This window comes from Arthrobacter sp. Y81, assembly GCF_002929335.1.
Classification (GTDB): Bacteria; Actinomycetota; Actinomycetes; order Actinomycetales; family Micrococcaceae; genus Arthrobacter.
Genome location: NZ_PJIL01000007.1, coordinates 171,072 through 228,132 on the forward strand (window position 1 = coordinate 171,072; position 57,061 = coordinate 228,132).

A 57,061-nucleotide genomic window follows, 5' to 3' on the forward strand; every position below is an offset into this window, starting at 1 on the left:
TGAGCCGTTCCTTCACCAGAATGGCGCGGACGGTCAGCGACAGCATCGACTCCCAGCGCCAGCTGATTGCCGACACGTCTCATCAGCTGCGCAATCCCGTGGGCGCCCTGCGGTTGAGGGTCGACTTACTGCAGCTTGAGCTGCAAACAGCCCGGGAACACAAGGCCGCAGCTGGAGTACTGGCGGAACTGGAACGTGTGGAAGAGATCCTGGACGGGGTATTGAAGCTGGCCACGGCCGAGCACAGGGTCTTCGAAGACTCTGCCGGAGGGCCACTGGGCACCCCTTCCCGCGGGCTCCCGGCGGTGGTTGATCCTTACCCTGTCCTGCAGGAAGAAACCGAAAGGGCAGGACCTGCGGCACGGCGCAGCGGCTCATCCATCCTGCTGGACGATCCGCCGGACCCGGCGGTGCACATCGCCTGCAACGCCGCCGAACTGGCCCAGATGGTGGGGGAACTGATCAACAACGCCATCAAATACGCAGCCCCTGCCCGCATCACGGTGGCAGTCAGGGTCCGCCCGGAGGCGGTCGCCGTCGAAATCTCCGACGACGGCTCCGGGCTTTCCGCTGCGGAACGGGCCGCTGCCACAAGCCGGTTCTGGCGTTCCCCGCAGCACCGGGAGATCCGCGGCAACGGCCTGGGCATGACGATTGTGGACAAACTGGCCGGAGCCAACGGGGGCCGCCTGCTGCTGGCGGAAGCCTCGCCGCACGGCCTGATCGCGCGCATCGAGTTTCCGCATGCCGCGGCCGGGCCTGGTAAGGAGGGTCCGGCATGACTGGAACGCCTTGCATGACCGGCATGATGTCCGGAGGCCTTCCGCCGAGGCGGACCGCCCTCAAGGCCGGGCTGGCTGCCGGGCTGGCGGGACTGCTTTTGCCGGCCCTCAGCGCCTGCACTCCCGAGGACCGTCCGGGCACGGTGACCGTGGCCGGGGGTGAGCCGGGAGGGTTCTATCTGGAGTTCGCCACGCTGCTGGCGGAGTCCCTCCAGCGTCATGGAGTGGCAGACCATGCGGTGGCCCTGACCACCGGAGGCAGCCTGGATAACCTGGGTCAACTGCTGACGGGGCAGGCCACGTTCGCCGTCGCGCTGGCCGATGCCGCCGCCCAGCAGCTGGCAACACACAGCACGTCGGCCGCCGGAGTCACGGCGCTCGGACGGGTGTACGAAAATTACGTGCATTGCGTCGTGCGGAAAGGCAGCGGCATCCGCGACCTCGCCGGACTGGCCGGGAGGAAAGTGGCTGTCGGCGAGCCCGGTTCCGGGACCTCGTTGACCACTCCTCGCCTGATCGAGGCTGCCGGGCTGGGGTCCGCTGCTGTTGGCACTGCCCCCCCTGCCGCCACCGAGGAGACAGTGACCGTGCTGAACCTCGGGCTCAACGATGGCCTGGCAGCCCTGCAGGACGGATCAGTGGACGCCCTGTTCTGGTCCGGAGGCGTGCCAACGGCTGCAATCGCTGATAGCAACAGGGGGGCCGCCCTGGCATTCCTGGACCTCTCGGCGTTGATTCCCTCCATACGGACCCGCTATGGCCCCTACTACGACCGCGTGCTGATCCCTGAGGGCAGCTACGAGAGCATTCCCGCTGTCTGGACGGTGGGTGTGGCGAATCTCCTCCTGTGCCGGAGCGACCTGGACGGGAGAACCGTGAAGAGGACCGTCGAACTGCTGGTGGGGCACGCCGAGGAACTGATCCCCCGCTCCAGCCTGGGGGTCCAGTTCCTGAGCCCGGAGTCGCTGATCAACACTGCCGGCCTGCCGTTGCACCCCGCAGCCGCTGCTGCCTACCGGGAACTCCACGGGTAAGGCTTTCACCGGCGGGCCGCCCGGCAGAAGTCCGAACAGAACGCTTTTGGGCTGCCGCGGCAGGGCCATCCGCGGCTTCCGGGCCGCAGGCGAAACTGCGGAGCCAAAACGGTTCCGTGCGTGATGCCGGTCTCCGGTCCTTTGCCACTGTCGTTCTGTCGCCGGATGGCCGCTGGTTAGCTTAATGTCGTAGGTGCTTTCTAGCCTTGAGCCATGAACATATCCGGGACTTTGGCCTCAATAAATGGCCTGCATGACGCTGGTCGGAACGAACGCAGAAACATTGCATTCGAAATTGGAATAATATTCATCGGCGGTCTCGCACTGTTCGTGATGGCCATCTTGTTGCCGGTCGGCCCCACGTTGCTGGTTACAGCGAAGGGTGGCGTCGCACTCACATCCACAATTTTCGATGCATTCTCCTTCCGGGCTTTGGACTCTTCCGGCATGGCACAGTTTGTGGCCGTTGCCGGCGTGGTTCTTGCCTTAAATCGCTTTGATCGGCACTCACCCGACGAACTAGGAATGGAAGTTGCCGTCAAGCTTTCGACGCGTCTAGATTTCAGGAGTTTGGTTCAATTTGTCCTGATGCTGGTGGCGGCAACAGCGCCGTATCGTGCCATTACCTGGATCGTATTACACTCCGGAGATCCGGGTTGGAACCAACAGGCTGCTGCAAGCGCTGGAACATGCGTAATCCTCTGGTTATTACTCCTTCTCGCGGCACCCGCAGGTTCGGTCTGCGGACTTCAAAACATTCAAAGGCAGTGGCATCTCGCTGAGGTCATTCATCGGGCGGGGCGTCTTGAGCAGGCATGGGGAAAACGCTGGGGCCACGCCCTCCATGATCCGGTCGCGAACCGCTTTCTTCCGCTGCGCATCGCAGTGAACTGGTCATTAGTGATGGCCGGCATCACAATTGCTTTTCTTTTTCTAACTTGGGTCGCGAGTCCTGGTTACGAGTTTTGGTTAGATCCCGAATACGCGCGCTTCGCAATCGTGCTGGCCGTCTACCTTTCTCTCATTGGATTCGTCGGATTGGCCGTTTCCGTCGGATTTGCATTACTTTCAATGAAAGAAGAGAACCAGGGCTCGCCAGCAGCGGCGATAGCTAAATGGCTAGCTGCGGCCGTTCCTTTTTTGTTTGGGGTCGGCACTGCAACCGCACTCGGGAAACCTTACATTCCCGCTTTATGTGCGGTCCTGCTGGTAACCGGGGTTCAATATGCTTGCATGTGTGGCATTCTGCGGAAGCGGCGTCTGCTTCCCCGAGCATGGAGTCCGGTACGCCAACTCACTCTGTGCATTAGGCAAATGACTCACTACCAAGCGCACACGCATTGGGCGCTACTCCAATCGCGATGGTCGTCCGGTGTCGAAAAATTACCACGGCGAGAAGCCAAAAAGGCAATTAAGGAAGCCAGACGATGGCGAACGAAGCACGGGCTTGAGCTGCCATTCTTCGACTGATCGCGCCGACTTCCGTCTGACATTGCCACCACTAGCATTCTTTCCGGTACCCCTAGCTCCCGGAGTGCGCCTGCAGGAACGAATACACCTCGGTCTCGTCCACGCCGGGGAAAGCCCCCGGCGGCATGGCGGCCAGCAGGTGGGAGTGCGCCCGGGCGGACGGCCAGGCGTTGCCCGCCCATTCCGACGTCAGCGAGGCCGGCGGCCGGCGGCAGCAGTTCTCGTCAGGGCACGTTGACTTGGACCGTTCGGTGGTTTCCCGCCCCCGGAACCATTTCACCTGCGCGTAGGGCACCCCGACGGAGAGGGAGAACTCGCCGTTCGCCGAGCGTTCGGTCCGGGCCGTGCACCAGTACGTCCCCGCAGGGGTGTCCGTGTACTGGTTGTACGCACTGAACTTGTCCGCCACGTCGAACACCATGCGGCTGGTCCAGTACTTGCACGACGGCTGGCCCTCGATGGCGCCGGTGTGGTCCTGCGGGAACGTCACGCCGTCGTTCTCGTAGGCCTTGTAGATGATGCCGCTCTTATGGGTCTTCTGGAAGTGGGTGCGGATGTCCAGGTGCTGGGTGGCCAGGTTGGTGAACCGGTGGGCGGCCGTTTCATAGGACACGGCGAAGGCATCCCGGACGTCCTCCACGGCGATTTCCTTGGCTTGCTTGGCTTTCTGCAGGAAATCCACGGTGGCCTGCTCCGGGAGCATCAGCGCTGCCGCGAAATAGTTGGTAGCGACGCGCTGCATCAGGAAATCCCCGTAGTTGTTGGGGGTCTGGTGGCCCAGGACGTAGTGGCCCAGCGCCTGCAGGAGTACCGACCGCGGGTCGTGGTCCGAGCGCTGGTTCTGCGTCAGGTAAATTCGGTGGTTCTTGAGATCCGTCACGGAACGGGTGGAATGCGGCAGGTCTCCCACGTGGTGGAGGGTGAACCCGAGGTGACCGGCAATGTCCGCGATGACGTGATGCGAAAGCGGACCGCTGGTGTGTCCCACCGAGGCCAGGACCTTCTGCGCCTCGGCCTCGTACTCCGGGAAGTAGTTGTTCCGCTCGCGCATCATGGCCCGCAGTTCAGCGTTGGCGCGGCGGGCCTCTTCGGGCGTCGCCACCTGCTCATTGAGTTTGCGCTCCAGCTCGTGCTGCAGGCCCACCATGGACTCCAAAACATCCATCGGGAGCCGCGAACTGATGCGGATTTTCGGCAGGTTGAGGGACTCGTAGATGGGGCTGCGCTGGTACCGCTCCAGCTCGATCTCCAGCGCGGCGCGCCGGTTTGCCGGCTCCGCCCCGAGCAGCTGGTCAATGGTCACGCCGAGTGCCGTCGCAAGCAGCTGCAGCAGCCCCAGTTTCGGTTCACGCTTACCGTTCTCGATCAGGCTCAGCTGGCTCGGTGCGGTCCCGACGGCGGCACTCAGGTCATCGAGTGTCATGCCCGCCGCTTTGCGCAGGTGCCGCACGCGGCGGCCCAGGCTGATGACGTCCACCTCGGGGGCGCCAGGGGACAACGGCGGGGTGGCGGCTTTGCGGTTCCAGCTTGTAGGGGACATTTCTTGAGCATACGGGAAGAAGTGCACTTCTTTCCATAGTTTTCATCTAGTAACCCTCTTGAAAGTGCTGAAAAGTAGATCTCACGGAAAGAAACACCGCACCGGTCCGGGCCGGCCCCCACTGCAAAGGCGCAGGACGGGGTCGGCCCGGACAACCCGGAGCACAAACAAGGAGACAAAGATGACTGCAGCATTTGAGCCCACCCAGCAGACGCCCGAAGAGCAGGCCGCCGCACTGGAGCTCGAGTGGGCCGCCAACCCCCGCTGGGAAGGTGTGACCCGTGACTACAAGGCAACGGACGTCGTCCGACTCCGCGGCCGAGTCTCCGAAGAACACACGCTCGCCCGCCGCGGCTCCGAGAAGCTGTGGAAGCAGCTGACCTCCGAGCACAAGGAAGGCAAGTACACCAACGCCCTCGGCGCCCTCACCGGCAACCAGGCCGTGCAGCAGGTCAAGGCCGGCCTCCGCGCCATCTACCTGTCCGGCTGGCAGGTTGCCGCCGACGCCAACAACTCGGGCCACACGTACCCGGACCAGTCGCTGTACCCGGCCAACTCGGTTCCCACCGTGGTCCGCCGCATCAACAACGCCCTTCTCCGCGCCGACCAGATCGAATTCTCCGAGGGCATCCAGACCGTCGAGGACTGGATGGTGCCGATCATTGCCGACGCCGAGGCAGGCTTCGGCGGACCGCTGAACGCCTATGAACTCATGAAATCCATGATCCAGGCCGGCGCCGCGGGCGTTCACTGGGAGGACCAGCTCGCTTCGGAAAAGAAGTGCGGCCACCTCGGCGGCAAGGTGCTGATCCCCACCCAGCAGCACGTCCGCACCCTGAACGCGGCCCGCCTGGCCGCCGACGTCGCCGGCACCCCGTCGGTGGTCATCGCCCGCACCGACGCCGAGGCAGCAACCCTGATCACCTCGGACGTCGATCCCCGCGACCAGGAATTCGTCCTCCGCGAAGGGGGCCAGCCGGTTCGTACGGCGGAGGGCTTCTACAAGGTCCGCAACGGCATCGAACCCTGCATCGCCCGCGCCAAGGCCTACGCCCCGTATTCCGACCTAATCTGGATGGAAACGGGCACCCCGGACCTCGAGCTGGCCCGCAAGTTCGCCGAGGCCGTCAAGGCCGATTTCCCGGACCAGATGCTCTCCTACAACTGCTCGCCGTCGTTCAACTGGCGCAAGCACCTGGACGACGCCACGATCGCCAAGTTCCAGCGCGAACTCGGCGCCATGGGCTTCACGTTCCAGTTCATCACCCTGGCTGGCTTCCACGCCCTGAACTACTCGATGTTCGATCTCGCCCACGGTTACGCCCGTGAAGGCATGAGCGCCTACGTCGAGCTCCAGGAAAAGGAATTCGCCTCCGAGTCCCGCGGCTACACCGCGACCAAGCACCAGCGCGAAGTCGGCACGGGCTACTTCGACGACATCGCAACTGCGCTCAACCCGAACGCATCCACGCTGGCCCTGGTGGGATCCACCGAAGAAGGCCAGTTCCACTAATTTTCCCCAAGTAAGTAGCGGTAAGTGTCGTTTTGGAGGCTCAAAACGACACTTACTGCTACCCAGTTGGGCCCTGCACCAGGAGAACTCCAATGAACAGCTTCACTGACAACTTCACTATCAACGGGATCACGCTGACCGCGCAGCCTATTTGCCGGCAGGGCGAGGTTCTCACTCCGGATGCCTTGGCGTTTGTTGCCAAGCTGCACCGGGCCACCACGGAACGGCGGCAGGAGCTGCTCCAGGGCCGCCGCAACCGGCGGGCAGAGATCGCCAAGGGGCAGGACCCGCGGTTCCTCCGCGAAACCGAGTCCGTCCGCAATGATCCGAACTGGCGCGTCGCTCCCCCGGCTCCGGGCCTGGAGGACCGCCGCGTGGAGATCACTGGCCCGGTGGACAAGAAGATGACCATCAACGCGCTGAACTCGGGCGCCAAGGTGTGGCTGGCCGACATGGAAGACTCCTCCACACCGTCGTGGCGCAACGTCATCCAGGGCCAGCTGAACCTCACGGACGCGCTGGAACGCCGGATCGACTTCACTTCCCCGGAGGGCAAGGACTACAAGCTCCGCCCGGCCGGCGAACTGCCCACCATCGTGGTCCGCCCCCGAGGCTGGCACCTGCCCGAGAAGCACATGCTCATCGACGGCGAGCCGATCGCCGGCGGCATCGTGGACTTCGGCCTGTACTTCTTCCACAATGCCCGCCGCCTGCTGGCCCAGGGCAAGGGCCCGTACTTCTACCTGCCGAAGATCGAAAACCACCTCGAAGCACGCCTGTGGAACGACATCTTCATCCTGGCCCAGGACCTCATGGGCATCCCGCAGGGCACCATCCGCGCCACCGTGCTGATCGAGACCATCACGGCTTCCTTCGAGATGGAAGAGATCCTGTACGAACTCCGCGACCACGCCTCTGGCCTGAACGCCGGCCGCTGGGACTACATCTTCTCCATGATCAAGAACTTCCGCACCCGCGGCCCCCGCTTCGTCCTCCCGGACCGTGTGCAGGTGACCATGACGGCCCCGTTCATGCGCGCCTACACCGAGCAGCTGGTCCGGGCCTGCCACAAGCGCGGCGCCATGGCCATCGGCGGCATGGCCGCAGCCGTCCCCAACCGCAAGGACGAGGCAGCAAACGCCATCGCCTTTGAGAAGGTCCGCGCGGACAAGACCCGTGAGGCCGGCGACGGCTTTGACGGTTCCTGGGTTGCGCACCCGGACCTGGTTCCGGTGTGCCGCGAGGTGTTCGACGGCGTCCTCGGCGACCGGCCGAACCAGCTGGACCGCCTCCGCGAGGACGTCACCCCCGATGACCGTGCGCTGCTGGACATCGCCGCCACCACCGGCACCATCACCGAAAAGGGCATCCGGAACAACATCGAGGTGGGCATCCGCTATATCGAATCCTGGCTGCGCGGCAACGGTGCCGTGGCCATCCACAACCTGATGGAGGACGCCGCCACCGCGGAGATCTCCCGCTCGCAGATCTGGCAGTGGATCTACTCCCACGCCATCACGGACCAGGGCGAAATCATCACCCGCGAGTGGGTGGAGGACATGCTTGACGAGGAATTCACGAAACTCGAACGCTTCGAAGGCGACCGCTTCGCCGACGCGCGGGACATCTTCGAAGAAGTCACCCTGGCCGACGCGTTCCCCACCTTCCTGACCCTCCCCGCGTACGCCCGCTTCCTGCACGAGGCCCGCGACGGTTCCGACGGACCGGTCGAGGACGCAGAGCTCGTCGCCGCCTAGGAATCGCAAGAGTTTCCGTTTGCCGGGCGGCCACGCCGTCCGCAACAGGCACCCCGAAATCCGGGACGGCCGCCCGGCAGCGGAACCACCATTAAGCGCGAACTGGCAGCTAATGACCCGAAAACCCAAGTTTGAGGGCGTTAGCTGCCAGTTCGCGCTTTTTTGTGGGGGTGAAGTACGAGGACGGCGGGACGCGTCAGCGGGTCTTCGGCACCTTCCGCACGGAGAGCGTCGTGCCCAGGAAGAACGCGGCCACCGAGCCGAGGATCAGCAGCATCGGGTTGGTCCAGGACCCGGAAAGCCCGTGGACATAGCCCAAGAGTGTCGGGGCGGCAGCGCCAACCGAGTACCCCACGCCCTGGACGATGGCGGACATCCGGCCGGCGGACGCCTGGTCGCGGGCCAGCTTGATGATGGCAATGAAAATGAGCGTGATGCCGCCGCCCTGCGCCGCGCCGCCCACGGAGGACCAGAGCCACCACAGCTCCGGGGCCAGCAGCAGGCCAAGGGGAACGGTCAGCCACATCGTGCCCAGGGTGACCGCGACCGCCGTCGTACTGGCAAACCTGGCCACCATCGGCACCCCAAGGCCGCCCACAATGGCAAGAATCTGGAAGAGGGAGGACCCGGCGCCGGCGGCGGAGGGCGCCATGCCGAGTTCGTCGATAAGGAAGGTCGGCAGCCAGGCCGTGACGCCGTAGTAGGAGAAGGCCTGCCCCGCAAAGCCCGCTGTCAGCCCGGCCGTGATCCAGCGGGACGCCGGCCGTCCGCCGGGCGGCCGGGGATTGGAATCATCGACGGCGGCCGGAACGAAGGCATTGCGTCCGACGGACATCACCCAGAAAACTGTCGCGGCCACGGCGAAGAGCCCGCTGGCCGCGAGGGACAGCCGCCACCCGGCAAGCTCGGCCAGCGGCGCGGTAACCACGGAAGTGAGGAAGGAGCCGATGTTCAGGGCAGCCGTGTAGATGCCCATGGCTGTGCCCTGGCGCCGCGGTGAAAAGTCACGGCGGATGATCAGCGGGACAGCGATGTTGCCGATGGTGATGGCCACGCCGATGATGACCGTTCCGACCAGCACCAGGGCGCCGTTGCCGGCCGAGCGGACAATAACACCGGCCAGCACCCCGAGCAGCGTAAGCATGATGGCGAATTCGGCGCCGAATTTTCGGCCCGCGAACGAGGCGAGCGGCGCCGCCAGGGAAAAGCACAGCACCGGAATGCCGGTCAGCAGGCCCAGTTCCACGGGCGAGAACCCGAGGTCCTGCTGCATCGGGCCGACCACGGGGGCCACAGCCACGAACGGGCCGCGCATGTTCAGCGCGATGAGTCCGATGCTCGCCAGCAGGATCCAGCCGCGCGGCATCCTGGCAAGGATATTCGCCGTCATGAGGCGGGCTGCGGTGTGGTGCGGGAGCTGGAAATCGGTGTCATCAATTCATTGCTATCACGCCCGCAGCCGCATAACCGGCCTTATCCCGTTGCCTGCAGGGTGGCTTCTATCACGGCGGGAGACAGCACATGCTGCGTGACCATCTGGCTGGCACCAAGGATGGCTGCCTGGTCCCCGGCCATCGAGAGCGCTATCCGCAAGTGTGATGTGGCAAGCGGCAGGGACCGCCGGTAAACGACTTCCCGTACGCCTGCCATCAGGTGCTCACCGGCCTGGCCCAGGCTTCCGCCGATCACAATCACGGACGGGTTGAGCAGGTTGACCACTGTTGCGAGCACGTCCCCAACATCGCGGCCGGCCTGGCGAAGCGCCTGGATCGCTTGGAGGTTGCCCTCGGCGACGAGCCGCAGGACATCCCCGCCCTTTTCGGCAGCCAGTCCCTGCCGGGCCAGTTCCCGCGCCACGGCGGGACCGGACGCCAGTGCTTCAAGGCAGCCGTAGTTGCCGCAACGGCAGAGGACTTCATCGCCGCGCGGGACCCGCACATGGCCAAGGTCGCCCGCGGTTCCGTTGGCGCCGCGCTGCAGTTCCCCGCTGCTGATGATGCCCGCACCGATGCCGGTGGCCACCTTGATGAACAGGAAGTTGTCGTGTTCCGGCCAGTACGCCGTGCGTTCGCCGAGGGCCATGATGTTGACGTCGTTGTCCACCAGCACCGGGACCGGCAGCGAGCGCTGGACGTAGCGGACCACGTCGAACCCGTCCCAGCCGGGCATGATGGGCGGCTTCACCGGCATCCCGGTGGCGTGCTCCACGGGGCCGGGCAGCCCGATCCCGATGCCGGCAAGGTCTGAGGGAGTCCGGCCGGCCTCGCTGAGGAGCATCTTGCCTTCCTCGACCACCCGGCCAAGGACGGCTTCGGGACCGTCGGCAACGTCCTGGTCGAGGCGGTGCTCGGCGAGGACATTGCCGCCCAGGTCGGTGACGGCAACGATCACGTGCGTGGCGCCGACGTCGACTGCCAGGACAGCGCGGGCGGCCGGGTTGAAGGCAAAGCGCGACGGCGGCCGGCCGCCGCTGGAGCTTGCCTCCCCGGCAGGTCCCACCAGCCCGGAAGAGATCAACGCGTCAATGCGAGCGGCAACTGTGGAACGGGCAAGGCCGGTGGTCAGGGCCAGTTCGGCGCGGGTGCGGGCCCTGCCGTCACGGAGGAGCTGGAAGAGATCTCCTGCCCGGGAAAGATTTCCGGCACCGTCGGCAGCAGTGTCAGTTCCGGGCTCGGTTCCGGGCTCTTTTCCAGACGTTGGACTCATGAGTCAGTGATAGCACGAAGCTCTTATGCATGTCACGCCGTCGAAAGATTGTCGATGACTTTTCAACTTTTGCTTGACGATCGACAAAAGTAGTTCTAGCTTGATGTGTGAGCGGTGTCACCTGAGCCTGAGTACGATCCGGGACCGGTGGCCGCCTTCTTACCCCAACGACGAGGAGAGACAGTGTCATACTCGATCCAGCTCTACACGGTCCGTAAGGCCCTTGAAGAGGATCTCGCAGGAACCATCCAGCGCCTGGCTGAAATCGGCTTCACCATGGTTGAGCCCTACCGTTTCGTCGCGAAAGCCGCTGAACTCAAGCAGGCCTTGGCAGAGAACAACCTCACCGCCCCGTCCGGCCACGCCCCACTGCTTAGCGATGACCAGGACGCCATCTTCACCGCCGCACAGCAGCTGGGGATCGGCACCGTCATTGACCCGCACGTTCCGATCGAGCGCTGGAACACGATTGAAGACATCAAGGAAACCGCAAATCAGCTCAACGCGGCCGCCGCTAAGGGCGCTGACTACGGGGTCCGCGTCGGATACCACAACCACTGGTGGGAAGTGGAGTCCGTGATCGACGGCAAGACCGCGATCGAACACCTCGCCGACAGCCTGGCTCCGGAAGTTGTCCTGGAACTCGACACCTACTGGGCCGCAGTGGGCGGCCAGAACCCGGCCGAACTGCTTGCCCGGCTCGGCGACCGGGTCAAGTTCATTCACGTCAAGGACGGCCCCGTCACCTCCGATCCGTCCAGCCAGCTCGCCGTCGGCGACGGCAAGATGCCGATCTGGGACGTACTGGACGCTGCCCGCTCGCTCGAAGCCGCCGTGGTGGAACTCGACGATTTCCAAGGCGACATGTTCGATGCCGTTCGGGACAGCTACAACTACCTCAGCGCCGGGAAGGTCTCCGCATGAGCCACGCAGCAGGAACCGCCTTTGGCCCCCTGGGCTCAGGTCCGGTCGGCGTCGGCATCATCGGCGCAGGGGTGATCAGCAAGCAGTACCTGGACAACCTCACCAGTTTCCCGGATGTCCGGGTCATAGCGATCGGGGACCTGTTCGAGGAGGCCGCGGCTACACGGGCCGCCGAGTACGGGATTGCAAACCACGGCGGCATCGACGCGGTCCTGGGTAACCCCGACGTCGAGATTGTCATCAACCTGACGATCCCGGCAGCGCATGTCGAGGTGGCCACCCAAGCAGTGAACGCCGGCAAGCATGTCTGGAGCGAAAAGCCGTTCTCCTTGGACCGGGAAAGCGGTCTGGGGCTGCTCAAGGTCGCTGACGCCGCCGGCGTCCGGCTGGGCTGCGCCCCGGATACGTTCCTCGGCGCCGGCCTGCAGACGGCCCGACGGATGATCGAGCGCGGCGACATCGGCACCCCGCTGACCGCCCTGACCCTGATGCAGTCCCCCGGCCCGGAATCCTGGCACCCCAACCCCGCCTTTCTGTTCCAGGACGGGGCCGGACCCCTGTTCGACATCGGCCCGTATTACCTGACCACCCTCGTCCAGACGTTCGGCAGCATCCGCCGGGTGGCCGCATTCGGTTCGAAGTCCCGGGAAACCCGTGTGATCGGCTCCGGGCCCAAAGCCGGCGAGGTATTCGACGTGACGGTCCCGACGCATGTCAGCTCCATCCTGGAATTCGAGGGTGGCGAATCGGCCCAAAGCATCTTCAGCTTCGATTCACCGCTCAAGCGCGCAGGGTTTGTCGAGATCACGGGCTCCGACGCGACGATTGCGTTGCCGGATCCGAACAACTTCGACGGCGACATCCGGATCTGCGCGATCGGCTCCGACGACTGGACCACAATCCCGTCCGTCGGCTCCACGGCCAGCCGCGGTGCCGGGGTGCTGGAAATGGCCCGCGCCATCCGCGAGGGCCGGCCTCACCGGGCACAGGGCGAGCTGGCTTTCCACATCCTCGACACCATGGCTTCGATCTCGGAGTCCATCGACAACCGCGCCTTTGTCGACGTCGAAAGTTACGCCGCCAAGGTCCCGGCCCTGCCCGAGGACTGGGACCCGACGGCTGCAACCCTCCCTGCCTAGCCCCACCCCGCATCAGCCCCAGCTCGACGACGAGAAACCGGAGCACCATGAAAAATCCCCTGAAAGTCCTGTCGGCGTTTGCCGCAACGGCTGCCATGGCACTTAGCCTGAGCGCCTGCGGCGGCGGCAGCAGCCAAGCATCCAGCGACACCATCACCTACTGGGCCTCTGACCAAGGCAACAGCCTGGATGACACGGCGGCCAAGCTGAAGCCGTCCCTGGACCGTTTCACCGAGAAGACCGGCGTCAAGGTCCAGCTGGAAGTCATCAGCTGGACTGATCTCTACAACCGTATCCTCACGGCAGTCACCAGCGGCGACGGCCCCGATGTCCTGAATATCGGCAACACCTGGGCCGTAACGCTTCAGGAGACGGGTGCTTTTGAGCCCGTCGAGGGCGAACTGCTGGAAGCGGTTGGCGGCAAGGACCGCTTCCTGAAGACCAGCTGGTCCACCGGCGGCGCCGAAGGCAAGACCCCGACATCGGTGCCGCTCTACGGCCTGGCGTACAACATGTACTACAACACCAAAATGTTCAAGGAAGCCGGCATAGAGAAAGCGCCCACCACCTGGGACGAGTTTGTGGCCGATGCCAAGAAGCTCACCAAGGACACCAACGGTGACGGCAAACCGGATCAGTGGGGCTTCACGGCCGCCGGAGCATCCGTGTCCGCTAACTCGCACCAGGCCTTCGTCCGGGGACTCCAGAACGGCGGCACTCTCTTCGACGCGGAAGGAAAGCCGACCTTTGACAGCGATCCCCAGGTGGAGGGTGTCAAGCAGTTCGTGGACCTGATGGCCACGCACAAGGTGATGTCGCCGTCGGACGCCGAGCTCAGCCAGGGAAGCCAGAAAGTGGACAACGTCATCAACGGCAAGGCTGCCATGATGTTCGACCAGAGCCCGCTGAAGAACTTCGCCGCCCGCGATTTCAAGGACTGGGGTGTGGCTCCGATCCCCATGATGACGGCCGGCGCCACCGGTGATGCCGGCACCCAGAGCCACGTCGCCGGGATCAACCTGAGCGTCTTCAAGAACAGCGACAACAAGGCAAATGCCATCAAGCTGGCGGCTTTCCTGACCAGTGACGAAGAGCAGATTGCGCTTAACAAGGCCTACTCCTCGCTGCCCGTGGTGACCACCGCTTCGAGCGATGCGGCATTCCAGACCGAGGAGGTCAAGGCAAAGAACGATGCCCTGGCCAACCACTCGCTGCCCATGCCCCTGATAGCGAAAGAGGGCCAGATGGAGACCCTCACCGGCACGGCAATCAAGAACCTCTTTGCCAAGGCGGCCACCGGAACTGTTTCCGAAGATGACATCCGGGCGGCCCTCAAGGACGCCAACAACCAGATGGCCGCGGCCCAGTAACCAGGCCCTGCGAGTGGGGGTACCGCTGAACCGCGGTGCCCCCACTCCGGCAAAGGAGTTTCCATGTCCCATTCAGCATTGGACAGCGGCCCCGCCGCTGCAGGCAGCGCACCTGCCGTTGACCCTGAGCCCGGCCAACCGAAGGCCGCCACCGCACCGCCAACACGCAAGCGGCGCCGCTCATTCCTCCCCTATGGCCTGATCCTCCCGGCCGCGATCCTCGAACTCCTGATCCATATCGGCCCGATGCTCCTGGGCATCTGGATCGCCTTCATCTCCCTGAACCAGCTCAATCTCACCAACTGGCTCAATGCCCCCTTCGTGGGCCTGCAAAACTTCGTCAACGGCCTCAACCCCGAAAGCACCATCGGACAGGCGTTCTTCAGCACAGTGGGCCGGACCCTGGTCTACACCATCCTGGTGGTTGGTTTCTCCTGGGTGCTGGGCATGGCAGGCGCAGTTTTCCTTTCGTCCAACTTCAAGGGCCGTGCGCTCCTGCGCACGTTCTTCCTGGTCCCTTATGCACTCCCGGCCTACGTCGGAACCATCGCGTGGGCCTTCATGTTCAATCAGCGCGACGGCGCCGTAAACCAGATCCTGGTGGACACCTTCCATCTTTTCGGTGACGAGCGGCCCTTCTGGTTGCTGGGCGAGAACTCGTTTGGCGCCATGATCGTAGTGAACGTCTGGCAGCTGTGGCCCTTCGCGTTCCTCATGCTGATGGCGGCCCTCCAAAATGTCCCCACCGATGTCTACGAAGCAGCGGCCATCGACGGCGCTTCATTGTGGCAGCAATTCCGCACCATCACGTTGCCCATGGTCCGGCCGGCCAACGGTGTGCTGCTGATGGTGATGTCGCTCTGGACCTTCAACCAGTTCAATATTCCCTTTGTGCTCTTCGGCGCCTCGTCTCCGAAAGAAGCCACCCTCATTTCTCCGCTGATCTACCAGAACTCATTCGGCAGCTGGAACTTCGGCCTCGGCGGCGCCATGAGCGTCCTGCTGCTCATCGCCCTGTTCATTGCCTCCGTCTTCTACATCCGCATGGTGCTGCCCAAGGGGGCCGACAATGATTGAGACCCGCAACTTCCGAATCCTGAGGAACGTGGTCCTGACGATCCTGTCCCTCTGGGTGGCCATCCCCCTATATGTGGTGGTGTCCACGTCGCTGAAACCGCTCAAGGACGTCTCCGGGCTGTTCCAGTGGATCCCGCGTGAAATCACTGCCTCACCGTACCTGGACATCTGGACCACGGTGCCTCTGGCCAAGTATTTCCAGAACAGCCTCATCATCACCATCTGCGCCACTGCCTGTTCCGTCACGGTCGCCGTCCTGGCCGCCTACGCCATCGCCCGGCTGCAGTTCAAAGGGAAGCGGGCCTTCAGCCTGACGGTCCTGTCCACGCAGATGTTCCCCGGCATCCTGTTCCTCCTGCCGCTCTACCTGATCTTCACCCAGATCCGGAACATGACGGGATTGCAGCTGCAGGGGTCCTATCTTGGGCTCATCATCACCTATATGACCTTCACGTTGCCCTTCGCAATCTGGATGCTCAGCGGGTACTTCGCGTCCATCCCGAAGGAGCTGGAAGAGGCTTCGATGATCGACGGCACCGGCCGGATGGGCGCCCTCTTCCGGGTCATCCTCCCGGTTGCCAAGCCGGGCATCATTGCGGTGGCGGTGTACTCCTTCATCTCAGCCTGGGGAGAGGTGCTGTTCGCCTCCGTCCTGACCAACGAGGCCACCAAGACCCTCTCCTTGGGGCTCAAGGCCTACGCCAGCGAATCCGATGTGTTCTGGAACCAACTCATGGCCGCTTCCGTGGTGGTCAGCCTGCCCGTCCTGATCGGCTTCATCCTGGTCCAGAAACACCTGGTCGCAGGCTTGTCCGCCGGCGCGGTCAAATAGGCCCAGTGAAGTAAACCCAGCCACCACCGTTACCCGGGCCAGCCGAGCAAGCGCCGTTCGCGGCCAGCCACCTTAGTTGAGGAGCATCACCATGAAGACGGCGCACACGCCACCGCTGTCGGAGGACAGCACCACCTTCGACACCACCAACCCGGACAACTCTCCCCTGGGCGTGGCGATGATCGGCTATGCGTTTATGGGCAAGGCCCACTCGAACGCCTGGCGGAATGTCGCGTCCTACTTCGACGTTCCGGCCTTCGAGCAGAAAGTGCTCGTGGGCCGGGACGCCGTGCAGGTCGCTGCGGCCGCGAAGAAGTACGGCTGGGCGGAGTCCGCCACAGACTGGCGCTCGGTCCTGGACCGGGACGACATCCATATCGTCGATATCTGCGCCCCGGGCTGGATGCACGCCGAGATCGCCATCGCCGCCCTCGAAGCGGGTAAGCACGTCCTCGTGGAAAAGCCGTTGGCCAATACGCTGGCCGAGGCCGAGGCCATGACCGACGCCGCCGCGGCGGCCCGTGCCAAGGGCGTGCAGTCCATGATCGGGTTCAACTACCGCCGTGTCCCCGCCCTGGCCCTCGCGAAGGAGCTCATCGCCGAAGGCCGGCTCGGGACGGTCAGGCACGTCCGGGCCGCGTACCTGCAGGACTGGCTCTCCGACGCCGAGTCCCCCATGACCTGGCGCCTTCGCAAGGAAACCGCCGGATCCGGCGCGCTGGGCGACATCGCCTCCCACGCCATCGACCAGGTCCTCTACCTCCTGGACGGCACGGTCACCGAAGTCACGGGCCGGCTGCACACCTTCGTGGACCGCCGCCCCGGCCCTAACGGCCTGGAGGATGTAACGGTCGACGACGCCGCCTGGGCCACGCTGACCCTCGCCTCCGGGGCCATCGCCTCCGTGGAAGTATCCCGCGTGGCCACTGGCCAGAAGAACTCCCTCAAGCTGGAAATCTACGGCGACAAGGGCACCATCCTGTTCGACCTTGAGGCGTTGAACGAACTCGGATTCCTGGACGCCACCGCGCCCGTCCGCGAACAGGGCTTCCGCCGGATCCTGGTCAACGAACCCGAACACCCCTACCTGGAAGCCTGGTGGCCGCAAGGCCACATCATCGGCTGGGAGCACACTTTCACCCACCAGATCCGTGACTTCCTGACGGCCATCAGCGCCGGGGAGGCACCGTCGCCGTCGTTCGCGGAAGGCCTCAACGTCCAGCACATCCTGTCCGCCGTCGAGGAATCAGCGGCCGCCAAAAGCTCACTCATCCAACTGAACACTTCCGCCAGCACCGCCACCAAAGGAGCCTGACATGCCCCGCCCGTACACCCTGTTCACCGGCCAGTGGGCCGACCTCCCGTTCGAGGAAGTCGCCAAGCTGGCTTCCGGCTGGGGCTACGACGGCCTCGAGATCGCCGTCTCCGGGGACCACCTGGACGCCTGGCGCTGGGACGAACCCGGCTACGTCGAAGCCAAACTCGCCGTCCTGGAAAAGTACAACCTGAAGGTCTGGGCCATCTCCAACCACCTCAAGGGCCAGGCCGTCTGCGATGACCCCATCGACTTCCGCCACGAAGCCATCGTCGGATCCAAAGTCTGGGGCGACGGCGACCCCGAAGGCGTCCGCCAGCGCGCCGCCGAGGAAATGAAGCACACCGCCCGGCTCGCCAAAGCCCTCGGCGTGGACACCGTGGTCGGATTCACCGGCTCCTCCATCTGGCAGTACGTCGCGATGTTCCCGCCCGTCCCCGAAAAAGTCATCGAGGCCGGCTACCAGGACTTCGCGGACCGCTGGAACCCCATCCTGGACGTCTTCGACGAATGCGGCGTCCGGTTCGCCCACGAAGTCCACCCCTCCGAGATCGCCTACGACTACTGGACCACCGTCCGCACCCTCGAAGCGATCGGCCACCGGCCCGCGTTCGGCCTGAACTGGGACCCGTCCCACTTCATGTGGCAGGGCATCGACCCCGTCTCCTTCATCTGGGACTTCAAGGACCGGATCTACCACGTGGACTGCAAGGACACCAAGCTCCGCCCCACCGGCCGGAACACCGTCCTCGGCTCCCACCTGCCCTGGGGCGACCCCCGCCGCGGCTGGGACTTCGTCTCCGCAGGCCGCGGCGACGTCCCCTGGGAATCCTCCTTCCGCGCCCTCACCGCGATCGGCTACACCGGCCCCATCTCCGTCGAATGGGAAGACGCCGGCATGGACCGCCTCCACGGCGCCCCCGAAGCCCTCGCCGCGCTGAAGAAATTCGACTTCCCCGCCTCCCAGACCAGCTTCGACGCCGCCTTCAGCAGCAAGGACTAGGCAGGAATGATCCGCCCCCTCCAGTCCGGCCAGCGTTGCGAGGTCTGGATTGCGTCCGTCACCGGAGAATCCCAGCTGGTGTACACGACGGATGATGTCCTCCTCGAGGCACCGAACTGGACCCTCGACGGTTCGTCACTCGTCCTCAACGGGGACGGGAAGCTGCGGACGCTGGACGTGTCCAGTGCGGAGCTCGCCGAAGTCCCGCTCAGCGGCGTCCCCGACCTCAACAACGATCACGTCCTGGCACCCGACGGCACCGGCATCCTCCTGTCGGCGAATGACGGCCACATCTACCGTGCTTTGTTGGACGGCGGACCGGCCAAGCGCATCACCGACGACTACGGCGCTTTCCACTTCCTCCACGGCGTCAGCCCGGACGGATCCCAGCTGGCGTACGTGGGCATCGAAGCGGGCGACTTCACGCAGCCCGGTCGCCTGATGACCATAGCGTCCGACGGCGGCGCTACCGCCGCTGTCGACGTCGGCGCCGGCCACTGCGACGGGCCCGAATATTCGCCCGATGGGAAATGGCTCTACTTGAACACGGAGTCCTTTACGTCCACACCCGGCCACGCCCAACTCGCCCGTATCCAAGTGGACGGAGGAGGCTTCGAGCGGCTCCTCGAATCCGACACCGTCGACTGGTTCCCGCACCTGTCCCCCGACGGACAGCTGGCCACCTACATCCGCTTCCCCAGCGGCACAGTGGGCCACCCCGCAGACTTGCCGGTCGACGTCGTGCTTGTCCCGACCGTTGACTGGACAACGCCACTGCACACATGGCCACTGTTCGGAGGCCAAGGTACGCTCAACGTCAACAGCTGGTCGCCCGATTCCACCCGGTTCGCGTACGTCGCGTACCCCCTCGACGGCTACGACACACAGCCCCACACGACAAAGGACTAAGTACGTGACCAACCCCAACACTGGCACCTCTGACGGCAGCATCCGCTGGGGAATCCTCGGCACCGGCTTCATCGCAGGGCTCCAAACGCAGGACCTGAACGAGAACGGATTCACCGTCCAGGCCGTGGGTTCGCGCACCCTGGAATCGAGCAAGGCGTTCGGCGACAAGTTCGGCATTCCCACCGCGCATGACAGCTATGAAGCCCTGGTTGCGGACCCCGACGTGGACGTCATTTACATTGCCACGCCGCATCCGTTCCACCATGCGAATGCGCTGCTGGCCCTGAACGCCGGGAAGCACGTCCTGGTGGAGAAGGCATTCACCATCAACGCCCGCGAAGCGCAGGAGATTGTTGAGCTGGCTGAGTCCAAGGGCCTTGTAGCGCTGGAGGCCATGTGGACGCGGTTCCTCCCGCACATGGTCCGTCTTCGCGAGATCATCCAGGAAGGCACCATCGGCGAGGTCCGCAAGGTGGTCGCCAGCCACAACCAGAGCCTTCCCAAGGACCCTGCCCACCGGCTGAACGACCCCGCGTTGGGCGGCGGGGCGCTGCTGGACCTCGGCATCTACCCGATCTCTTTTGCCTTTGACGTCCTGGGCACCCCGGAGCGTATCCAGGCGAGCGCCACTATGACGGCGACAGGCGTGGACGGCCAGACGGCGGCGATCTTTGACTATGCCGGCGGTCAGCAGGCCCTGGTGGACTGTGAGCTGGACGCTGCAGGAGCGAATCGGGCTGCCATCATCGGAACGGAGGGTTGGATCGACATCGAATCCGTTTGGTACAACCCTGTGCCCTTTACCGTTTATGGCGTTGATGGCAATGTTGTGGAGCGCTTCGATCAGCCGGTGAACAGCAGGGGGATGCAGTTCCAGGCCGCCGAGCTGGAGCGCCTGATCCGGGCTGGAGCCACGTCCGGGACCATCCTGCCGCCGGGCGAGAGCGTGGCCATCATGGCCGCGATGGACGAGATCCGCCGACAGATCGGCCTCAGCTACGAGGCTGACACGGTAGTTGGCGCCAAATGACTGATTCTGCCCGCCTCGCTGAACTGAAGCAGCACGAGGAAGAGCTCGTTTTCGCGAGCTTCGACCACCACGATGCCTGGCGGCTCGGCTCGCTGATCGCCAACCGCGCAATCACCGAGGGCCATGCTGTTGCCATTGACAAGTCGGCCAGCGCCCTGCGCTTTGAGCACAGCACGGCGCTGCTCACTGAGCAGTTCACGGACTACGACCCCACCCAGGGCGGCTGGCTCGCGCCGGAGGACTACACGCTGGCCGGAGGGTCTTTCCCTATCCGCGTCCGAGGCACAGGCGTCGTCGCCGCAGTGACGGCATCCGGGCTGTCCTCCGACGACGACCATCAACTGGTGGTCGACAGCATCGGGACGTACCTCAAGGAAGTCGCAGCATAGGACATGACGCACACCATCCGGAAAGCAACCGCGGACGACGCCGGCCGGCTGGCCGGGCTTGCCGCCGTCACCTTTCCGCTCGCCTGCCCGCCGGAGTCCTCCCCCGCCGATATCGCGGCGCACCTGGCGGCGACGCTCAGCGAAGAGAACTTCCGAAGTTACTTGGCGGACCCCGGCATCACGGTCCTGGTGATCGATTCCGACGGCGACCTCCGCGGCTACAGCATGCTCGTGGACCGTCCGGCCGGGGATCCGGACGTTGCCGCCGCCCTGACCGCCCTTCCGGCCACCGAGCTCAGCAAATGCTACGTCCACCCCGACCACCACGGGCTGGGTGCCGCGGCTGAGCTGATGCACGCCAGCCTCGGCGAGGCCGCCGCCGCGGGTGCCCGCGGAATGTGGCTGGGAGTTAACAGCCAGAATGCCAAGGCCATCCGCTTCTATGAGAAATCAGGCTTCCGGAAGGTCGGCACCAAGTCGTTCACCCTGGGAACCACGGTGGAGCACGACTTCGTGATGGAGCAGGCCCTCCCCCACCCCCAAGCGCGAACGGACACTTAAGCCCCCCAGCGCGAGGCGGCAGTGACCAAAGCGACATGCCGCCGGGGAATGGATGCAGCGGGAACCCGGTTGTTGGCAGCATGAAGATTGAGATCTGGTCCGATGTCGCGTGCCCCTGGTGCTACATCGGCAAGCGCCGTTTCGAAGCAGCCCTGGCCGAATTCCCGCACCGCGATTCCGTGGAAGTGCAGTGGCGCAGCTACCAGCTGGACCCGACCCTGCCCGAGCACTACGACGGCACCGAGCTGGAGTACCTCAGCACCCGGAAGGGCATGGCGCCGGCGCAGGTCTCGGAGATGTTCGAACATGTGGCTGAACAAGCCAAGGGTGAGGGCCTCAACTACCGGTTCGACGCCGTCGTGGTTGCCAACAGCTTCACCGCCCACCGGCTGATCCATCTGGCCGCCGCCCACGGCGAGCAGGACGCCGCCAAGGAACGCCTGCTCAGCGACCACTTTGAGCACGGCAGGGACATCGGCAACCGGGAGTACCTCACATCCCTGGGCCTGGACCTGGGGATCGACGCCGCGGAGCTGGATGAACTGTTCACCACGGACAAGTACGCCGACGACGTCCGGTTCGATTTCGAGGAGGGCCGCGCCCTGGGGATCAGCGGCGTGCCGTTCTTCGTGATCGACCGGAAGTTTGGACTCTCCGGCGCCCAGCCGTCGGCGATGTTCAGCCAGGCACTCAACCAGGCGTGGCAGGAAAAGCAGCCCCTCGTGATGGCCGGCACAGGCAGCGACGGCGGCGCCGAAGCGTGCGGCCCCGACGGCTGCGCCATCTGACTCCGGCCCGGCGGCCGTGGTTTGCTGACAGATCACTGTAAAGTGTCTGTATGCCTAGGATTTCGGCCGCCACGAACGCTGCCCAACGAGCCGAGACCCAACGCCGCATCCTGACCGGCTTCGGCGAGCTCCTCTTCACCCACGGCCTGCCCGGGCTCACCATGACCGATGTTGCCCGCCATGCAGGCATCGGACGCACCGCTGTGTACAACTACTACGCGGACATCGAAGAGCTGCTCATCGCGTACGCCCTGGACGAAACTGAACGCTTCCTCGACGGCCTCCGGGAGTCCCTGCAGTCCCTCGAGAACCCGGTGGAGCGCCTGGCCCTGTATGTCCGCGCCCAGGTGGAGGACCTGAGCCGCCGCCACCTTCCGCCGGGCCCGGCGATGGCCGCTGTGCTCTCGCCGGCCTCCTTCTCGAAGCTGGCCGACCATGTGGGCGAGCTGAGCCTGCTCCTCCAGGACATCCTGCGCGACGCGATGGCGCAGGGCTATCTCCCGGCGGCGGACATCGTGCAGCTGGCGCAGCTCATCCACGGCACCCTGTCCTCCAGCGCGGCGCGCGGGGACGGCAGCCCGGAAGCAGTGCTCCGCACTGTTCGGTTCATCCAGCTGGGCGCGGGGGCACGGTTCGACGACGGCGGCCTTCCCGTGCGGTTCAGCCAGCCATAGTCCCTTACCCGGCTTTGGGGATCACCGGCCATTTGTCCACGATCCGGCGGCTCTCGCGCGGGCAGCCAAGCTTGCCGGGCGTCTGGTCCACCAACTCGGGCCCTGTCAGCTCCTTGAAATCACCGGTCAGGATCACGTCCACGCTGCCGTCGGAACGGCCGTCCTGGAAGTAATCCGATTCCGGCAGGTTGCGCTGGACACTGAAGGCGGCCGACTGGCCGGCAGCCCCGGAAACCACCGCCGCCACGCCCCGGTAGCCGGACTGGGTGTTGCCCACGTCGGCCACCGCGAATTTCCTGGCCAGGAACTCATCGGCCACGGAACGGGCCAGGCCCGGCCGGTTGGTGGCGTTGTAGACATTCAGGCTGACTTTGTCGTTCGGCGTGTAGTCAAAAGTCGCCGTAGGGCACGCGGACACCGACGATCGGCTGCTCTCCGCCGTCGGGATCTTGATCTGCCCGTTCATGATGGCCACCGCAACGATGATGGCGGCGATGATCAGCCCAACCAGCAGCACCAGCACCACGCCGTGCAGGATTCGGCGGCGCAAGCGGACGGGGTTGTCTCCGGCGTCTTCCGGCTCAACGAATGTGGCTCTGAGTTCCCTTCCGGAAACCACGCGGTGCCCGTGCAGGACGGTGATGTCCTTGGGTTTCTTAGCCATCTATCACCAGCACACGGGCGTGGATGGCGGTGCGCTGGTGCAGTGCGGTCCGGACAGCACGGTGCAGCCCGTCCTCGAGGTACAGGGTTCCCCGGTATTGCACAACGTGGGGAAAGAGATCGCCGAAGAACGTGGAATCCTCGGCGAGGAGAGCCTCGAGGTCGAGCGTGCGCTTGGTGGTCACCAGCTCATCGAGCCGGACAGGCCGCGGCGGAAGCGCGGCCCACTCCTTGGGGGTGTTGTAACCATGGTCGGGGTAAGGGCGTCCCTCGCCCACAGCTTTGAATATCACCCTGCAAGCCTATGGAACTTGCCCGTCCAAGGGAACGAATGACCCAGCGCTGCACCAATGTTGTAGCCAAATGGTGACCATTGGCTGCCGGCGACGCAGCAAGGCAACATTCAGCGCCGTGCCGCCCCGGACTGCCAGAATGGAGCTATGACTGCACCCGAGAACCCAGCCGCCGCATCGCCGTCGGCTCCTCCCCTTGCCCTCCTGCTCGATGTCGACGGCCCGGTGGCCAGCCCCGTCACCCGCGATGTTAAGCCGGAGATCATTGCGGACATGGTGGCCCTGGCCACGGCCGGGATTCCCGTCATCTTCAACACCGGCCGTTCGGACGCGTTCATCCGGGAACAGGTGATGGAGCCGATGATCGCGGCCGGCATGCCCGCCGGAACAGTCATCCACGCCATCTGCGAAAAAGGCGCCGTCTGGTTCAGCTACACGGCTGCGGGGCCCGGCCCCGTGCACGTGGACCACGAGCTGGCCGTCCCCCGCTCCTACGGCGACGACGTCCGCCGGCTGGTCTCGGAGGATTACGCAAAACACATGTTCTACGACGAAACCAAGCGGGCCATGGTGTCGGTGGAACAGCACATCGACGTGCCGAGCCAGGACTACCTCGACGAACAGAAACTGTTCGACACTGACGCCATGGAGCTGATGGCCCGCCACGGGCTGGGTGTGGTCCGGCTGGACCACCATGCTCCCGATTCCGACGACCAGATCGATTACCGGGTGGATCCGACCATCATTTCCACGGACATCGAGTCCGTGCGCCTCGGCAAGGACCTGGGTGCCAGCCGTGCCGTGGAGCTGCTCGCGGCGCAGGGCATCCGGCCGCTTGCCTGGCGGACGGTGGGCGATTCACGCACGGACTACGCCATGGCTGACTGGCTGCACCACAACGATCACGAGGTGAAGCACGTGGACGTCCGGCCTGCCGACGGAGTGCCCGTCAAGCCGTATGCGGTCCTGACGGCAGCCAACCTGGGGCTCGCCGAAGACGTGATTCACGACGACGCCGGCGGCGCGTTCCTGCGCAGCTGGCGGGACGCCCTGGCCGGCTAGCCCCGGCGTCCCTGTCGGTGTCGCGCCCGGTACGGAGGCCGGCATCCGGGATTAGTCCAGTTTTTTTACGCGGGTTATCATGCAAATAGGACCCCTATAGACAACAGCTCGGAGAAACACCATTACAGACGCACTGGTTCAGGATGAGATCTACTACGGAGGTCAGCCTTCCGACGACGGCGGGAGCCACCCCGAGGTAACTTCGCCGGCCGCTGTTGCACGGCTGAAGAATCGCCCCGACGTGGTCCGCCACCGGGGGCGTTATGCGCTGATCAATTCCACCCGTACGCCGTACCAGGCCATGGTGGAGGACCTGCTGTTCATCCGCAATGTCCTCGCCAATGCGGGCCTGGACTATCTCCTGGTCCGCGGCAACAACCACCGGCCCGTCATTGCGCTGGACTGGAAGGACCGGAAGAAGCTCCGGGCCGCGCTGGTGGAGGCGTGCCGCAACGAGCCCGTTTACTCCATGACCGTGGACGCCAAGAAGAAGTCCTCCGTGCTGGTTGCCGACGGCGAGCTCTCCATCAACCGCCACGCCCGCATCTTCCGGCTCTACCGTCCGCGGGTGGAACCCGACGGCGGTTTCGAGTTTGGTTCGTCCGCCGGCGTGCAGATCGAGCTGTGGAGCTTCGAAGGCAACCAGCTGATCCTGCCGATCGAAAACTCCCTTACCCGCCGGACCATGCTCACCACCGACGCCGTGCGCGGCACCGTGGAACGCTACGGCCACACCTGGCCCACCATCGAGAACATGTTCGCGGACCACGCCAGCGACATCAGCTTCGACATTGACATGGTGTTTTCGTGGGTTGACGGCAGCTCCCCGGAATACATCGCGGCGCGGCGTGCCCGGATGGCCGGCGTTGTGGTGGGCGAGGGCGACGACCATGAGGCCCGCTTCCGCCAGATCGACGAACTGAAATACGCCCTGCGCTCGGTGTACATGTTCGCTCCGTGGGTGCGGCGCATCTTCATCGCCACGGACTCCCCGGCGCCCGCCTGGCTGGCTGACCACCCCACCGTGACCATTGTGCGCAGTGAGGAGTTCTTCGCGGACCCGTCGGTGCTGCCCACGCACAATTCGCAGGCCGTGGAGTGCCAGCTGCACCACATCGAAGGACTCTCGGAGCACTTCCTGTACTCGAACGACGATATGTTCTTTGGCCGCGCGGTGGGACCGGACATGTTCTTCACCCCGGGCGGCGTCACCAAGTTCATTGAGGCAGAAACCCGCATCGGCCTGGGCGACAACGACGCCGAACGCAGCGGGTTCGAGAATGCGGCCCGGGTGAACCGGAAGCTGCTGTGGGACCGGTTCGGCCGGATCACCACCCGCCACCTGGAGCACACCGCCGCGCCCTTGCGGCGCAGCGTTGCGGCCACCATGGAGCAGGAATTCCCGCAGGAATTCGCCAAGACAGCGGCGAGCCGGTTCCGTGCGGCGGACAACATCTCCGTGACGAATTCCTTCTACCACTACTACGCCCTGCTGACCGGACGGGCAGTGACCCAGACGGCCGCAAAGGTGAGGTACGTGGACACCACCGCCCGCGCCGGGCTCAATTACCTGCCCAAGCTCCTGTCCAAGCGCAACATGGACTTCTTCTGCCTCAACGACGGCAGCTTCCCCGAAGTGGAAGCGGAGGAACGCGCCAGCCTGGTCACGGAATTCCTCGAAAAGTACTACCCGATCAAGGCGCCCTGGGAAAAGTAGGGCTGCCCAGCCTCAGCCGCCCACTCGGATCATGGGGATGCTCTGTGTGGGCGGGTGCCCTTGCGTTTTGGCCTTCCGCGGAATCCGGACGCCGGCCGCTGCCAGCCGCCGCTGGGTTTCGGCCGCGGTCACGACCTCGCCCACTGCTGCTGCGCTGCCGACGGGAACAACGGAATGGACGATCGTGTGCTCGTAAACGTGCACGAGGTTGAAGGCCTGGCCTCCGTCGCGGGGCCGGGTGCCGCCCACAGGTACGTTCAGGTCCTGGGTGTAGCAGGTGGCGGAGGCCACCGATACGGGAATGCCGGCGAAGCTGGCTGTGGTGGAGTAATGCAGGTGTCCGGCCAGGATGGTGCGGACATCAGAGTTACGCAGGACCGCAGCCAGGGCCGCCTGGCCGCGTAGCTCCACGAGGACAGCCAGGTCCAGCACGGAAGGCACCGGAGGATGGTGCAGCGCCAGGATGGTGCCGTCCGGCGCGGGCGTCTCCAGCTCCGCGGCAAGCCATGCCAACTGCGCCTCGCTGAGCTCACCGTGGTGAAATCCCGGCACCGAGGTGTCCAGCGTGATCACCCGCAGGCCGTTGACGAAGTAGCTGTGGTCCACCGGCGAATCGTTTCCGGTCTGGTCGAGAAGCCCGGTGCGGAAGTTCTCACGGTCGTCGTGGTTTCCCATGGCCCAGATGACCTGGGCGTTCATCGCCTTGCAGGCGGGCTCCACGATGGCCCGCAGCTTTGCGTATGCCTCGGGTTCACCCTGGTCCGCCAGGTCGCCGGTGAAAATCACGGCTTCCGGGCGCGCCCCTGAGGCTCTGACTTCCTCAAACAGTTGTTTCAGGCGGGCTTCGCTGTCCACTGCGCCATAAAGATGATCCGGACCTCCCAACAGGTGGGGGTCGCTCAGGTGGAGTAGAAAATGACGCGGCCGGGGGTGTTCGGCCTCGATGAGCTCCATTACTGCCTTCGTGGTTGGTTGGAAGCGGCGCCTCCAGTGTCCCTCTCAGTAATGTCTATCCAATCAGACATTCGGCCAACAATGTGCAAACTCCAGTACGCATGTTGGAAAATTCGGTAATAACGAGTAGTCCGGCGGACACCTACCCGCCTCAGTATGTGTCCGCCGGCGCGTGGTTACTCAGGTACCGGGCGGCTAGCTCAGGTAGCCGTTCGGGTTCAGCACATACTTCGTGGCGGCACCGGCGTCGAATTCGGCGTAGCCCTTGGGCGCGTCCTCCAGGCTGATCGCCTTGGCATTGACGTTCCTGGCGATGTGCACCTTGTCGTGCAGGATGGCCATCATCAGCTGGCGGTTGTACTTCATGACCGGACACTGGCCGGTGGTGAAGCCCAGCGACTTGGCCCAGCCCGTTCCCAGGCTGATCGAGAGCGCACCCTTCTTGGCCGCCTCGTCCACGCCGCCCGGGTCTCCCGTGACATACAGGCCCGGAATGCCCAGTGCGCCGCCGGCAGCCGTGATTTCCATCAGCGAGTTGAGCACCGTGGCCGGGGCCTCCTGCGCTCCGGCACCGTGGCCGCGTGCCTCGAAGCCCACCGCGTCAACGCCGCAATCGACTTCCGGAACGCCCAGGATCTGCTCGATCTGCTCAGCCGGTCCGCCCTTGGTCAGGTCAACGGTCTCGCAGCCGAAGCTGCGTGCCTGCGCGAGCCGCTGCTCGTTCAGGTCGCCAACGATCACTGCCGCGGCACCCAGCAGGTGGGCACTCGTTGCAGCAGCGAGGCCGACGGGGCCCGCGCCCGCAATGTAGACGGTGGACCCCACCCCGACGCCGGCTGTGACGGCGCCGTGGAAGCCAGTGGGGAAGATGTCGGAAAGCATGGCCAGGTCCAGGATCTTCTCGAGGGCCTGGTCCTTGTCCGGGAACTTGAGCAGGTTCCAGTCCGCATAGGGCACCAGGACGTAGTTGGCCTGGCCGCCCACCCAGCCGCCCATGTCGACGTAGCCGTAGGCGCTTCCCGGCCGGTCCGGATTGACGTTGAGGCAGATTCCGGTCTTGCGTTCCTTGCAGTTCCGGCAGCGGCCGCAGGCGATGTTGAAGGGGACGGAACAGATGTCCCCCACTTTGATGAATTCGACGTCGGGGCCCACTTCCACCACCTCGCCGGTGATTTCGTGGCCGAGCACGAGGTCCGGCGGCGCCGTGGTGCGCCCGCGCACCATGTGCTGGTCGGAGCCGCAGATGTTGGTGGCGACCGTTTTGAGGATGACGCCATGGCGCACAGAACGGCCGACGTTGGCGGGGTTGACGCCCGGGCCGTCCTTGAGTTCGAAGCTGGGATAGTCAATGTCGATCAGTTCGACTTTGCCCGGTCCCTTGTAGGCAACGGCTTTGTTCCCTGTCATCTCTTTCCTCCTGGCTTCACGGGCACCCAGACGGATGCCCTGCTGTGATTCACGAAGTACTGATGCGCCCTCCCCTGGCCGGCATGAGCCGGCCGTACCATCCTGCGATGCTGCGCCGTCAAAGCCGCGCAGCAGGGTTGCGGGAAGCCGGAGGGTCCGGCCAGTCTAGGCCTGGGAGATGGTGCGTAACAGGGACCAAGGTCCCGCCTATGCAGTTGGCCGGACCACGGCGGCGGATGACCCGGACAGGCCGCTCCGCCGCCGTGCTTCCAAAACCGTGCAAACAGTGCTTCCAGACGGTCCGGCCTACGACTCCAGGACCAGGAGCTGGGCTTTGTCCGCGTCCCAGCGGACCCATACTTCGCCCTCCGGCGCGAAACGGGCGGCGGAGTCGGAGCTCAGCTCACGCAGCTGAAGGTCATGGCCGCCGGCAGTTAGCCGGTGACGCACCGTGGCGCCAAGGTTCGTGGACGTCACCAGCTTTGCGGCGCAGCCGTTGCCTGCCACGGCTGCGGAGCTGAATTTGAGGTGCTCGGGACGAATGGAGACGGCGTAATTCTCACCCTGTGCCCCGCGGTCGCGCACACGGGCGCGGCCCAGTCCGCCAAGATCCACCACAGCCTCGTCGCCGGTGCGCTCTACAACGGTGCAGGGAATCAGGTTGGTGTCGCCGAGGAAGCTGGCCACCCAGTCCGTGAGCGGGTGGTTGTAGACATCGTCCGGCGCCCCGGACTGGACAATCTTCCCGTCCCTCATCACCACGATCCGGTCGGACATTGCCATCGCCTCGTCCTGGTCATGTGTCACGAACAGCACGGAGATGCCCAGGCTCTTCTGCAGTGTCTTGATTTCCTCCTGCATCTGCTCCCGGAGCCGCTTGTCCAAGGCGGCCATGGGCTCATCCAACAGCAGGGCGGCGGGGTTGAATACCAGCGCCCGGGCCAGCGCCACCCGTTGCTGTTGCCCGCCGGAAAGCTGGCGGGGCTTACGGTCTCCCATTTTGCCCAGGCCCACCCTGTCCAGGGCATCCACGGCGCGCTGGCGCCGTTCCGTGCGGGGCACTTTGCGCATGCGGAGGGCAAATTCCACGTTTTCCAGGGCACTCATGTGCGGGAACAGCGCATAGTTCTGGAAAACAACGCCCAGGTTACGGTCCCGTGGTGGCAGGGTGTCCACCGGTTTGCCGTCGATGAGGACGGACCCGGAGGTGTGGTCCTCGAAGCCCGCCACCATCATCATGGTGGTGGTCTTGCCGGACCCGCTCGGGCCCAGCAGGGTAACGAACTCCCCGGGCTGGACGGTCAGGTCCAACTGGTCCACGGCAACGACGTCCCCGTAGCTCTTCCGGACCTGGCGGAGTTCAATGGCGCCTTGGCCGGCCGGCTTGGCCTGGGGCTTCTGGTGCGCGGAAATCACTGATGTGCTCATCGATTTTTCCTTTAGGTTTGGGCGGGTGCGGCCATCGGCAGCATCCGGGCGGTAGAGCGGCGCCTCAGGACAAACATGACCTGGAGGAGGAGCCCGAAGGTGGCCACGCTGACCAGGAGGGCGGATGAGACCGCGATCTTGGGGGTCAGGTTGAACTGGATGTCCGTGAACATCTTCACGGGGAGGGTGGTGGCGGCCGGCGACTGCATGAACAGGGACATCACGGTCTCGTCAATGGAGACCGAGAACGCGAACAGTGCCCCGGAAATCAGTCCGGGAAGCATGATCGGCAAATACACGTGCCGGAGGACGGACAGCGGGCCGGCGCCGAGGCTCTGCGCTGACCGCACCAGGGCCGGGTTCAGCCCGGCGAGACTCGCCCGGGTGGTCAGGTACACGTAGGGCGTGGCAATCACGGCATGGGCCAGGCCGATCGGCAGGATGCTGCCCACCATCCCGATGGCTATGAAGAACTGGTAGAACGCCAGCGCCAGCACCACTGTGGGCACGATCATCGGTGCCAGGATCAGCCCCACCACAGCGGGCTGGCCCGTGAACTTGCGCCCGTGCATGCCGATGGCCGCGGTGGCGCCTAGCAGGACTCCGATGACGACGGCGATACCGGCCGATTGGAGGCTGGCAGTCAAGGCGGAGGTCCAAGCCTTGTCGGCAAAGAATCCCGCTACCGCAGCGAAGGACAGCCCTTCGGGCGGAAAGGTGATGTACCGGCTGTCGTTGAGCGCCACAGGCACCACGATCGCCGTCGGGATCACCAGAAACAGGAAGATCGGCAGGGAAAGCAGCGCCACCAGGCGGTGCTTTGGGCTAGTTGTCTTCATGTTGGCCTCCTGCTTTGAGTACGCGCTGGTAAACCGCCACCAGGATGCTGACCATGACCGTCAGGACCACCGCCAGGGCCGCGGCTCCGGAGAAGTCCGTCAGTTGGCGTGCGTAGTAGTCAATCTGGTTCGCGATCATCATGTCGCCGGGTCCGCCCATGACCACGGGCGTAATGAAGAAACCGGTGCTGATGATGAAGACCAGCAGGCCTGCGGCCGAGACGCCCGGGGCGCTGAGCGGCAACGTGATCCGGCGGAACACGGAGGCCTCCGTGGCCCCGAGGGAGCGCGCCGCCAGGCCAAGTCTGTCGTCTATTGATGTCAGTGACGAGAAGATCGGGAACACCGCATACGGGAGGAGGCAGTGGACCATTCCCACGATGACGGCGAACCGGTTGTGGAGGAGTTCCACCGGCGCGTCGGTCAGGCCTATGCCCCGAAGGAAGGCATTGATGATGCCGTTGTCCTGCAGCAGCACGGCCCAGGCGAAGTTCTTCACCAAAATGCCGGTCCAGAAGGGCAGCAGTACGACGGCGAAGAGGACAACGCGCATGACGTTGCCGGCGTTGCAGAGCACCACCGCAATGACGTAGCCCAGGGCCACGGTGACCAGGGTGGACGCGAGGCTGATGGTCAGCGTGTTCACCAGTGAGCGGACGACCAGCGGATCTTCCAGCACCCGCTGGTAGGCGTTGTCAGCGAAGCTGGACGCCACAAGCTTTCCAAGCGGCGTCAGGAACAGGACGACGTCGAAAACGAGGATCGGTGCCAGCAGCAGCCACCATCCGGTTCTCCGGCGCTTCGGCGCCGCTCCCGCGGGCGAGGGGTTATCCCGGCCTTTGGGCCGGGTCCTTGGCAGAGTAGCGGTGCTCATGTCAGCTGGCCTGCCACAGCTTGAACTGCTGCTCGGTCTTCTTCAGGTTCTGGGACCACCACTTGTCGTCCCGGACAAGGATCTTGTCTGCGAGGCGCGGGCTGGTGGGCAGCGTGTCGGCAATTTCCTTGGGCAACTTGGAAAGGGCAGGCGTGTTGGCGAGCGTCAGGTTGGTGACCTTGTCGAAGGCCGCTCCCGCCTCGGCATCGTTGGACATGAAGTTCATCAGCTTAAACGCCGCTTCCTTGTTCTTTGCCCCCTTCGGCACCACAAAGTAATCTCCGGCCAGCACTGCATTCTCGGCCGAGAAGTTCAGTTTGGCGCCGTCAGTGCGGGCGGCATTGATCCGGTTATTGAAGCTGGTGGAGAGTGAAACCTCTCCGGAGGTGAGCTGCTGGATGGGCTCCTGGTTCGCTGCGTGGTAGAGCAGGCGGTCCTTGCCCGGGTGGTGGCCCAGAACGCGCAGGGCACGGTCCACGTCCAGCGGGTAGATCTTGTCGAACGGGACTCCATCCGCCAACAGCGCCGCCTCGAGGACGGAGCTGTCGGAGAGTTGGTTGTAGACCGAACGCTTGGTGTTGTACATGTCCTGATCGAAGAACTGGGCCCAGTCTTTTGGCGCCTTGGCATCAGGGATGACGTTCTGGTCCCAGGCCATGACAAACAGGAAGCTCAGGTACTTGATGCCGTATTCGGCCTTTGCGTACCCGGGCAGTCCCTTGTCGCTGATGATGTCGTAGTCGAACTTTTCCAGCAGGCCTTCGGCCACGGCCGTTTCGTACTCGGGAGCGGTGATTTCCACCAGGTCCCACTGCACGTCGCCGGACTGAACCTGCGCCTTGAGCGCGGCCAGGCTGGTGTTGGCCAACAACGTGGGCTGGATGCCGGTCTGCTTGGCGAACGGGTCAAGGATGGTCTGGGTCAGCTGGTCATTGTACGAACCGCCATAGGACGTGACGGTCACGGTCTTGTTGGCCGCGGCGCTGTCGGCGGGCTTGGACCCACAGCCGGACAATGCCAGGCCTGCAAACGGCGCCATTGCCGCTGCCTTGAGGATTTGCCTGCGGTCAAGAACTGGGGAACGGAAATCTTTCATGGCGGAACTGCCTCTCATTGGCGCCAGCCATCCCGGCACGCCAAAGGAAGGCGTGCCGGGATGGCTGGCGTGGTGCGGGGTCCTGATCCCTCATCAGCATTGCGGGGACCGACGGCAGCGGTTCGCGCAACGCCGTCCATCACCGAACCGGCCGGATGGATCTCAAACTCAGCCGTCAAGCGGCCGTTGGGGTGCCGCAACTCTAACTGTGAAGTTGCTCACTAGTCAACGGCTGTAGTGCCTTAATAAACAAAGCATGTATTCTCGGCTGCCTCGCGGGAGCAAAAAAGCCCCGGCACAATGTGCCGGGGCTCTTCCGTTGGATGGATCGTTGGCCTTCCCTCAGGCGAGGGCATCCTCAATGGCCGCAATGACCTCTGGTGAGTCGGGCTCCACCGTGGGGGCGAAGCGCGCCACTACCGCGCCGTCGCGGTTGACCAGGAACTTCTCGAAGTTCCATTTGACCAGGCCGGGCAGCGGGCCGTTCTTGAACCGGGTGAGCTCGGCATAGAGCGGGTGCTGGTCCTTGCCGCGGACGTTCGCCTTGGCGGTGAGCGGGAAGGTCACGCCGAAATTGCGTTGGCAGAATTCGGCGATTTCGGCGTCATTTCCCGGTTCCTGCCCGGCGAACTGGTTGCAGGGCACACCCAGGATCTCAAAACCCTGGTCCCGGAACTTCCCGTAGAGCAGTTCGAGGCCGGCGTACTGGGGCGTAAAGCCGCATTGGGAGGCCACATTGACCACCATCACCACGTTCCCCTTGAAACGGCCAAAATCGGTCTCCGTTCCGTCGTTCAGTGTCAGCGGAATGGCGTAAAGGGAATTCACGGAGGGCTTCCTTAGAAATGGGTCACGGCTGTCATTTATGGACAACGGCCAGGCGTACGGGTTCGTGCCCTCGCGAAAGTTTGTTCCGGGCTTTATGTCACGGCGTGGGGGTGGCCGTGCCCGTCGGGGTCGGTGCCGGCTGGCTGTCAGTGGGCTCAGGAGCGGTGCCGGGTTCGGTGGTCATCGTGGCAGTGGGTTCCGGTACAGGGGCCCCGGCCGGCTCCTGTATCGGCTCCTGTGTTGGCTCGGCGGTTGGCTCGGCGGTTGGCTCCGCCGTGGAGGTAACCGTCGGTGCGAACGTCGGAGTGGGGGTCGGCGTCGCAGTGGGCGTGGTCGGCGCGGCAGATCCCGTCTGCGGCGGCGTAGCTGTTGTCGTCGCAGACGGCGTCGCGGTCGCCGTCGGCGTCTGCGTGGCGGTCGCCGTCGGACTCCCCGGTGTTGTCGGGGAAGCGGAAGCGCTCGGCGTCGCAGTCGCGGTGGACGACGGCGTCTGCGTCGCCGTTGCCGACGGCGTCCCTGTCGCCGTCGCGGACGGCGTTCCCGGGACGGGCGCCTCCGTCTCCCCGCCCGTCACCGTATGCGAGTTGTCTGCAGACACGGGGATGGCCCACGTCGGGTCTCCTGCGGGGGCATTCGTACCGGGTGCGTAGCTGATCATGTCGATGTTCCCGAGCTGGTCCAGCTGTTTGATGGGCAGGAGCTTCCACTCGAGCGGGTTGGCATGGACTCCGTTGCGGATGGTTTCGAAATGCAGATGGCACCCCGTGGACGAACCGGTGGTGCCAACTTTCGCGATGACTTCGCCCACCTGGACGGAGTCCCCCTTCTTGACGGCGATGCCTTCCAGATGGTTGTAGGTGGTGATCAGCCCGTTGCCGTGGTCGATTTCCACGCGGTTGCCGCCGCCCCAGGGGTGCCAGCCGACGGCCCGGACCACACCGGCGTCGGCCGCGTAGACCCTTGTGCCGCACGCGGCCGCGAAGTCCTGGCCCCAGTGGAACTCCCCCGCGGTGCCGGTCAACGGGCTGACCCGGAGGCCGAAGCCCGAGGTTTCGTTCAGCACTTCGAGCGGCGCCATCAGCGAGCCGGCCGGGGGGCGCCTCAGTTCGTCGGAGGCAACGTTCAGTTCGTGCTTGCCGCTCCTGGAAGTGGTCCGGATATCACTGCGGCTGAAGGAGAGCAGGGCATTGGCATTCGCAGAAATGCTTTCGGGGGCAATACCCAGCGGTTTCATGAAAGCGCTCGGCCAGGAGGATGCCATTGCCGGACCGCCCACTGCGGCCTGTTCAGAGGCTGAAGCGACCACAGCCGGCGGCGCAGAGGCAGGTCCTTGGAGGCCAAAAGCGATCACGCCAAGCGTCGAGGCCGCGCAGACGCCGAGTAGCCGCGCGGCGGCTAGGCAAGGCCTGGCGGGATGTTCCTCGTGTCCATATCCCCAGTGATTTCCCACGTGCTGACTCCTGCGATAGGCCCGCCAGACCCCAATCTCGACGGACTTACGTTTCCTATGGGACCACAGCGCCATTACCTCTGGGAACCCCCAACGCTGATCCCGTTCGGGCGCTCCCGCGGAATTCCGGCGTTGCGGGCCAGAATTCCCAGCCTGCTCACAGCTCCCGGGCGTTGCGGACCCGCCCGCAGTTCCGTTCCCGGCCGCGTGCGAGAGAATAAAGCATGCGCAATGTCCTCAGGGATTGGCAGGCCGAGCTCAAGCAAACTCTTACCGGATCCAGGGACGCAGTGCCTGGCTGGGTGCCCCGGCTGGAAGAGGGCGACGACGCCGGATATCACCTTCCGGGGTCCGCCGTCTGGGCTGTCCATGGGTCGATGACAACCATCGTGGCTGGCATCCGCGCGCTCCTGATGCAGGCCCTGCACCCGGGCGCCCTCGCCGGCGTCTATGATCACTCGCGGTTCCGCGAAGATCCCTTGGGACGGCTTGCCGGAACCATCCGGTGGATCTTCACCGTGTCCTATGGCTCCACGGACGCGGCGCATGAGGCGTCCGACTGGGTACTGCGGCTGCACGAGTCGGTGCGCGGCGAGTATGTGGACGGCCATGGCGTCGCCCGGAGCTACTCAGCCAACGACCCCGAACTGCTCCGGTGGGTGCACATCGCGTTTACGGACGCATTCCTCTCCGCCCACAAAATCTGGGGCCGGCCCATCCCCGGCGGACCGGATGCCTACGTCCGCGAGTGGGCACAGGCCGGCCGGCTGATGGGAGTGGACTCGCCCCCGCTCAGCGAAGCGGAGATGCGGCAACAGCTGGACAGCTGGTACGACGACGGCGACCTCCGCTCCGATGAGAGGGCCGCCGAGATCGTGGCGTTCATCCGCAACCCGCCGCTTCATCCTTCGCTGCGTCGCGGCTACAGGATGCTGTTTGCCGCCGCTGTTTCCAGCCTCGAACCGAAATACCGGGACATGCTGGGACTCCGGACGCCGCGGCTGGGGCCCTTTCCGCTTCCGGTGCGGCTCGGCACCAAAGTGGCTCTCGCCGTCGTCCGTGTGGCTCTGGGAAGGGTTGGGCAAAGTGAACAGGCCGCGAGGCGGCGCCTTCGCCGGCTGGGGTTTGAAGCCTAGTCGGGGCCGGAACGCAAAAAGGCCCCGGTCCAAGGACCGGGGCCAAACGCGGAGAATGGGGGATTTGAACCCCCGAGGGCGTTAACCCAACACGCGTTCCAGGCGTGCGCCATAGGCCGCTAGGCGAATTCTCCAGTAGCTTCTGAATCAAAAGCAGATACTAGAATACCTGAACTTTTCGGCATCACCCAATTGGGCCTAATTGCGCGTTACGTCACCGCATTCAGCGGCCGCCCGCGGGCACGGGTTCCGCGGGCTGGCGCGCCCGTGAGTCACGCCAAGAAAGTGCCCACGAAAAATGCCCTTAACGTCAAAATGGACGCCCCCAATGCGCCCACTCCTCCGGAACACCGTTGAGCTGCCGGGTCCGGCCCTCGCGCCAGGCCCTGCAGCTCACAACCTTGAGCTCAAGTTGAGATTGCCCCAATCGGTGTACATATCCATGGTCCGCCTTGGGCCGATGATAAGCAAGGGTTGCTACTTGAATATCGGCGGACCGTTACTTAGTTGTGCTGCTATCCGTTCCTTCAGTTACTGGGAGGATGGGCCTATGACGCCGCTCCACGCCCTGGTGACCTACGTTCCCGCCGATCACGCGGAGGCGGTTCTTACTGCGTTGGGCGATGCCGGCGCGGGACGGATCGGCAACTATTCGCACTGCGCATTCACTGCCCCGGGCACCGGCCGGTTCACGCCCCTCACCGGGTCCCGTCCTTTCATCGGAGCGGTGGGCCAAGGCGAACAGGTGCCGGAAGTAAGGATCGAATGCGTCGTGGAGGCAGGACTGCTCAATGCAGTGGTTCTTGCCCTGCGTTCCGCCCACCCCTACGAGGAACCGGCGCTGATGAGCTGGGAAGTGAACGGGCACCGCTCCTGACGGAACACAGGCCCTCCGCAGCCGGTTCGGGGCACACGAAATCATCGGGTAAACTCATTGACGGCCCCTCATGTGGCGTCATCCTGTTGAACTCCCCCAGGACCGGAAGGTAGCAAGGGTAAATGGGCTCTGGCGGGTGCATGGGGGGTCTTTACTATTCCCCCACAGGGCGGCAAATTGTCAGCCCGGATTGGTAGGGTTTTCTCTGTGAGTGTTACAACCGCCCTTTATCGCAGATACCGTCCAGACTCGTTTGCTGACGTTATCGGGCAGGAACATGTCACGGAGCCGCTGATGACGGCGCTGCGAAAGAACCGCGTCAACCACGCCTACCTGTTCTCCGGTCCGCGCGGCTGCGGAAAGACCACCTCGGCCCGCATCCTGGCCCGCTGCCTGAACTGCGCCGAGGGCCCCACAGACACTCCCTGCGGCAAGTGCCCCAGCTGCGTTGAACTGGCCCGCGGCGGCTCGGGATCCCTCGACGTAATCGAGATCGACGCCGCCAGCCACGGTGGCGTCGACGACGCCCGCGACCTTCGCGAACGCGCCACGTACGCCCCCGTCCGGGACCGCTACAAGATCTTCATCATCGACGAAGCCCACATGGTCACATCCGCCGGCTTCAACGCACTGCTCAAGATCGTGGAAGAGCCGCCGGAACACATCAAGTTCATCTTCGCCACCACGGAGCCGGACAAGGTGATCGGCACCATCCGTTCGCGGACCCACCACTATCCGTTCCGGCTGGTACCGCCCGAGCCCCTCATGGCGTACCTTGAGCTGCTCTGCAACCAGGAAAACGTTCCCGTGGCCCCCGGAGTGCTGTCCCTGGTCATCCGGGCCGGTGGCGGTTCGGTCCGGGACTCGCTCTCCGTCCTGGACCAGCTGATGGCCGGTGCCGGCCCCAACGGGCTGGACTATGAACTTGCCGTGGCACTCCTGGGCTACACCCACGCGTCCCTGCTGGACGACGTCGTGGAAGCCGTGGCCGCCTCGGACGCCGCTACCGTCTTCCGCGCAGTGGACCGCGTCATCCAGACCGGCCACGATCCCCGCCGCTTCGTCGAGGATCTCCTCGAACGCTTCCGCGACCTCATCATCGTCCAGGCCATGCCTGAAAGCGCCCAGTCAATCCTGCGCGGCATGCCGGCCGACCAGATAGCGCGCCTGCAGAACCAGGCGCACAACCTTGGCGCAGCCGAGCTCTCCCGCGCTGCAGACGTCACCAACACCGCCCTCACGGAGATGACGGGCGCAACGTCGCCGCGGCTCCACCTGGAGCTGCTGTGCGCCCGTATCCTCCTCCCCAGCTCTGAGCAGACTGAACGCGGTATCGCCGCCCGGATCGACCGTGTTGAGCGACGCCTGAACTACGGCGGCAACGACGTCGGGGCTCCGGCGCCGGCCGCCGCTCCTGCGACTTCCCCGGCACCCGCCTCCGTCCCCGCGGCGGCCGCGGCTTCCGGCCCGGCACCCGCACCTGCCGCCACGCCCGCACCGCCGGTAGCACAGCCGTCAGCGGTTCCCGCGCCCGTTTCTGCGGCACCCGCTTCTGCATCTGTGGCTGCCCCGCCTGCCGCAGCGCCGGCACCTGCTCCCGTGCCGGATGCCCAACCTGCAGCAGCCCGCAGCGAGGCGCCTGCCCGGGAATCCCTCACCCCGCCTCGCGTCTCCACGGCCGACTGGCCCGTTGACGAGCCTGCAGCAGCAAATCGCGGCATGTCCGGCCAGGCCCCCTCCCGTCCGGCGGCTCAGCAACCGGCGGCGGCTCAGCCGGCCCCCGTGGAGCCTGCACTGGCACAATCCGAACGGTCGGCGCAGCCGACGGCGGACAGCCCGGTTCCAGCGGCCGGTCCCGGCGGCGACGTCGAGGTCCTTCGCCGCGCCTGGCCTGACGTCCTGCAGACCCTGAGCAAGATCAAACGCAGCACCTGGGCCCTCGTGGAACCGAATGCCCAGGTGGGCCAGTTCGACGGCCACGTGCTCACTCTGGCCTTCACCACCTCCGGACTCGCCGGCGCCTTCGGACGGGCAGACCACTCCGAAAATCTCCGCCAGGCAATCCATAAAACCGTGGGCATCGACTGCCAGATCAACGCGGTGTCCGGCGGCACCAGCAGCTCAGCGAGCTCTGAGCCAAACCCAAAAGCACCCGCTAGCCGGGAAACTCCGGCGACCCCAAAAACACCCGCCGGCCGGCAAACTCAAGCGACGTCGGCTGACGTTGCCTGGGGCCTTGCCCCTGCGGCTACGGGAGCGGACGCTGCTCCCGGCCGGACGCCTGCACCCGCACCTTCCGACACCCCTGCCCCTCAACCAGGCACGGGCTCAGCGCCTGTACGCGCTGCCGCTGCCGGCTCAGGGTCGGACGACGATGCTGGCACCGCCGTGGCTTCCAGCGCCGCGAACCCGGATCTGCGGCCTGCCCCGGCTGCTCCGTCGTCGCAAGACGACGTTTCCGGTTCCTACAGTTACCCCGACGACGACTGGGGTCCGCCCCTGGACGAAGATGCCCCTCCGATGGAGGAGGAACCGCCCATGGACTGGGCGCCGTCCGCTCCGGCGAAGTCACGTCCGGTCCAGCCCGGCCCTGCGTCGGCCGGCACACCGGCACGTCCGGCCCCTGACGGCCAGCAGTCAAGCCAGCTACCGGCCAAGAAGTCATCCGTAGGCGGCACTCCAGCGGGCGGGACAAGCAATACGACCACCGACGATCCGTGGGCCCGCGCCATGGAAGAGGCGCCCGGCGTCTGGACCGTGGGTGCTGAGTCGAACGTGGGCAAGTCCGTGGAAAACCCGGACATGGCCGGGCAGCCAGCTGAGCCGGAACCCCCGACGCCCCACTACGAGCCTGCTGCAGCCCAGCTCCCCCGGGCCGCCGAGACTCCACAGGACACCCCGCCGCTCCAGTCCGCCGAAGCCCTGCGCCCGGCAGAGATCCGTCAGCCGGTAGGGGCACTCTCCGGTGCGGGCAGTTCCCCTGCGGGGTGGGCACCGTCCGCGCAATACGGTCCCGCAGCGGCGGCCGACCCGTCGGCCACGATGCCAGGCCCCGATGTCCGCAGCGTCGCAGCTGCACCTGCACCGGCGGCGTACGTGTCCCCTGCGCAGGCAGCTCCCGCCCCGGCAGCCACCCCCGGCGCGACGGTGAAGCAGAGCCTGTACCAGCGGCTCTCCAACAGCCCTGAGGCCGAAGCAGGCCGGGCGAAAGCCCCTGCGCGCCAAGCCGAGTCCACCAAGACCTACGTCCAGGACATCCCCAGTGCGGATGACGAAACGATCGAGGAATCGGGCGTCTTTGGACGCGCCGCCGTCGAGCGTATTCTGGGCGGAAAGCTGGTGGAGGAACGGTCCCTGGACGGAAGCCCGCTGCCGCCCCGCTTCTAGCCCGCCGGTCGGGTGGCCTTTCGGCGGAACCCGACCGAGCGGCCTGACGCCGTCGGTCCCCTGCAGCGGACGGACGCCGAAGGCCCAACCCCCACCAACTTGCGATTCAAACAAACGAGTTAACGAACGAGGACATTGTGTACGAAGGTGCAGTTCAAGAGCTGATCGACGAACTTGGCCGCCTTCCCGGCGTGGGGCCCAAGTCCGCCCAACGGCTGGCATTCCACATCCTCGAAGCGGACCCGCAGGATATGAAGCGGCTTGTCGACGCCATCACCACCGTCAAGGAACGCGTGAAATTCTGCACCGTTTGCGGCAACGTCACGGAGCAGGAACTGTGCAACATCTGCCGCGACCCGCGCCGCGATCCGTCTGTCATCTGCGTTGTGGAGGAATCCAAGGACGTCCTGGCTGTTGAGCGCACCCGATCCTTCCGGGGCCGCTACCACGTCCTCGGCGGCGCCATCAATCCCATCGCCGGTGTCGGGCCGGAACAGCTGCGGATCAGGGAGCTCCTTACCCGGCTCAACGACGGCGCCATCCAGGAGATCATCATCGCCACCGACCCCAATCTTGAGGGAGAGGCCACAGCCACCTATCTGGCCAGGATGCTGAAATCAATCGGCATCGCGGTCACCCGGCTTGCCTCCGGCCTGCCGGTGGGCGGCGACCTGGAGTACGCGGACGAGGTCACCCTGGGGCGGGCGTTCGAGGGCCGCCGTAACGCGCTGAGCTGACCCGGCCACCAACGGCAGCCCATGCAACCGATCCCCTCCCTCGTCACGCAACGCCTGGAACTGCGCCCCCTGACGGAATCCGACGCCGTCGCCCTGCGCGGACTCCGGGGTCATCCCGATGCAGTCCGCTATTTGTCGCACCAGGCACTGAGCGCCGTGCAGACCGATCTGCTCCTCGCCGACTTGCTGACCCGGGAGGAACGTTCCACAGCCGATTGGTTCCATATCGGCTGGGCCGTGGTGCTCCGGTCAACGGGCGCGGTGATCGGCGACGGCCGCACGTGGAACACACCGGAACCGCCGCTGCCGGGCAGCCTGCCCGCCCGCCATGCCAGCCTCGGCTACCTTCTCCACCCGGACCACCACGGCAAAGGCTACGGCAGCGAAGCCGCTTCGGCTCTGGTCCGCTGGCTCTTCACCGAAGGCGGCACCGACACCATTTTCGCCGGCGTCTACGAGCCCAACACCGCCTCACGGCGCCTCCTCGAACGCCTCGGCTTCGTCCGGGATCATTACTTCACCGCCACCCAGGACACCCACGGCAAGGCGCTGGCTTCCTGGCGCTACCGCCTGGACCGGGCGGGGTGGAGCGCCGGGCCACCATACGGTCACAATTCAACGCCCCGCGGCTCCCGGCGATAAACTGGGCACATCAGTTACGCCGTCGCGCCGTTAGGTTGCTTGGCCCCGGAACCCCGATTTGATCCAGTGAGGGTGCGCGCATGAGTATGCCCACTACCGAAGTGAAGACCGAAAATCAGCCGCATGTGGTGCCCATCGCCGTTGGCCGCACCAAGCAGCTCATTGTGCAGAAGTTCGGCGGCTCCTCGGTTTCTGACGCGGACGGCATCAAACGGGTGGCAAAGCGTGTAGTTGACGCGCAGAAGGCCGGCAACGAAGTAGTTGTGGTGGTTTCCGCCATGGGCGACACCACCGACGAACTCCTGGACCTTGCCGCGCAGGTCACCGATTCGGCGCCTGCGCGCGAAATGGACATGCTCCTCTCCGCTGGTGAGCGCATCTCCATGGCCCTCGTGGCCATGGCCATCAACAAGCTCGGCGCCTCGGCCCAGTCCTTCACCGGATCACAGGCAGGGATGATCACCGACGGCATCCACGGCAAGGCGCGCATCATCGACGTCGACCCGCACCGGATCCGCACCGCACTGGACAAGGGGCATATCGCCATCGTGGCCGGCTTCCAGGGGATGAGCCGCACCACCAACGAGATCACCACCCTGGGGCGCGGCGGCTCCGATACCACGGCAGTGGCCCTGGCCGCAGCGCTGGACGCTGACGTCTGCGAAATCTACACGGACGTGGACGGTATCTACACCGCGGATCCCCGGGTGGTCGCCTCCGCCCAGAAGATCGACCGTATCTCCAGCGAAGAAATGCTGGAACTGGCCGCTTCCGGCGCCAAGATCCTGCACCTGCGCTGCGTGGAATATGCGCGGCGCTTCGGCGTGCCGCTGCACGTGCGTTCCTCATTCAGCCAGAACGAAGGCACCTGGGTCATGCCCGGAGCCGACGACAAGATCACGACCCAAGAGGGAGTTGCCTTGGAGCAGCCAATCATCTCCGGCGTTGCACACGACCGTTCCGAAGCCAAGGTCACCGTGGTGGGAGTCCCCGACATCCCGGGCAAGGCCGCCGCGATCTTCCAGGTGATCGCCGACGCACACTCCAACATCGACATGATCGTCCAGAACGTCTCCACGCACGGCACGGGCCGGACGGACATCTCCTTCACGCTTCCCATCGTGGAAGGTGCTGACGCGCTCACTGCCCTCCGTGCCGCCCAGCCGGAAATCGGCTTCGAAAGCATCGAATACAACGAGCAGATCGGCAAGCTCTCCCTGATCGGCGCCGGCATGCGTTCACACCCCGGTGTTTCGGCCACATTCTTCAAAGCCCTGTCTGACGCCGGGATCAACATCAACATGATCTCGACGTCGGAAATCCGCATCTCCGTGGTGACGCACGCGGACCTGCTCGACGATGCGGTCCGGGCCATCCACAAGGCATTCGGCCTGGACAGCGAAGACGAAGCAACGGTGTACGGCGGCACCGGCCGCTAAGGCCTCTTAGCTCCGAGCACAAAAAGAACGGCACAGCGGCAGGACCGCTGGGCCGTTCTTTTTTGTGCAGTTCTCTTGAGTGCAGTTCCAGGCGACGGCTACGTGATGTCTTCCTTGCGAACCGCGTAGTGATGGCCCTCGGAATCTGTCTCTACTTCGAAGTGGGCCAGGTCCTCTTCGGAAGCAGCCTCAAAGTCGTCGTGCTTGTGAACAACTGGTGCCGCAGTATCACCCCGCGTGGCTGGTCCGAAGAAGAACCGCAGCTTGTCGGTCTTGCTCATAAACCGCTGAATCGCCTTTGCCACGATCCCCACCCCCTTTCCCTTGCTCGGGTCAAGCAGTGATGCGTTGGCCGGTTGGTGCGTGTGCCCATATTTTACGCCCGCGGACGCAAAAAGGCCCCGGGGTGCGGAACCCTGAAACGGCTTAGCGAAGTGACTTGTCGTCCGGGTTCCGGGGCACCACATACGTGCTGCCGTCCGGCCTGCGCATCGTTTCCCATTGCTGCGACTCCGCTTCGCGGCGGGCAAGGAGGGCCTTGTTCTCGTCGGTCATCTCGTGGCCCAGCGCACTGCGGTTCGCGGGCCCGAAAATGGCCCGGAGCCTGCCTGTGGCGCGCATGAACCTTTGGGCTGCATTTTCCTTGTTGGCCATTGCGGAATCCCTTTCAGAACGGTCGAGTCCAATCCAGTGTACGCTAATCATTAGTCCACTAACGATTGAGGGGAGATCGGATGAACCAGCGCCCGGCCTCGGCCATCGAAGTGTCTGACGAAGACCTCCTGCTGGAGCATCAGCTCTGCTTCGCCCTGACGGTAGCGTCCCGGAGCGTCGTGGGCGCCTACAAACCGGTGCTGGACAAGCTGGCGCTGACCCACCCGCAGTACCTCGTGATGCTCTGCCTGTGGGAGTCCAGCCCGCGCTCGGTCCGCGACATCAGCGACGCCCTGGCCCAGGAGCCCGCCACCATTTCGCCGCTGCTGCGCCGCCTTGAATCGGCCGGGTACATCACCCGCGGCCGCGCCGCCGGCAACGAACGCGCACTGGCCGTCGGGCTCACCCCGAGCGGTGCAGCCCTCCGGCAGCAGGCGACGGCGGTCCCCGGAACCATGATGGAGCGGCTGGGCCTGACCAGGGATGCAGTAGGCCATCTGCACCAAGCCATGATGGACCTGATCGCAGCCACCAAAACCGCAGCCGAACGCGAGGCGGCCGGACCGGGCGCTGCTGGCGCCCAGCCTGGCGCCTAGCCCGGAGTCCCGTCAGCTTCGCGGCTCGCGCATCCGCCGCTCACGGTGCCGTCACAGCGACATTCAGCTGGGTTGACGGTCCCGTGCCGAAGCGGATCACTCCCACCCAGTTGCCTGCCTCAAGCCCGGCCCAGCTGGCAGTGAGCTCGCCGGTGGCGCCGTTTTCAATCGTGAGCGGGTTGGGGCTTACCGTGAGGTTTCCGGCGTCACCGGCTAGGACCATCGCTTCGACGGAAGCTGCCGTTGCCGCGTTGCCGGGGCTGGCGAAGAGGTTGGTGGTCACCTTCCAGTCGCCTGCCACCGGGTCCGCGACGGAGACGGCCTCGTTGGCCGCGGGCGTGGCCCCCGCGTACAGCACACCGGCCGGCGAGACCACGTACAGGTCGAAGTCCGCCGCGGGGTTGGCTGAGATGACCGCGAACCTGGCGAGGGAGGAACCTTCCGGGACGTTGACGACCTGAACGTCATTGGCACCGTCCTTGACCCCGGTGTACGGACCGGGAACCAGGCTGATCGCCGTCGAGTTTGCCTTCGCAAGCCCCCTCACTGCCAACTCGATCGGCTCGGGACTGCCGGACGTCACCGGAATGACAGTGCTGCCGCTTCCGCCGGCGGAAGCGGCATTGACGACAGCCGGTGCCACTGCGGTCACCGACCGGATGGCCACCGGCGAGCGGACAGCCGCCGCATCCGAAGTCCAGGTGAGTGCTCCGCCAACGAATGCGTCCAGGGTGGCACCGGAGTTGGTGAACTGCACCGTGAAAGTGGCCTTCTCGCCTTGTCCAAGGGTCAGCACGTCCGGCGTCACTTCGGCAGCTATTCCCGGAACGTCGACGTCGGCACTGTAGGTTCCGGCAGTCAATGCAGTCACCGTCCGCGTCACCGTTTGGGTGCCGGTGAGCCCGCCAATGGCTATCGACGGCAGATTGACATCCTTGGTGGCCACCGGGGCAACACCCAGCTGATAGCCAAGCCCCTGCAGGAATCCGAGCCAGTCGTTCGGGCCGGCGTCGTACACCAGTCCGGGTGATGCCATCCGGGCAGGATCGACCTGCCCGGCGCCCTGCGCGAAGACGTCGTGAACGGGGGTTCCTTCAGCGTCCACCAGATCGTAGGCCGTCGTCATCATCGCTGATTTCACCGAAGCCGGGGACCACAGGGGGCTCTTGCCCAGCAGCAGGGCGCCGAGCCCGGCGATCTGCGGCGCTGCCATGGATGTTCCGGACAGGAAGCCGAAGTTCTGGCCGTTGGAGCCGATAGGCGAGACAGCAGCCAGGACGCCCACGCCGGGAGCCGCAATGTCCGGTTTCAGGAGGTCGCTGTTGGCTGCCAGCGTGGGTCCACGGGATGAGAAGCCTGCGATCTGCGGTACTGGCGGCGGGTCCAGGCCGGTGGTATCGGTTGATACCAGGCTAGCCGTCAACGCCGCGTCGGCTGCAACCACGTCTTTGATGGCGGGGTCGTCAAGGTGGACCGTCGGAACACTGTGCAGGTCCACGTCCAGCGAGTTGGGCGTCAGGTTGACCAGGACCATTCCAACGCCGCCTGCCTGTGCCACGGCCAGGCTCTTGGCCGTCCGGTCCACCACGCCGCGGTCACAGATCACGATCTTGCCTGCGGTCTTGGCCGGGTCCAGTGTGCCCGGAGCGCACAGGGCCGCATTGGCGTCGGGGGCAGCGGCCAGCTTCACACTGACGGCGAGCGCAATGGGCGCGTCCGTGACTTCAGTCGCCATGATGCTGGCGCCGGCGAACTTGTCTCCGCTGGACAACTCCACCGTGCCGCGGAGGCTGCTGCTGTGGGTGGATGCAGCCACACTGGTCATCCACGGAGCGGCATGGTTCACGGTACTGGCCGTGGGTCCCGAGTTTCCGGCCGAGGCGGCCACGAATATCCCGGCGGCCGCGGCGTTCAGGAAGGCGATCGATACCGGGTCGACGGTGGAGTTGTTGGTGCCGGAGATGGAATAGCTCAGGACGTCGACGCCGTCCCTGATGGCGTCCTCAATGGCCTCCACGCTGCTGGAACCGAAGCAGCCGGTGGTTGCGGGGCTGATGCCCTCCCAGCAGATTTTGTAGATGGCGAGCTTTGCAGCCGGGGCCACCCCCGACCCCTTGCCGAAATCACGGCCGCCAACAGCCTGGCTGACATCGCTGTTACCGGCCGCCGTGCTGGCTGTATGCGAGCCGTGGTTGTTGACGTCGAGCGGCGAGTACGATTCCTTCGGCGAGCGCAGGCCCGGGGGAACGGTTGCCTTGAAGGCTTCGTCGTAGTAGCGGGCGCCGATGACCTTGCTGTTGCACTCAGTTCCGGCGAATTGAACGCCTGCCTCGCAGACCCCTGCGAAGGTGCTCCCGTCCGCCTTCAGCATGGTGATCTGGTTCGTAGCCGACAGATACGGTTCGCCAACCTGCGGGCCTCCCGAGAGCGGCTTCACCTGTCCGCCGGCGAAGTAGGGATTGACCGGGGTGTAGCCCGTATCAAGCACACCCACTACCGTTCCCTTGCCGGCGTTGGCGGCGCCGCCGAAATGTTCGGCCCAGACGCCGTCGGGACCGGGCAGACCCAGGAATTCGGTGCTGGAGTAGTCGATTTTGTAGAGGCTGTCCTTAACGACAGCAAGGACGTTTCCGTCCTTGCTCAACGCATTTGCCTGTTCCGCGGACAGCTCCGCACTGAAGCCGTTCACCGCCAGGGTGTAACTGTCGTCGATGGCCACGCCTTCTTCCGCGGCCAGCTTTGCCTGCTGTGACTCAAGGTGTGCCGCGTAGCGCTGGGACTCAGCGCTGCCGGCGTCGAGCTTCCTGCCGTTGGACACAGCGGTCCCCGGGATTCCATCGACTCCGCCGGTGTAGGCAGCCAGGGGCTTGTCCTTCAGCATCACAATGTAGCGGCCGCCGCCCAGGGACGGTTGATCGTCAACCGGCGAACCGTCCTCAAGCCCAGGCGGATCCGCCTGCGACGCGGGGGACGCCGGATCGGCGGGGTCCGCGGCTGCCCAGGCCGGGGCAGCCAGACCCTGGCCGATCAGCAGGGAAATTCCCAAAGCGACGGCGGCGGCGAGGTGTGCGGCCGGATTTCTACTCTGAGTGCGGGGGCCCACATGCGGGTTAGTCATGACGTACTGCCTCCTAGGTTGTCGGACCGTTGGCGTGACCGGTCCCACGGACTGGAAGTATCCGTCCACGTCGGCGCAACATGGGCGTGAGGCCATACATCCAGTGATGGGAGAAACATACCGGAGTGCGGCTGCGGAATCGAGATGTTCCGGACAGATTTAATCGCCTGGCCCTTGGCGGCCTGATGCCGCCGCCGCGCCCAGCCCGCGGCAACCGCTGCGCCCAGCCCGGGTCCGGGCGGCGCCCAGGCCTAACGGCACGGTCCATCGCCGGGCACCGGCGATAGAATGGACCAAAATGAGGAGGACCGGTAATGCGTAAGGCATGGATTCACGCACTCGTTCTGGTATCCGTTGTCGGCCTCTCCGCTTGCTCGCCGGGCGGCGGCGGTCCCAGCCCTTCGCCCTCGGCCACGACTACGAGCGCCAGCCCGTCCACGGCCACGCCGTCGCCGGACACCGAAACCACTGTCCCGGCTCCTTCTCCTCCCCCCTCCTCGGTGCCTGCCACGGCCGGCCCTGGCAAGGGGAATGCCGAGCTCGCCATCATGGTCAAACCTGCGGAATCGGAACCCGCCCAGAATTTCACGCTGGTGTGCAAGGACGGCGTCCCGACGGCGGAAAGCAAACATCCCACAGCCGCCGCCGCATGCACCGCGCTGAAGGACAACCCCGCCGTACTGAGCCCAGCACCCCGCAAGACGGACCAGGCCTGCACGCAGCAGTACGGCGGCCCGCAGGAGGCCACTGTCACCGGAATCGTCGATGATTCGCCGGTGGACGCTTCCTTTGCCCGCAGGGACGGCTGCGAAATCGGCCTCTGGAATGCGGCTAAGGACGTCCTGGGATCCGCAGGCGGAGCGCCCTAGCCGAATGCATACTGTGAAGCCCGGCCAGCGACACGTGCTGGCCATGGACGTCTGGCAGCACCGCGAAGGAGCCCACCAGGCCCGGGTCAGGCGCTACGCCGACCCCTACCTTGCCCGCCGCTCCGCCGGTAAGAAACACCCCGTTGAGGATTTCCTGTTCACGTACTACACCCAGAAACCGGGCCAGCTCCTGCGCTGGCACCCCGGCGCCGGCGCCATCCTTACCGGCCAGGACGCAGCGGCCCGCTCCGCCTGGAAGTTCTACCGGATGCTCGACGACGACGACCTCGCCGCCGCCGGGCTGCCCCCAGGGACCACTGCCTCAACCTTTGATCGCGACTCCTTCCTGGCGGACCGCAGGGAGGCACTCCAGTTTGCCGGGATAATCCTGCGGGGCACGGCGTTGCGCCCTGCCCAGTTCGGCTGCTTCGGGCTGCACGAGTGGGCCATGGTGTACCGCCAGGACAAATTTGAGCTGCGCCACGAATACCTGCAGCTGCGCCTCGGCGCAGCGGGCACTGACCGCGTGGTGGAGGACAACAGGATCCGTTGCTCGCACTTTGACGCTTTCCGCTTCTACACACCGGATGCCATACCGCTCAACGAGCTCGCTCCCAGCCGGGACAACCAGCGGTCCATGGAACAGCCGGGCTGCCTGCACGCCAACATGGACCTCTACAAGTGGGCCTACAAGCTGTCGCCCGCCCTGCCCAGCGAGCTGGTCATGGATTGCTTCGAACTGTCCTGGCGGGTCCGCGCCATGGACATGCAGGCGTCCCCGTACGACCTTGAGGAGTGGGGCTACCCGCCCATCCCGATCGAAACGGCTGCGGGCAAGGCGGACTACGTCGAGCATCAGCGCACCTTCTCCGCCGAGGCGCAGGAGCTCCGCACGCGGTTGCTCGACGCATTGGCACCCCTGTTCGAGGGGGTCAGGGAGGACTGATGGCCGGAGACGTGGATCTGACCGTCCGGCTGACGGAGGCACCCGGGGCACCGGAGTACGAGTTCCGCCTGGTTTTCCGCACCGGAACAGCAGCGCAGGCCACCGCCCTGGAGGGGTCAACGCTGCCGGACCCCGGCGCTGCCCTGGCCGCCGTCGAACTCTTCGGCGACGAAGCCTTCTTCGTGCCGCGGCCGGCGGACATGATGTGCACCCAGCAATACGGCGGCCCGCAGGTGGCCGTAGTGACGGGGACGTTCCACGGCCGTCCCGTGCACAGCCGTTTCAGCCTGACCGACGGCTGCGAGATTGCCCGATGGCGTTCCATGGCCCCGCTCTTCGGCGGCACGCCGGGATCCACCGGTCAGACCTGAGCACCCGGGCCAACACACCAGCCCTTCAAGAGGAACGTCCCGGGAGCCGTGCGGCCACCGGGACGTTCCTGTTGAAGGCGTTCCTTATGCAGTTGGATGTATGGCGCGTTTCCGGCCGGAGGGCGTTCGGCTAGCTTCCCGGAACCGTGTCAACAGGCGCGACTGCGGGAGCGCCGGCCGGTGCCGGCGTCGCATCCGTGCCCACCTTGACGTTGACCCACGTCCTGATGCCGTTGCCGCCCAGGCTCAGCCGGCCGAGGTAGGAGCCCTCGGCCAGGCCGGACCAGTTGGCTGTTGCCGTGGCGGCCGTTCCGTTCGGGGCAACGATCGGATTCGGGTTGACGGTCAGGTTCCCTGCGTCCCCGCTGAACGAGACAGCCTGGAGCCGGGCAGAGGCGGCTCCGTTGTCCGGAGTGGAGTAGAGGTTGGCCACGATGTAATACGTTCCGGCCCGTGGGGATTCCAGGTCCAGGAACTCGCTGGCCGACGACGTCGCCACCTGCGTGGCCACGAGTTTCCCGCTGCCGTCCGGCGCGTAGACCACCATGTCCCAGTCGACGTCCTCTGTCTCCGCCTGGATACCGAGCCGGGCAAACGTGGCGCCGGCGGGCACCGTCACCTGGACGACGGCGTTGTGGTCGTCATTCTTGGCCGCAAAGGCACCAGGGGTCTTGGTGACGGCCGTCTCGGAAAGGGGCGCGAGCCCTTCAATTCCCACGGCAATGGGCGAATCCGAACCTGACACCAGGTCCATGGTCCCGCTGCCCGTGCCGGTGGCGGAGCTGAAGGAGAACGACGGCGCAATCTGGGCATCCACCGGGCGGACAGCCATCGGAGAGCTGACCGTACGGGGTCCCTTCCACGTCAGGCTTCCGGTGGTGAACTTTCCTGTCGGGGCTCCTGCACTCTTCACCGTGATGGTGACGTCCAGGCTCTTGCCTGCTTTCTTGAAATCGAGGACGGCAGGTTCAACGCGAACATCGAAGCCCGGCAGGTTGACCTCGGCCTTGTACGTCCCGGGGACCAGGGCCGTCAGCGTCCGCTTGACCTTGATCTCGCCAACGAGGCTGCCCAGCGCAATGGAGGGTACGTTGAGGTCGCGCGCGGCCAGGGTTCCTGCCTTGTGCGCACCGGTGTCAACGCCTTGCCCGTTGAGGAAGGCATTCCACTGCTTGATGTCCGAGTTGTACACCAGCCCCGGATCCAGCACGCGGGTGGAGTCAATGTGGCCGGCGCCGCCTTCGAACGGGTTCAGGTTGGGCGTTCCGTCGGCGTTGACCAGGGGGTAGGCGGTGGTCATCATGGCGGACTTGACCATGGCGGGTGACCACTTGGGCTGCTTGCTGAGCACCAGTGCACCGAATCCTGCGATGTGCGGTGCGGCCATGGACGTGCCGGACATAAAGCCGAACTGGGCGCCGTTGTTCCCAATGGTGGAAACGCCTGCGAGGACATTGACGCCGGGCGCGGAGATGTCCGGCTTCAGGAGGTCGCCTCCGGCGGCCAGGCTCGGACCGCGGGAGGAGAAGCCGGCCACCTGGGGTGCCGGTGCAGAGGGCTCACCGGTGAGGTCGCCCTTGACGAGGCTGACCGTGAGGGCCGGATTGGAGGCAAGCTTGGACTTCAGCTCCAGGCTCTTGGGGGCGTTGACGTGGACGGTTGGCACCACGTGGTTGTCGGCGTCTTCCGAGCTCGAGGAAAGGTTGACCAGGATCATGCCCAGTCCGCCTTTCGACTGGACCTCAAGGCTCTTCGCCGTGCGGTCCACAACGCCGCGGTCGCACACTACGACCTTGCCGCTGACCTTCGCGGGGTCCAGGGTTCCCGGGCCGCAGAGGTTCGGCGCCGTGGGAGCGCCTGCCGCTGCGGCGTCCGCCGCGATCACGGCGGGGGCGTCCTTGACCTCGGTCTTCATGATGGAGGCTCCACGGAACATGGTGCCGTCGGAAACCTTCACCGTGCCCAGCAGATCGCTCGGGAACGTTGAGGCGGCCACTGTGGTCAGCCACGGCGACGCGTGGTTCACCGTGGAGACCGTGGGCCCGGAGTTACCGGCTGAGGCCGAGACAAAGACGCCGGCCGCCGCGGCGTTCAGGAACGCCAGAGCAACGGGGTCAGTGGTGCTGTTGGTGTTGCCGGAAATCGAGTAGTTCAGGACGTCCACGCCGTCTTTGATGGCGGCGTCGATGGCTTCCACTGAGGCTGAGGAATAGCAGCCGCCGGTGTTCGGATCGTTGTCCTCCCAGCACACTTTGTACACCGCAACCTTGGCGGCCGGCGCGACGCCGGAGCTCTTGCCGAAGCTGGCGCCGTCGATGACCTGGTCCACGTTGGCGTTGCCGGCGGCCGTGGTGGCGGTGTGGGTGCCGTGGCTTCCCACGTCCACCGGCGAGATCAGTTCCTCCGGGGCGCGGTTCTCCGGCGCCACGTACTGGAGGAAGGAATCGGCGAAGTACCGGGCGCTGATCACCTTCGAGTTGCAGTCGCTGCCGTCAAAGGCCGCGCCGGATTCGATGCCCTTCTGGCACTCACCTTCGAAGGTGGTGCCGTCGGACTTGAGCATGGCGATGGTGCCGCCCTTGGTCCGGTAGGGGACGCCCATTTCCGCTTTGCCCTTGCCATTGCCGTTGCCGCCCAGCGGGGCCACTGCCTCGCCTTTGAGGAACGGGTTGTCCGGGGCGTAGCCCGAGTCGATCACCCCGACCACCACACCCTTGCCTGCATTGGCTTCGCCGCCGAACTGCCTCGCCCACGCCCCGTCCTGGCCCGTGAGCTTCAGGAAGTCGGTGGTGGTGTAGTCCGGCGCGTTTTCCACGTCGGGTGCGACCAGGAGGACTTTGCTGTCCTTGGCCAACTCGGCGGCCTGGCGTGCGGTGAGTTGAGCCACGAAGCCGTTGAGCGCCGCGGTGTACTGCTTCGCAGGCTTTGCGGAGTGTTTTGCCGCGACGTCGCGCTGCGACTGGCGGAGGTGGGCATCGTAGGCTTTGAATTCCGGGCTAGCGGCGTCAAGCTTCCGGCCCTGCTGCGGTTTGGTGGCGGCGAGTCCCCCCGTTCCACCCTCATAGGCGGCTGCTGCTTCCTCGGCCAGGACCACTATGTAGCGGCCGTCCTTGTAGTCCGACGGGTTGACGTTCTTGGCCTGCACTGCCGTGCTGGGTCCAGCCGGCGCCGCGGTAGCGGGACCAACTGCAACGGAGGAGAGAAGCAGCGGGAGGCCTACAGCCAGCGCTGCCGCCTTCCGGAGTCCCCCGCCCCGGACAAGGCTTATTCCTTTTGATTTCACGAGTGACTGAAACCTTTCATGAGGTACGGGTCCGGCGGTGCGGCCGGTCTCGGTCAGCTGGGAAATGGCAGCCGGAGTAACAGATCCTGTCATCCGGCGAGACCAGCCGAGTCAAACAGTACAGAGTGATAGGCGAATATGACATAGGACACAAACTTCGTTTTTCTTTTGTCATTTCGAGGTCTCAGCCGGACACGATTGAGGGCGGTTTCCCTTGGGAAACCGCCCTCAAACGAGCCCATTCCTGAAGGGCCGGCCACCCGGCTTCAAAAACGCCGAGGTTTAGTGTGACGGGGCCGACGGCGGCCCGGCGTGCCGGCTACTGGCGCGGAGTGCGGACAACCTCGCTGATCCAGGCCCGGGTCTTCTCATCAATAGGCCCGGCAACGTTCGTCGCCCGGGCCGCCCGATCGGCTTTGATTTTCTGGATCACCATTCGGCCCAGGCCCGCAAAAACTGCAGCGGCCATTACCGGTAGAAGCACGGATTTCGGTTTCTGAGCCATGCCGCAATCCTACTCAGCGGACCAGCGCGCCACCAGAGCCGGCGTCGCGCTCCACCCCCACGGCGAGTGCCCCAATTCACAGTCAACCGGCGAATGCGGCTTGACGCACTGCGGCCGGTAGAATGGGGCATGCAAGCTCGCGGAGCGCTCTTTCCGCTGTCTTATGTTTGGAGTCCGCAGGGCTGTAAATGCAGCAGCAGACCAGCGTGAGACGGCACCACTCCGCTGCGCCCTTACCCAACGCTCACGCACAGGAGTTACCGGATGCCCCGGATCGTTGTCGACGTCATGCCCAAGCCCGAGATTCTGGACCCGCAGGGAAAGGCCATCGTGGGTGCACTTCCCCGCCTGGGCTTCACCAGCTTCAGCGCTGTCCGCCAGGGCAAGCGATTTGAACTGACCGTTGACGGCGAGGTGACCGATGCAATCCTGGCCCAGGCCCGTGAAGCAGCCGAAACCCTGCTGTCCAACCCCGTGATCGAAGACGTCGTCAACGTCGAGGTCGTCGAGGCCTGAGATGACTGAACTTCCCTTGATTGGCGAGGCGGTCGCGGTCGCGGCCAACCCGCGCCTTGCCGGCGCCCGCATCGGCGTCGTCACCTTCCCAGGAACCCTTGATGACCGCGACGCCGTCCGCGCCGTAAGCCTGGCCGGCGCCACTCCCGTGGCACTCTGGCACGCGGACACCACCCTCAGCGACGTCGACGCCGTCGTGATTCCGGGCGGTTTCTCCTACGGGGACTACCTCCGCGCCGGCGCCATCGCACGCTTCGCTCCGCTGATGTCCAAGATCATCGAGGCGGCCAACTCCGACGCCAAGCTGCCCGTCCTGGGCATCTGCAACGGCTTCCAGATCCTCACCGAGTCGCACCTGCTGCCCGGCTCGATGATCAAGAACGACCACCTGAAATTCATGTGCCGTGACCAGGTCCTGCGCGTGGAAAACAACAGCACGGCCTGGACCGGCGACTACGCTGCCGGCCAGGAAATCACCGTGCCGCTGAAGAACCAGGACGGCCAGTACATCGCCGACGAGAAGACCCTGGACGCCCTCGAAGCGGAAGGCCGCGTGGTGTTCCGCTACGTCGGCTTCAACCCGAACGGCTCCCGCCGCGACATCGCCGGCATCTCCAACGCCGCCGGCAACGTCGTGGGCCTCATGCCGCACCCCGAGCACGCCGTGGAACCCGGCTTCGGCCCGGCATCCCTCGACGGCATCGGCAGCTCGGACACCGATGGCCTCGGCTTCTTTACCTCCGTCCTGAACAAGATTGTGGGAGGCGCAAAGTGAGTACCTCAGCTGAAACCGTCAGCAGGAAGTTCAACATCGACACGGTCGAGAACGCAGCCAAGACTCCTGACACCGAACTTCCCTGGGCCGAGCTGGGCCTGAAACAGAACGAGTTCGATGAGGTCGTCAAGGTCCTGGGCCGCCGCCCGACCGGCGCCGAGCTCGCCATGTACTCCGTGATGTGGAGCGAGCACTGCTCCTACAAGTCCTCGAAGAACCACCTGCGCCAGTTCGGCGAAAAGGTGACCGACGAGATGAAGAAGGACATGCTGGTGGGCATCGGCGAAAACGCCGGCGTCACCAACCTGGGCGACGGCTGGGCCGTGACGTTCAAGATCGAGTCACACAACTCGCCGTCGTTCGTGGAGCCCTACCAGGGCGCCGCAACCGGCATCGGCGGTATTGTCCGCGACATCATCTCCATGGGCGCCCGCCCGGTAGCCGTGATGGATCCGCTGCGCTTCGGCGCCATCGACCACCCGGACACCGCCCGCGTCATGCACGGTGCCGTGGCCGGCATCGGCGGCTACGGCAACTCCCTTGGCCTGCCCAACATCGGCGGCGAAATGGTCTTCGATTCCGTGTACCAGGGCAACCCGCTGGTCAACGCGCTGGCTGTCGGCGTCATGCGCCACGAGGACATCCGCCTCGCCAACGCCTCCGGCAAGGGCAACAAGGTGGTGCTGTTCGGTGCCCGCACCGGCGGCGACGGCATCGGCGGCGCCTCGGTGCTGGCCTCGGAGTCCTTTGACGACACCAAGCCGTCCAAGCGCCCCGCCGTGCAGGTGGGCGACCCCTTCGCTGAGAAGGTCCTGATCGAGTGCTGCCTGGAGCTGTTCAAGGGTTCACTCGTTGAGGGCATCCAGGACCTGGGCGCCGCAGGCATCTCCTGCGCCACGTCGGAGCTCGCCTCGAACGGCGACGGCGGCATGGAGGTCGAGCTGACCTCCGTCCTGCTCCGCGACCCCACCCTGACCCCGGGCGAAATCCTGATGTCCGAGTCCCAGGAACGCATGATGGCCGTGGTCACCCCCGAGAACATCGCCGCGTTTGAAGCGGTCATGGACAAGTGGGCCGTGGAGTACTCCTGGCTGGGCGAGGTGACCGACACCGGCCGCCTGATCATCACGTGGGAAGGCGAAGTCATCGTCGACGTCGACCCGCGCACGGTTGCCCACGACGGCCCGGTCTACGACCGTCCGTACGCCCGCCCCGAATGGCAGGACGCCGTCCAGGCCGATTCCTTCACCGGATCAGTCCAGGACGCCGGGCGACCCTCCGCCCCCGCGGAGCTGGCAGCTGCCGTCACCGAACTCATTGCCTCGCCGAACATGTGCAGCAAGGACTGGATCACCAACCAGTACGACCGCTACGTCGGCGGCAACACCGCACTGGCCTTCCCGGACGACGCCGGCGTGGTCCGCGTCGACGAGGAAACGGGCCTGGGTGTTGCCTTGGCCACGGACGCCAACGGCCGCTACACCTACCTCGACCCGTACCACGGCGCACAGCTGGCACTGGCCGAGGCCTACCGCAACGTCGCCACCTCCGGCGCCGTGCCGATGGCCGTCAGCGACTGCCTGAACTTCGGTTCCCCCGAAGATCCGGATGTCATGTGGCAGCTCGCCGAGGCCATCCGAGGCCTGTCGGACGCCTGCATGGAGCTGGGCATTCCGGTCACCGGCGGCAACGTCTCGCTCTACAACCAGACCGGGACCACCCCCATCCACCCCTCCCCCGTGGTGGCAGTGCTGGGCAAGCTGGACGACGTCGCCCGCCGCACGCC

Annotated in this window: 51 protein-coding genes, 1 tRNA gene and 1 other RNA gene (2 of these 53 only partly in view); 34 read left to right on the plus strand and 19 right to left on the minus strand. The window is 65.3% G+C overall.

Annotated elements, in window-relative coordinates:
• The 3 genes from CXQ91_RS11545 to CXQ91_RS24490 all read left to right on the plus strand — a co-directional run.
• A protein-coding gene (locus CXQ91_RS11545; RefSeq protein ID WP_104174048.1) for a HAMP domain-containing sensor histidine kinase crosses the window boundary here: on the plus strand, window positions 1–782 show its 3' portion. 655 nt of this gene lie to the left of the window's left edge; only the last 782 of its 1,437 coding nucleotides appear in the window; its start codon lies off the left edge, out of view; its stop codon occupies window positions 780–782.
• Window positions 779–1,816 (plus strand): TAXI family TRAP transporter solute-binding subunit, encoded by a 1,038-nt coding sequence (locus CXQ91_RS11550; protein ID WP_258073943.1) that lies wholly within the window; start codon window positions 779–781, stop codon window positions 1,814–1,816. Before CXQ91_RS11545 ends, CXQ91_RS11550 begins: the two co-directional genes overlap by 4 nt.
• A gap of 213 nt (window positions 1,817–2,029) precedes the next feature.
• Window positions 2,030–3,286 (plus strand): hypothetical protein, encoded by a 1,257-nt coding sequence (locus CXQ91_RS24490; RefSeq protein WP_146072328.1) that lies wholly within the window; start codon window positions 2,030–2,032, stop codon window positions 3,284–3,286.
• A gap of 52 nt (window positions 3,287–3,338) precedes the next feature.
• Here the strand turns inward: CXQ91_RS24490 and CXQ91_RS11555 are convergent, their stop codons facing one another.
• Entirely contained in the window at window positions 3,339–4,853 is a 1,515-nt protein-coding gene (locus CXQ91_RS11555) for a helix-turn-helix transcriptional regulator (RefSeq protein WP_104174050.1), read from the minus strand.
• A 154-nt stretch (window positions 4,854–5,007) separates the two neighbouring features.
• Here CXQ91_RS11555 and aceA point away from each other — a divergent pair, with 154 nt between their 5' ends.
• The gene (aceA, locus tag CXQ91_RS11560) at window positions 5,008–6,339 is read left to right on the plus strand and encodes an isocitrate lyase (RefSeq protein WP_104174051.1); all 1,332 of its coding nucleotides are present in this window, start codon (window positions 5,008–5,010) and stop codon (window positions 6,337–6,339) included.
• A 92-nt stretch (window positions 6,340–6,431) separates the two neighbouring features.
• Window positions 6,432–8,096, plus strand: coding sequence for a malate synthase A (gene aceB / locus CXQ91_RS11565; RefSeq protein ID WP_104174052.1), 1,665 nt, complete (start codon window positions 6,432–6,434; stop codon window positions 8,094–8,096).
• Between the two features lie 196 nt (window positions 8,097–8,292).
• Here the strand turns inward: aceB and CXQ91_RS11570 are convergent, their stop codons facing one another.
• Window positions 8,293–9,486: a CynX/NimT family MFS transporter gene (locus CXQ91_RS11570; protein ID WP_104174053.1), complete on the minus strand. Its 1,194-nt coding sequence runs from the start codon at window positions 9,484–9,486 to the stop codon at window positions 8,293–8,295.
• Between the two features lie 83 nt (window positions 9,487–9,569).
• Complete coding sequence (locus CXQ91_RS11575; protein ID WP_104174054.1) at window positions 9,570–10,802, minus strand: ROK family transcriptional regulator; 1,233 nt, start codon at window positions 10,800–10,802, stop codon at window positions 9,570–9,572.
• Between the two features lie 183 nt (window positions 10,803–10,985).
• Here CXQ91_RS11575 and CXQ91_RS11580 point away from each other — a divergent pair, with 183 nt between their 5' ends.
• The 13 genes from CXQ91_RS11580 (at window position 10,986) to CXQ91_RS11640 (ending at window position 22,813) form a co-directional block, all read left to right on the plus strand.
• Entirely contained in the window at window positions 10,986–11,726 is a 741-nt protein-coding gene (locus CXQ91_RS11580; protein ID WP_104174055.1) for a sugar phosphate isomerase/epimerase, read from the plus strand.
• On the plus strand, window positions 11,723–12,865 hold the full coding sequence (locus CXQ91_RS11585; RefSeq protein ID WP_104174056.1) for a Gfo/Idh/MocA family protein: 1,143 nt from the start codon (window positions 11,723–11,725) through the stop codon (window positions 12,863–12,865). Before CXQ91_RS11580 ends, CXQ91_RS11585 begins: the two co-directional genes overlap by 4 nt.
• Before the next feature lie 47 nt (window positions 12,866–12,912).
• Window positions 12,913–14,235 (plus strand): sugar ABC transporter substrate-binding protein, encoded by a 1,323-nt coding sequence (locus tag CXQ91_RS11590; RefSeq protein ID WP_181038857.1) that lies wholly within the window; start codon window positions 12,913–12,915, stop codon window positions 14,233–14,235.
• 63 nt (window positions 14,236–14,298) lie between these two features.
• Entirely contained in the window at window positions 14,299–15,312 is a 1,014-nt protein-coding gene (locus CXQ91_RS11595; RefSeq protein ID WP_104174057.1) for a carbohydrate ABC transporter permease, read from the plus strand.
• On the plus strand, window positions 15,305–16,144 hold the full coding sequence (locus CXQ91_RS11600) for a carbohydrate ABC transporter permease (protein ID WP_104174058.1): 840 nt from the start codon (window positions 15,305–15,307) through the stop codon (window positions 16,142–16,144). The genes CXQ91_RS11595 and CXQ91_RS11600 overlap by 8 nt, the downstream gene beginning before the upstream one ends.
• Before the next feature lie 178 nt (window positions 16,145–16,322).
• Window positions 16,323–17,459 carry a Gfo/Idh/MocA family protein gene (locus tag CXQ91_RS11605; protein WP_104174142.1) on the plus strand — a complete coding sequence of 379 codons (1,137 nt, stop codon included), beginning with the start codon at window positions 16,323–16,325 and terminating at the stop codon, window positions 17,457–17,459.
• A 1-nt stretch (window position 17,460) separates the two neighbouring features.
• Window positions 17,461–18,462, plus strand: a complete 1,002-nt coding sequence (locus CXQ91_RS11610; protein ID WP_104174059.1) for a sugar phosphate isomerase/epimerase — start codon at window positions 17,461–17,463, stop codon at window positions 18,460–18,462.
• Between the two features lie 6 nt (window positions 18,463–18,468).
• Entirely contained in the window at window positions 18,469–19,371 is a 903-nt protein-coding gene (locus tag CXQ91_RS11615) for a biopolymer transporter Tol (protein ID WP_104174060.1), read from the plus strand.
• 4 nt (window positions 19,372–19,375) lie between these two features.
• Entirely contained in the window at window positions 19,376–20,401 is a 1,026-nt protein-coding gene (locus CXQ91_RS11620; protein WP_104174061.1) for a Gfo/Idh/MocA family protein, read from the plus strand.
• Entirely contained in the window at window positions 20,398–20,790 is a 393-nt protein-coding gene (locus CXQ91_RS11625) for a heme-binding protein (RefSeq protein ID WP_104174062.1), read from the plus strand. Before CXQ91_RS11620 ends, CXQ91_RS11625 begins: the two co-directional genes overlap by 4 nt.
• Before the next feature lie 3 nt (window positions 20,791–20,793).
• Window positions 20,794–21,351 carry a GNAT family N-acetyltransferase gene (locus CXQ91_RS11630; protein ID WP_104174063.1) on the plus strand — a complete coding sequence of 186 codons (558 nt, stop codon included), beginning with the start codon at window positions 20,794–20,796 and terminating at the stop codon, window positions 21,349–21,351.
• An 80-nt stretch (window positions 21,352–21,431) separates the two neighbouring features.
• Window positions 21,432–22,139, plus strand: coding sequence for a DsbA family oxidoreductase (locus tag CXQ91_RS11635; RefSeq protein ID WP_104174064.1), 708 nt, complete (start codon window positions 21,432–21,434; stop codon window positions 22,137–22,139).
• Between the two features lie 50 nt (window positions 22,140–22,189).
• On the plus strand, window positions 22,190–22,813 hold the full coding sequence (locus CXQ91_RS11640) for a TetR/AcrR family transcriptional regulator (protein WP_104174065.1): 624 nt from the start codon (window positions 22,190–22,192) through the stop codon (window positions 22,811–22,813).
• A gap of 4 nt (window positions 22,814–22,817) precedes the next feature.
• Here the strand turns inward: CXQ91_RS11640 and CXQ91_RS11645 are convergent, their stop codons facing one another.
• Both CXQ91_RS11645 and CXQ91_RS11650 read right to left on the minus strand, forming a co-directional pair.
• Complete coding sequence (locus tag CXQ91_RS11645) at window positions 22,818–23,477, minus strand: LytR C-terminal domain-containing protein (RefSeq protein ID WP_104174066.1); 660 nt, start codon at window positions 23,475–23,477, stop codon at window positions 22,818–22,820.
• Window positions 23,470–23,769: a type II toxin-antitoxin system VapB family antitoxin gene (locus CXQ91_RS11650; protein WP_028272925.1), complete on the minus strand. Its 300-nt coding sequence runs from the start codon at window positions 23,767–23,769 to the stop codon at window positions 23,470–23,472. Before CXQ91_RS11650 ends, CXQ91_RS11645 begins: the two co-directional genes overlap by 8 nt.
• A gap of 147 nt (window positions 23,770–23,916) precedes the next feature.
• Between CXQ91_RS11650 and CXQ91_RS11655 the strand changes: the two genes are divergently transcribed.
• Both CXQ91_RS11655 and CXQ91_RS11660 read left to right on the plus strand, forming a co-directional pair.
• Entirely contained in the window at window positions 23,917–24,831 is a 915-nt protein-coding gene (locus CXQ91_RS11655; protein WP_104174067.1) for a hypothetical protein, read from the plus strand.
• Window positions 24,832–25,072: 241 nt separating this feature from the next.
• A complete protein-coding gene (locus CXQ91_RS11660; RefSeq protein WP_374953652.1) occupies window positions 25,073–26,548 on the plus strand; it encodes a stealth family protein in 1,476 nt (491 codons plus the stop codon).
• A gap of 12 nt (window positions 26,549–26,560) precedes the next feature.
• On the opposite strand, the gene CXQ91_RS11665 is transcribed toward CXQ91_RS11660, so the two are convergent.
• The 8 genes from CXQ91_RS11665 to CXQ91_RS11700 form a co-directional block, all read right to left on the minus strand.
• Window positions 26,561–27,502, minus strand: a complete 942-nt coding sequence (locus CXQ91_RS11665) for a phosphodiesterase (RefSeq protein WP_104174068.1) — start codon at window positions 27,500–27,502, stop codon at window positions 26,561–26,563.
• Between the two features lie 195 nt (window positions 27,503–27,697).
• Window positions 27,698–28,909 (minus strand): formaldehyde dehydrogenase, glutathione-independent, encoded by a 1,212-nt coding sequence (fdhA, locus tag CXQ91_RS11670; protein ID WP_104174069.1) that lies wholly within the window; start codon window positions 28,907–28,909, stop codon window positions 27,698–27,700.
• A 306-nt stretch (window positions 28,910–29,215) separates the two neighbouring features.
• Entirely contained in the window at window positions 29,216–30,337 is a 1,122-nt protein-coding gene (locus tag CXQ91_RS11675; protein WP_104174070.1) for an ABC transporter ATP-binding protein, read from the minus strand.
• Window positions 30,338–30,348: 11 nt separating this feature from the next.
• Window positions 30,349–31,176: an ABC transporter permease gene (locus CXQ91_RS11680; protein ID WP_104174071.1), complete on the minus strand. Its 828-nt coding sequence runs from the start codon at window positions 31,174–31,176 to the stop codon at window positions 30,349–30,351.
• Window positions 31,163–32,050, minus strand: a complete 888-nt coding sequence (locus CXQ91_RS11685) for an ABC transporter permease (RefSeq protein ID WP_104174072.1) — start codon at window positions 32,048–32,050, stop codon at window positions 31,163–31,165. Before CXQ91_RS11685 ends, CXQ91_RS11680 begins: the two co-directional genes overlap by 14 nt.
• 1 nt (window position 32,051) lies before the next feature.
• On the minus strand, window positions 32,052–33,089 hold the full coding sequence (locus tag CXQ91_RS11690) for an extracellular solute-binding protein (RefSeq protein ID WP_181038858.1): 1,038 nt from the start codon (window positions 33,087–33,089) through the stop codon (window positions 32,052–32,054).
• A 399-nt stretch (window positions 33,090–33,488) separates the two neighbouring features.
• On the minus strand, window positions 33,489–33,974 hold the full coding sequence (locus CXQ91_RS11695) for a glutathione peroxidase (protein WP_104174074.1): 486 nt from the start codon (window positions 33,972–33,974) through the stop codon (window positions 33,489–33,491).
• 97 nt (window positions 33,975–34,071) lie between these two features.
• On the minus strand, window positions 34,072–35,208 hold the full coding sequence (locus tag CXQ91_RS11700; RefSeq protein WP_258073944.1) for a peptidoglycan DD-metalloendopeptidase family protein: 1,137 nt from the start codon (window positions 35,206–35,208) through the stop codon (window positions 34,072–34,074).
• A 440-nt stretch (window positions 35,209–35,648) separates the two neighbouring features.
• On the opposite strand from CXQ91_RS11700, the gene CXQ91_RS11705 reads away from it, so the two are divergent.
• On the plus strand, window positions 35,649–36,560 hold the full coding sequence (locus tag CXQ91_RS11705) for an oxygenase MpaB family protein (RefSeq protein WP_104174075.1): 912 nt from the start codon (window positions 35,649–35,651) through the stop codon (window positions 36,558–36,560).
• Window positions 36,561–36,609: 49 nt separating this feature from the next.
• Here the strand turns inward: CXQ91_RS11705 and CXQ91_RS11710 are convergent.
• Window positions 36,610–36,694: transfer RNA gene (locus CXQ91_RS11710), tRNA-Ser, on the minus strand.
• Between the two features lie 416 nt (window positions 36,695–37,110).
• Here CXQ91_RS11710 and CXQ91_RS11715 point away from each other — a divergent pair.
• The 6 genes from CXQ91_RS11715 to CXQ91_RS11740 all read left to right on the plus strand — a co-directional run bounded on the left by CXQ91_RS11715 (window position 37,111) and on the right by CXQ91_RS11740 (window position 43,642).
• Window positions 37,111–37,437, plus strand: coding sequence for a hypothetical protein (locus CXQ91_RS11715; protein WP_104174076.1), 327 nt, complete (start codon window positions 37,111–37,113; stop codon window positions 37,435–37,437).
• A gap of 59 nt (window positions 37,438–37,496) precedes the next feature.
• Window positions 37,497–37,593, plus strand: an RNA gene (gene ffs / locus CXQ91_RS11720) — signal recognition particle sRNA small type.
• 51 nt (window positions 37,594–37,644) lie between these two features.
• Window positions 37,645–40,824 (plus strand): DNA polymerase III subunit gamma and tau, encoded by a 3,180-nt coding sequence (locus tag CXQ91_RS11725; RefSeq protein ID WP_104174077.1) that lies wholly within the window; start codon window positions 37,645–37,647, stop codon window positions 40,822–40,824.
• Between the two features lie 137 nt (window positions 40,825–40,961).
• Complete coding sequence (gene recR, locus CXQ91_RS11730) at window positions 40,962–41,561, plus strand: recombination mediator RecR (RefSeq protein ID WP_104174078.1); 600 nt, start codon at window positions 40,962–40,964, stop codon at window positions 41,559–41,561.
• Between the two features lie 21 nt (window positions 41,562–41,582).
• Window positions 41,583–42,203, plus strand: coding sequence for a GNAT family N-acetyltransferase (locus CXQ91_RS11735; RefSeq protein WP_104174079.1), 621 nt, complete (start codon window positions 41,583–41,585; stop codon window positions 42,201–42,203).
• Between the two features lie 80 nt (window positions 42,204–42,283).
• Window positions 42,284–43,642, plus strand: a complete 1,359-nt coding sequence (locus CXQ91_RS11740; protein WP_104174080.1) for an aspartate kinase — start codon at window positions 42,284–42,286, stop codon at window positions 43,640–43,642.
• 98 nt (window positions 43,643–43,740) lie between these two features.
• Here CXQ91_RS11740 and CXQ91_RS11745 read toward each other — a convergent pair whose 3' ends face one another.
• Window positions 43,741–43,923: a hypothetical protein gene (locus CXQ91_RS11745; RefSeq protein ID WP_104174145.1), complete on the minus strand. Its 183-nt coding sequence runs from the start codon at window positions 43,921–43,923 to the stop codon at window positions 43,741–43,743.
• Between the two features lie 145 nt (window positions 43,924–44,068).
• Window positions 44,069–44,296, minus strand: coding sequence for a hypothetical protein (locus CXQ91_RS11750; protein WP_104174081.1), 228 nt, complete (start codon window positions 44,294–44,296; stop codon window positions 44,069–44,071).
• Between the two features lie 80 nt (window positions 44,297–44,376).
• Here CXQ91_RS11750 and CXQ91_RS11755 point away from each other — a divergent pair, with 80 nt between their 5' ends.
• On the plus strand, window positions 44,377–44,892 hold the full coding sequence (locus CXQ91_RS11755; protein WP_104174082.1) for a MarR family winged helix-turn-helix transcriptional regulator: 516 nt from the start codon (window positions 44,377–44,379) through the stop codon (window positions 44,890–44,892).
• Window positions 44,893–44,932: 40 nt separating this feature from the next.
• Here the strand turns inward: CXQ91_RS11755 and CXQ91_RS11760 are convergent, their stop codons facing one another.
• Window positions 44,933–48,010: a S8 family serine peptidase gene (locus CXQ91_RS11760; protein ID WP_104174083.1), complete on the minus strand. Its 3,078-nt coding sequence runs from the start codon at window positions 48,008–48,010 to the stop codon at window positions 44,933–44,935.
• Between the two features lie 314 nt (window positions 48,011–48,324).
• Here CXQ91_RS11760 and CXQ91_RS11765 point away from each other — a divergent pair, with 314 nt between their 5' ends.
• From CXQ91_RS11765 to CXQ91_RS11775, 3 genes are read left to right on the plus strand one after another with little or no spacing between them, the layout of a single operon-like run.
• Complete coding sequence (locus tag CXQ91_RS11765; protein ID WP_104174084.1) at window positions 48,325–48,879, plus strand: SSI family serine proteinase inhibitor; 555 nt, start codon at window positions 48,325–48,327, stop codon at window positions 48,877–48,879.
• A gap of 4 nt (window positions 48,880–48,883) precedes the next feature.
• The gene (locus CXQ91_RS11770) at window positions 48,884–49,825 is read left to right on the plus strand and encodes a 3-methyladenine DNA glycosylase (protein ID WP_374953653.1); all 942 of its coding nucleotides are present in this window, start codon (window positions 48,884–48,886) and stop codon (window positions 49,823–49,825) included.
• Window positions 49,825–50,196, plus strand: coding sequence for a serine protease inhibitor (locus tag CXQ91_RS11775; RefSeq protein WP_104174085.1), 372 nt, complete (start codon window positions 49,825–49,827; stop codon window positions 50,194–50,196). The genes CXQ91_RS11770 and CXQ91_RS11775 overlap by 1 nt, the downstream gene beginning before the upstream one ends.
• Before the next feature lie 130 nt (window positions 50,197–50,326).
• Here CXQ91_RS11775 and CXQ91_RS11780 read toward each other — a convergent pair whose 3' ends face one another.
• Together CXQ91_RS11780 and CXQ91_RS11785 are read right to left on the minus strand one after the other, a co-directional pair.
• Window positions 50,327–53,479, minus strand: a complete 3,153-nt coding sequence (locus CXQ91_RS11780) for a S8 family serine peptidase (protein WP_104174086.1) — start codon at window positions 53,477–53,479, stop codon at window positions 50,327–50,329.
• 319 nt (window positions 53,480–53,798) lie between these two features.
• Complete coding sequence (locus CXQ91_RS11785) at window positions 53,799–53,984, minus strand: hypothetical protein (RefSeq protein ID WP_104174087.1); 186 nt, start codon at window positions 53,982–53,984, stop codon at window positions 53,799–53,801.
• Between the two features lie 264 nt (window positions 53,985–54,248).
• On the opposite strand from CXQ91_RS11785, the gene purS reads away from it, so the two are divergent.
• The 3 genes in view from purS to purL are tightly spaced (at most 1 nt apart) and all read left to right on the plus strand, a layout consistent with a single transcriptional unit that may run on beyond the window.
• A complete protein-coding gene (gene purS, locus CXQ91_RS11790; protein ID WP_028265707.1) occupies window positions 54,249–54,500 on the plus strand; it encodes a phosphoribosylformylglycinamidine synthase subunit PurS in 252 nt (83 codons plus the stop codon).
• A gap of 1 nt (window position 54,501) precedes the next feature.
• Window positions 54,502–55,275 carry a phosphoribosylformylglycinamidine synthase subunit PurQ gene (purQ, locus tag CXQ91_RS11795; RefSeq protein WP_104174088.1) on the plus strand — a complete coding sequence of 258 codons (774 nt, stop codon included), beginning with the start codon at window positions 54,502–54,504 and terminating at the stop codon, window positions 55,273–55,275.
• Window positions 55,272–57,061, plus strand: the 5' portion of a protein-coding gene (gene purL / locus CXQ91_RS11800) for a phosphoribosylformylglycinamidine synthase subunit PurL (protein WP_104174089.1). The gene runs 529 nt beyond the window's last position; only the first 1,790 of its 2,319 coding nucleotides appear in the window; the start codon lies at window positions 55,272–55,274; its stop codon lies beyond the right edge, outside the window. The genes purQ and purL overlap by 4 nt, the downstream gene beginning before the upstream one ends.

Excerpts from the sequence above, each read along its gene's own strand:
- CXQ91_RS11550 (WP_258073943.1), top strand. The coding sequence starts at position 779 with ATGACTGGAACGCCTTGCATGACCGGCATGATGTCCGGAGGCCTTCCG.
- CXQ91_RS24490 (WP_146072328.1), top strand. The coding sequence starts at position 2,030 with ATGAACATATCCGGGACTTTGGCCTCAATAAATGGCCTGCATGACGCT.
- aceA (WP_104174051.1), top strand. The coding sequence starts at position 5,008 with ATGACTGCAGCATTTGAGCCCACCCAGCAGACGCCCGAAGAGCAGGCC.
- aceB (WP_104174052.1), top strand. The coding sequence starts at position 6,432 with ATGAACAGCTTCACTGACAACTTCACTATCAACGGGATCACGCTGACC.
- CXQ91_RS11570 (WP_104174053.1), bottom strand. The coding sequence starts at position 9,486 with ATGACGGCGAATATCCTTGCCAGGATGCCGCGCGGCTGGATCCTGCTG.
- CXQ91_RS11575 (WP_104174054.1), bottom strand. The coding sequence starts at position 10,802 with ATGAGTCCAACGTCTGGAAAAGAGCCCGGAACCGAGCCCGGAACTGAC.
- CXQ91_RS11585 (WP_104174056.1), top strand. The coding sequence starts at position 11,723 with ATGAGCCACGCAGCAGGAACCGCCTTTGGCCCCCTGGGCTCAGGTCCG.
- CXQ91_RS11590 (WP_181038857.1), top strand. The coding sequence starts at position 12,913 with ATGAAAAATCCCCTGAAAGTCCTGTCGGCGTTTGCCGCAACGGCTGCC.
- CXQ91_RS11595 (WP_104174057.1), top strand. The coding sequence starts at position 14,299 with ATGTCCCATTCAGCATTGGACAGCGGCCCCGCCGCTGCAGGCAGCGCA.
- CXQ91_RS11600 (WP_104174058.1), top strand. The coding sequence starts at position 15,305 with ATGATTGAGACCCGCAACTTCCGAATCCTGAGGAACGTGGTCCTGACG.
- CXQ91_RS11605 (WP_104174142.1), top strand. The coding sequence starts at position 16,323 with ATGATCGGCTATGCGTTTATGGGCAAGGCCCACTCGAACGCCTGGCGG.
- CXQ91_RS11610 (WP_104174059.1), top strand. The coding sequence starts at position 17,461 with ATGCCCCGCCCGTACACCCTGTTCACCGGCCAGTGGGCCGACCTCCCG.
- CXQ91_RS11615 (WP_104174060.1), top strand. The coding sequence starts at position 18,469 with ATGATCCGCCCCCTCCAGTCCGGCCAGCGTTGCGAGGTCTGGATTGCG.
- CXQ91_RS11625 (WP_104174062.1), top strand. The coding sequence starts at position 20,398 with ATGACTGATTCTGCCCGCCTCGCTGAACTGAAGCAGCACGAGGAAGAG.
- CXQ91_RS11630 (WP_104174063.1), top strand. The coding sequence starts at position 20,794 with ATGACGCACACCATCCGGAAAGCAACCGCGGACGACGCCGGCCGGCTG.
- CXQ91_RS11635 (WP_104174064.1), top strand. The coding sequence starts at position 21,432 with ATGAAGATTGAGATCTGGTCCGATGTCGCGTGCCCCTGGTGCTACATC.
- CXQ91_RS11640 (WP_104174065.1), top strand. The coding sequence starts at position 22,190 with ATGCCTAGGATTTCGGCCGCCACGAACGCTGCCCAACGAGCCGAGACC.
- CXQ91_RS11645 (WP_104174066.1), bottom strand. The coding sequence starts at position 23,477 with ATGGCTAAGAAACCCAAGGACATCACCGTCCTGCACGGGCACCGCGTG.
- CXQ91_RS11655 (WP_104174067.1), top strand. The coding sequence starts at position 23,917 with ATGACTGCACCCGAGAACCCAGCCGCCGCATCGCCGTCGGCTCCTCCC.
- CXQ91_RS11665 (WP_104174068.1), bottom strand. The coding sequence starts at position 27,502 with ATGGAGCTCATCGAGGCCGAACACCCCCGGCCGCGTCATTTTCTACTC.
- fdhA (WP_104174069.1), bottom strand. The coding sequence starts at position 28,909 with ATGACAGGGAACAAAGCCGTTGCCTACAAGGGACCGGGCAAAGTCGAA.
- CXQ91_RS11675 (WP_104174070.1), bottom strand. The coding sequence starts at position 30,337 with ATGAGCACATCAGTGATTTCCGCGCACCAGAAGCCCCAGGCCAAGCCG.
- CXQ91_RS11680 (WP_104174071.1), bottom strand. The coding sequence starts at position 31,176 with ATGAAGACAACTAGCCCAAAGCACCGCCTGGTGGCGCTGCTTTCCCTG.
- CXQ91_RS11685 (WP_104174072.1), bottom strand. The coding sequence starts at position 32,050 with ATGAGCACCGCTACTCTGCCAAGGACCCGGCCCAAAGGCCGGGATAAC.
- CXQ91_RS11690 (WP_181038858.1), bottom strand. The coding sequence starts at position 33,089 with ATGGCGCCGTTTGCAGGCCTGGCATTGTCCGGCTGTGGGTCCAAGCCC.
- CXQ91_RS11700 (WP_258073944.1), bottom strand. The coding sequence starts at position 35,208 with ATGAAACCGCTGGGTATTGCCCCCGAAAGCATTTCTGCGAATGCCAAT.
- CXQ91_RS11705 (WP_104174075.1), top strand. The coding sequence starts at position 35,649 with ATGCGCAATGTCCTCAGGGATTGGCAGGCCGAGCTCAAGCAAACTCTT.
- CXQ91_RS11715 (WP_104174076.1), top strand. The coding sequence starts at position 37,111 with ATGACGCCGCTCCACGCCCTGGTGACCTACGTTCCCGCCGATCACGCG.
- CXQ91_RS11735 (WP_104174079.1), top strand. The coding sequence starts at position 41,583 with ATGCAACCGATCCCCTCCCTCGTCACGCAACGCCTGGAACTGCGCCCC.
- CXQ91_RS11740 (WP_104174080.1), top strand. The coding sequence starts at position 42,284 with ATGAGTATGCCCACTACCGAAGTGAAGACCGAAAATCAGCCGCATGTG.
- CXQ91_RS11745 (WP_104174145.1), bottom strand. The coding sequence starts at position 43,923 with ATGAGCAAGACCGACAAGCTGCGGTTCTTCTTCGGACCAGCCACGCGG.
- CXQ91_RS11750 (WP_104174081.1), bottom strand. The coding sequence starts at position 44,296 with ATGGCCAACAAGGAAAATGCAGCCCAAAGGTTCATGCGCGCCACAGGC.
- CXQ91_RS11755 (WP_104174082.1), top strand. The coding sequence starts at position 44,377 with ATGAACCAGCGCCCGGCCTCGGCCATCGAAGTGTCTGACGAAGACCTC.
- CXQ91_RS11760 (WP_104174083.1), bottom strand. The coding sequence starts at position 48,010 with ATGACTAACCCGCATGTGGGCCCCCGCACTCAGAGTAGAAATCCGGCC.
- CXQ91_RS11765 (WP_104174084.1), top strand. The coding sequence starts at position 48,325 with ATGCGTAAGGCATGGATTCACGCACTCGTTCTGGTATCCGTTGTCGGC.
- CXQ91_RS11770 (WP_374953653.1), top strand. The coding sequence starts at position 48,884 with ATGCATACTGTGAAGCCCGGCCAGCGACACGTGCTGGCCATGGACGTC.
- CXQ91_RS11775 (WP_104174085.1), top strand. The coding sequence starts at position 49,825 with ATGGCCGGAGACGTGGATCTGACCGTCCGGCTGACGGAGGCACCCGGG.
- CXQ91_RS11785 (WP_104174087.1), bottom strand. The coding sequence starts at position 53,984 with ATGGCTCAGAAACCGAAATCCGTGCTTCTACCGGTAATGGCCGCTGCA.
- purS (WP_028265707.1), top strand. The coding sequence starts at position 54,249 with ATGCCCCGGATCGTTGTCGACGTCATGCCCAAGCCCGAGATTCTGGAC.
- purQ (WP_104174088.1), top strand. The coding sequence starts at position 54,502 with ATGACTGAACTTCCCTTGATTGGCGAGGCGGTCGCGGTCGCGGCCAAC.